Source organism: Microscilla marina ATCC 23134 (assembly GCF_000169175.1).
Taxonomy (GTDB): domain Bacteria; phylum Bacteroidota; class Bacteroidia; order Cytophagales; family Microscillaceae; genus Microscilla; species Microscilla marina.
Map to the genome: position 1 here is coordinate 57,672 of NZ_AAWS01000005.1, position 57,671 is coordinate 115,342.

The 57,671-nt window shown below is 39.8% G+C and carries 43 protein-coding genes and 1 pseudogene (2 of these 44 cut by a window edge); 20 read left to right on the forward strand and 24 right to left on the reverse strand.

The annotated features are described in order from the left end of the window. From M23134_RS37555 to M23134_RS05380, 3 genes are all read right to left on the reverse strand, one after another. On the reverse strand, window positions 1–2,040 hold the 5' portion of the coding sequence (locus M23134_RS37555; protein ID WP_002694433.1) for an alpha-2-macroglobulin family protein. The gene continues 2,595 nt to the left of window position 1, outside the view; 2,040 of the gene's 4,635 nt are visible here — the first part of the coding sequence; it begins with the start codon at window positions 2,038–2,040; its stop codon lies off the left edge, out of view. 37 nt (window positions 2,041–2,077) lie between these two features. Next, a complete protein-coding gene (locus tag M23134_RS05375; protein ID WP_002694434.1) occupies window positions 2,078–2,467 on the reverse strand; it encodes a carboxypeptidase-like regulatory domain-containing protein in 390 nt (129 codons plus the stop codon). 232 nt (window positions 2,468–2,699) lie between these two features. Further along, window positions 2,700–3,575, reverse strand: a complete 876-nt coding sequence (locus M23134_RS05380; protein WP_045113059.1) for an MBL fold metallo-hydrolase — start codon at window positions 3,573–3,575, stop codon at window positions 2,700–2,702. 758 nt (window positions 3,576–4,333) lie between these two features. Between M23134_RS05380 and M23134_RS37560 the strand changes: the two genes are divergently transcribed. Then, window positions 4,334–9,037 (forward strand): IPT/TIG domain-containing protein, encoded by a 4,704-nt coding sequence (locus M23134_RS37560; protein WP_053337251.1) that lies wholly within the window; start codon window positions 4,334–4,336, stop codon window positions 9,035–9,037. A 175-nt stretch (window positions 9,038–9,212) separates the two neighbouring features. Here M23134_RS37560 and M23134_RS05390 read toward each other — a convergent pair whose 3' ends face one another. From M23134_RS05390 to M23134_RS05430, 9 genes are all read right to left on the reverse strand, one after another. Then, window positions 9,213–10,523, reverse strand: coding sequence for an RNA polymerase sigma factor (locus tag M23134_RS05390; protein WP_002694440.1), 1,311 nt, complete (start codon window positions 10,521–10,523; stop codon window positions 9,213–9,215). Between the two features lie 204 nt (window positions 10,524–10,727). Beyond that, window positions 10,728–11,531: a penicillin-binding transpeptidase domain-containing protein gene (locus tag M23134_RS05395; RefSeq protein WP_045113060.1), complete on the reverse strand. Its 804-nt coding sequence runs from the start codon at window positions 11,529–11,531 to the stop codon at window positions 10,728–10,730. 155 nt (window positions 11,532–11,686) lie between these two features. Continuing rightward, window positions 11,687–12,868: a tryptophan synthase subunit beta gene (gene trpB, locus M23134_RS05400; RefSeq protein WP_002694443.1), complete on the reverse strand. Its 1,182-nt coding sequence runs from the start codon at window positions 12,866–12,868 to the stop codon at window positions 11,687–11,689. A gap of 71 nt (window positions 12,869–12,939) precedes the next feature. After that, on the reverse strand, window positions 12,940–13,602 hold the full coding sequence (locus M23134_RS05405; RefSeq protein ID WP_002694444.1) for a phosphoribosylanthranilate isomerase: 663 nt from the start codon (window positions 13,600–13,602) through the stop codon (window positions 12,940–12,942). Window positions 13,603–13,803: 201 nt separating this feature from the next. Further along, a complete protein-coding gene (gene trpC / locus M23134_RS05410; protein ID WP_002694445.1) occupies window positions 13,804–14,616 on the reverse strand; it encodes an indole-3-glycerol phosphate synthase TrpC in 813 nt (270 codons plus the stop codon). A gap of 741 nt (window positions 14,617–15,357) precedes the next feature. Then, window positions 15,358–16,368 (reverse strand): anthranilate phosphoribosyltransferase, encoded by a 1,011-nt coding sequence (trpD, locus tag M23134_RS05415; protein WP_002694446.1) that lies wholly within the window; start codon window positions 16,366–16,368, stop codon window positions 15,358–15,360. 686 nt (window positions 16,369–17,054) lie between these two features. Next, a complete protein-coding gene (locus M23134_RS05420) occupies window positions 17,055–17,672 on the reverse strand; it encodes an anthranilate synthase component II (protein WP_002694447.1) in 618 nt (205 codons plus the stop codon). A 175-nt stretch (window positions 17,673–17,847) separates the two neighbouring features. After that, a complete protein-coding gene (locus tag M23134_RS05425; protein ID WP_002694448.1) occupies window positions 17,848–19,320 on the reverse strand; it encodes an anthranilate synthase component I in 1,473 nt (490 codons plus the stop codon). Window positions 19,321–20,019: 699 nt separating this feature from the next. Beyond that, the gene (locus M23134_RS05430) at window positions 20,020–20,907 is read right to left on the reverse strand and encodes a T9SS type A sorting domain-containing protein (protein ID WP_002694451.1); all 888 of its coding nucleotides are present in this window, start codon (window positions 20,905–20,907) and stop codon (window positions 20,020–20,022) included. Window positions 20,908–21,440: 533 nt separating this feature from the next. On the opposite strand from M23134_RS05430, the gene gcvP reads away from it, so the two are divergent. Next, window positions 21,441–24,350 carry an aminomethyl-transferring glycine dehydrogenase gene (gene gcvP, locus M23134_RS05435; protein ID WP_002694452.1) on the forward strand — a complete coding sequence of 970 codons (2,910 nt, stop codon included), beginning with the start codon at window positions 21,441–21,443 and terminating at the stop codon, window positions 24,348–24,350. A gap of 245 nt (window positions 24,351–24,595) precedes the next feature. Here gcvP and M23134_RS05440 read toward each other — a convergent pair whose 3' ends face one another. The 3 genes from M23134_RS05440 to M23134_RS05450 all read right to left on the reverse strand — a co-directional run bounded on the left by M23134_RS05440 (window position 24,596) and on the right by M23134_RS05450 (window position 30,321). After that, window positions 24,596–26,752 (reverse strand): molybdopterin oxidoreductase family protein, encoded by a 2,157-nt coding sequence (locus M23134_RS05440; protein ID WP_002694453.1) that lies wholly within the window; start codon window positions 26,750–26,752, stop codon window positions 24,596–24,598. A 545-nt stretch (window positions 26,753–27,297) separates the two neighbouring features. Further along, window positions 27,298–29,715, reverse strand: coding sequence for a TonB-dependent receptor plug domain-containing protein (locus M23134_RS05445; RefSeq protein ID WP_002694455.1), 2,418 nt, complete (start codon window positions 29,713–29,715; stop codon window positions 27,298–27,300). 48 nt (window positions 29,716–29,763) lie between these two features. Then, window positions 29,764–30,321, reverse strand: a complete 558-nt coding sequence (locus tag M23134_RS05450) for a YfiR family protein (RefSeq protein ID WP_045113061.1) — start codon at window positions 30,319–30,321, stop codon at window positions 29,764–29,766. A 505-nt stretch (window positions 30,322–30,826) separates the two neighbouring features. Between M23134_RS05450 and M23134_RS05455 the strand changes: the two genes are divergently transcribed. The 3 genes from M23134_RS05455 (at window position 30,827) to M23134_RS05465 (ending at window position 33,392) form a co-directional block, all read left to right on the forward strand. After that, window positions 30,827–31,780, forward strand: coding sequence for a hypothetical protein (locus M23134_RS05455; protein ID WP_002694457.1), 954 nt, complete (start codon window positions 30,827–30,829; stop codon window positions 31,778–31,780). A gap of 448 nt (window positions 31,781–32,228) precedes the next feature. Beyond that, the gene (locus M23134_RS05460) at window positions 32,229–32,657 is read left to right on the forward strand and encodes an NUDIX domain-containing protein (protein ID WP_045113062.1); all 429 of its coding nucleotides are present in this window, start codon (window positions 32,229–32,231) and stop codon (window positions 32,655–32,657) included. Between the two features lie 9 nt (window positions 32,658–32,666). Further along, a complete protein-coding gene (locus M23134_RS05465) occupies window positions 32,667–33,392 on the forward strand; it encodes an SDR family oxidoreductase (RefSeq protein ID WP_002694459.1) in 726 nt (241 codons plus the stop codon). Between the two features lie 253 nt (window positions 33,393–33,645). Here the strand turns inward: M23134_RS05465 and M23134_RS05470 are convergent, their stop codons facing one another. Continuing rightward, window positions 33,646–34,083, reverse strand: a complete 438-nt coding sequence (locus M23134_RS05470) for a hypothetical protein (protein ID WP_002694460.1) — start codon at window positions 34,081–34,083, stop codon at window positions 33,646–33,648. A 130-nt stretch (window positions 34,084–34,213) separates the two neighbouring features. Further along, the gene (locus M23134_RS05475; RefSeq protein WP_002694462.1) at window positions 34,214–35,095 is read right to left on the reverse strand and encodes a YicC/YloC family endoribonuclease; all 882 of its coding nucleotides are present in this window, start codon (window positions 35,093–35,095) and stop codon (window positions 34,214–34,216) included. Window positions 35,096–35,289: 194 nt separating this feature from the next. Here M23134_RS05475 and purQ point away from each other — a divergent pair. From purQ to M23134_RS05500, 5 genes and pseudogenes are all read left to right on the forward strand, one after another. Next, window positions 35,290–35,981 (forward strand): annotated as a pseudogene (gene purQ, locus M23134_RS05480) (phosphoribosylformylglycinamidine synthase subunit PurQ). A gap of 3 nt (window positions 35,982–35,984) precedes the next feature. Then, window positions 35,985–36,194 carry a hypothetical protein gene (locus M23134_RS05485; protein WP_002694465.1) on the forward strand — a complete coding sequence of 70 codons (210 nt, stop codon included), beginning with the start codon at window positions 35,985–35,987 and terminating at the stop codon, window positions 36,192–36,194. Window positions 36,195–36,328: 134 nt separating this feature from the next. Beyond that, a complete protein-coding gene (locus tag M23134_RS05490) occupies window positions 36,329–36,520 on the forward strand; it encodes a hypothetical protein (RefSeq protein WP_045113063.1) in 192 nt (63 codons plus the stop codon). 319 nt (window positions 36,521–36,839) lie between these two features. After that, entirely contained in the window at window positions 36,840–37,238 is a 399-nt protein-coding gene (locus tag M23134_RS05495) for a hypothetical protein (protein WP_002694467.1), read from the forward strand. 171 nt (window positions 37,239–37,409) lie between these two features. Beyond that, complete coding sequence (locus M23134_RS05500) at window positions 37,410–38,342, forward strand: alpha/beta hydrolase (RefSeq protein ID WP_002694469.1); 933 nt, start codon at window positions 37,410–37,412, stop codon at window positions 38,340–38,342. On the opposite strand, the gene M23134_RS05505 is transcribed toward M23134_RS05500, so the two are convergent. Beyond that, a complete protein-coding gene (locus M23134_RS05505; RefSeq protein ID WP_157558356.1) occupies window positions 38,329–38,895 on the reverse strand; it encodes a leucine-rich repeat domain-containing protein in 567 nt (188 codons plus the stop codon). The two genes, M23134_RS05500 and M23134_RS05505, sit on opposite strands and share 14 nt — an antisense overlap. A gap of 372 nt (window positions 38,896–39,267) precedes the next feature. Between M23134_RS05505 and M23134_RS05510 the strand changes: the two genes are divergently transcribed. Next, window positions 39,268–40,557 carry a sensor histidine kinase gene (locus M23134_RS05510; RefSeq protein WP_002694471.1) on the forward strand — a complete coding sequence of 430 codons (1,290 nt, stop codon included), beginning with the start codon at window positions 39,268–39,270 and terminating at the stop codon, window positions 40,555–40,557. A gap of 32 nt (window positions 40,558–40,589) precedes the next feature. After that, window positions 40,590–41,300, forward strand: a complete 711-nt coding sequence (locus M23134_RS05515) for a response regulator transcription factor (RefSeq protein ID WP_002694472.1) — start codon at window positions 40,590–40,592, stop codon at window positions 41,298–41,300. Between the two features lie 75 nt (window positions 41,301–41,375). Here M23134_RS05515 and M23134_RS05520 read toward each other — a convergent pair whose 3' ends face one another. After that, window positions 41,376–41,579, reverse strand: a complete 204-nt coding sequence (locus M23134_RS05520; protein WP_002694473.1) for a hypothetical protein — start codon at window positions 41,577–41,579, stop codon at window positions 41,376–41,378. A gap of 137 nt (window positions 41,580–41,716) precedes the next feature. Further along, window positions 41,717–43,378 (reverse strand): SpoIIE family protein phosphatase, encoded by a 1,662-nt coding sequence (locus M23134_RS05525; RefSeq protein WP_002694475.1) that lies wholly within the window; start codon window positions 43,376–43,378, stop codon window positions 41,717–41,719. A 222-nt stretch (window positions 43,379–43,600) separates the two neighbouring features. On the opposite strand from M23134_RS05525, the gene M23134_RS05530 reads away from it, so the two are divergent. The 5 genes from M23134_RS05530 (at window position 43,601) to M23134_RS05550 (ending at window position 50,732) form a co-directional block, all read left to right on the forward strand. Beyond that, window positions 43,601–43,963, forward strand: coding sequence for a hypothetical protein (locus tag M23134_RS05530; protein WP_002694476.1), 363 nt, complete (start codon window positions 43,601–43,603; stop codon window positions 43,961–43,963). A 433-nt stretch (window positions 43,964–44,396) separates the two neighbouring features. Then, the gene (locus M23134_RS05535) at window positions 44,397–45,950 is read left to right on the forward strand and encodes a hydroxymethylglutaryl-CoA reductase (protein ID WP_002694477.1); all 1,554 of its coding nucleotides are present in this window, start codon (window positions 44,397–44,399) and stop codon (window positions 45,948–45,950) included. A gap of 353 nt (window positions 45,951–46,303) precedes the next feature. Next, the gene (locus tag M23134_RS05540; protein WP_045113064.1) at window positions 46,304–47,758 is read left to right on the forward strand and encodes a PP2C family protein-serine/threonine phosphatase; all 1,455 of its coding nucleotides are present in this window, start codon (window positions 46,304–46,306) and stop codon (window positions 47,756–47,758) included. A gap of 655 nt (window positions 47,759–48,413) precedes the next feature. Next, window positions 48,414–49,262 carry an SH3 domain-containing protein gene (locus M23134_RS05545; protein WP_082226522.1) on the forward strand — a complete coding sequence of 283 codons (849 nt, stop codon included), beginning with the start codon at window positions 48,414–48,416 and terminating at the stop codon, window positions 49,260–49,262. Window positions 49,263–49,598: 336 nt separating this feature from the next. Next, a complete protein-coding gene (locus tag M23134_RS05550) occupies window positions 49,599–50,732 on the forward strand; it encodes a helix-turn-helix domain-containing protein (protein ID WP_002694482.1) in 1,134 nt (377 codons plus the stop codon). Window positions 50,733–50,822: 90 nt separating this feature from the next. Here the strand turns inward: M23134_RS05550 and M23134_RS05555 are convergent, their stop codons facing one another. Beyond that, the gene (locus M23134_RS05555) at window positions 50,823–51,101 is read right to left on the reverse strand and encodes an RNA polymerase sigma factor (RefSeq protein ID WP_002694483.1); all 279 of its coding nucleotides are present in this window, start codon (window positions 51,099–51,101) and stop codon (window positions 50,823–50,825) included. A 311-nt stretch (window positions 51,102–51,412) separates the two neighbouring features. Here M23134_RS05555 and M23134_RS05560 point away from each other — a divergent pair, with 311 nt between their 5' ends. From M23134_RS05560 to M23134_RS05570, 3 genes are all read left to right on the forward strand, one after another. After that, a complete protein-coding gene (locus tag M23134_RS05560) occupies window positions 51,413–51,991 on the forward strand; it encodes a pentapeptide repeat-containing protein (RefSeq protein WP_002694484.1) in 579 nt (192 codons plus the stop codon). A 99-nt stretch (window positions 51,992–52,090) separates the two neighbouring features. Further along, complete coding sequence (locus tag M23134_RS05565; RefSeq protein WP_002694486.1) at window positions 52,091–52,564, forward strand: hypothetical protein; 474 nt, start codon at window positions 52,091–52,093, stop codon at window positions 52,562–52,564. 96 nt (window positions 52,565–52,660) lie between these two features. Further along, entirely contained in the window at window positions 52,661–53,773 is a 1,113-nt protein-coding gene (locus tag M23134_RS05570; protein ID WP_053337253.1) for a serine hydrolase domain-containing protein, read from the forward strand. A 60-nt stretch (window positions 53,774–53,833) separates the two neighbouring features. Here the strand turns inward: M23134_RS05570 and M23134_RS05575 are convergent, their stop codons facing one another. The 3 genes from M23134_RS05575 to M23134_RS05585 form a co-directional block, all read right to left on the reverse strand. Next, entirely contained in the window at window positions 53,834–56,782 is a 2,949-nt protein-coding gene (locus M23134_RS05575; protein ID WP_002694488.1) for a poly(A) polymerase, read from the reverse strand. Between the two features lie 302 nt (window positions 56,783–57,084). Then, a complete protein-coding gene (locus M23134_RS05580; RefSeq protein WP_002694489.1) occupies window positions 57,085–57,327 on the reverse strand; it encodes a hypothetical protein in 243 nt (80 codons plus the stop codon). 66 nt (window positions 57,328–57,393) lie between these two features. Next, window positions 57,394–57,671, reverse strand: partial view of a sigma-70 RNA polymerase sigma factor region 4 domain-containing protein gene (locus M23134_RS05585; protein WP_002694490.1) — the final stretch only. 340 nt of this gene lie beyond the right edge of the window; 278 of the gene's 618 nt are visible here — the last part of the coding sequence; its start codon lies off the right edge, out of view; it ends in the stop codon at window positions 57,394–57,396.

The window sequence follows — 57,671 nt, forward strand, 5'->3', positions numbered from 1 at the left end:
CTTTCGGCGACGACGCTTGGCTTTTCTGGCGGCAGCCCTGGTGTTATTGTTTCTTTGAATCACCTGAACACTTGAACCAACACTTCGCGCACTCGTTTTATTGGCATATCTGGTCACTACAACTTCTTGTAACATTTGTGGATTTTCCTCTAGTGTAATATTGTATGAGTTTCTCTTAATCTTTCGGCTGTCCAAGGTAATTATCACAGGTTGCCCATTGTTGGCTTTGGCAAACAACTGTACTTCAGTAGTAGGGTCTATATTGGCAAACATAAAGCGTCCATCTTTGCCTGTACTTACTTTTACTGAGCGTTGCTTACCCGATAATTCGTACAAGCTTACTTGGGCTTTGGTAGCTTGGTTGGTTTTTTCATTGAGTATTTTACCCGTAATTATGTTGTACAGTTCTTTTTTGTGTTTTTTCTTGGGCAACTCATAACTGCGCCAGCCGTGGGTAAGCATTACATAGTCGAGCGCCGGAATCGCCTTGGGCTTGCGCTTATTGAAATAAAAACTTGGCTCATACACCTTGCCGCTTATTTCGGCACTCATCAGCATATAAGATAGTAGGTTATCTTGTTTGTCGTCTGCCAGATTAATTATTTTGTCATCTACCACTGCCACTGAGAGGTTAGCTACCACAGGTTGCCCGTTTTCGTCGGTAGTCACAATGTCTGCCACGACCTTTTCGCGGGGTTGGTAGCTTTTTTTGCGGGTTTTAATTGTTACCCTTAGGTTTTTATCAGGGTTGGCAAACCACAACCGCTCACATACAGGTTGTTGTTTAGCGTTATACAGGGTGATTTTGCTGATCCCTACCGGCACTTTATCTGTTTGTATCGTGACAGTTTTTTGGGTGGTTTCTGCCAATAGTGTTTTTGAAAAATAAACTTGACTGTTGCTCTGGGCTACCAGCAAAACCGGAGTGCGGCGGGTGCTTTGGTAATGTACCTTGAGGCTGTTTTTTTTATGTTTTTCTATTTGCATACTTACTCCACTGCGGGTGGCAGTGGGTAAGGAGTAGGTTGTTTTTATTCCAGCAGGGCGGGTAATGCGTGCCTGGTAGGTTTCATTGGCTTTGGGGGTAAACTTAAAAGCCCCCATCCCTTGATGAAAACTGGCAAATGTTTGTACTTCATTGCCCTTGCTATCTAGTACTATGCCCTCTATATCGGCAGGTTTACCAAACTCGTTCAGTGCCTTGAAAGCCATTTTGCCTGGGATGCCTCCGACACAAGTGCCCCCTTCAGGCAAAAACTGCACATCAATATTGCCCAGTACAATAGGTATGGAGCGGCTGATAGACTCCGTTTTCCCTTGATGGCTTACCACTACATTCAGTAATCCATCGTTGTCTTTGAGCGAAGCAGGCAGTTTTATTTTTATCAATGCTTTGCCCTTGGCATTGGTGAGCACTTCAGCTTTTTGGTAAGCCTGCCCTGAGAGCTGCACCCGGTAATCTATAGTCTGAAAAGCAATAAAGTTATATTTCAAGTCCTTGGCCTCTAAGGTGGCTTCTACTACATCATTGTTTCCGTAGGCTTCTTTTTTAAAGTCAAGCTGCAGCAGCAATTGTGGCTTAATCACTTTTTGCAGTTGAATTTTCTTTTCATAGAAAGCCACTTTGCCAAAGTTTTGAAGCCATTGGGTGTAAGCCCGCAAAGTATATACACCACCTGCCCAGCTTTTGCCCAAAGCAAAATTTCCTGCAATTTTTCCTCCTTGTACTGGGCGGGTGAGTTTTTTTATCACACTGCCTTTGGGGTTGAGCAGTTCTACATACGCCACTGTACTTACCTTACTACGGTCTGTCTTGCCGATTGCTTGTAGATAGCCACTAAACCACACATCTTCGCCAGGGTAATAAAGCGTTTTGTCAGCGTGTAGATAGATTTTTTCGGGGGCTGCTTTCTGCTTGGTTACATCCTTTGCCTCAAAGTTGATCTGTTTCAGTAGTTGGTCATCGTTGAGCAAAACAAATGCGCCCAATAGTACTACACAAAGCAAAGCAGTACTTAAAATAAAGTGTTTAGTTTTCATTATAGTTAGTTTTTAACTCTTGTTTTTTTTTCCGTGATTAATTGTCATCCTTCAATATGCCTATTGCCTTGAGTGATAATTTGCGTATTACTTTTTTCCACTTCCTTACCACATCCTTTTGTTCGTGACTACCCGTACTATAGAGTTCCAAGTCTTTAACCTGGATCATTCCGTCTACTTCTAACTCCTTTGGTTTCATTGCTATAAACGAAAATACAAGCGTAGCACCAGTGGGAACCTTAAGAGAGTATTTACCATCAATATCGGTAGCAGTGCCACGATTAGTTCCTTTGATAAGAACATTTACTCCAGGAAGTGCCTCACCTTGTACATCGGTTACTTTACCTGAAATAGTTTTATTGTTTTGAGTATAAGCACTGAAAGAAAAAATGCAGCAGAGAATAATGGCAAGTAGCGTTGTTTTCATCAGTATATTGATTTGTCAATGGTGAATAATAGATTCTTTTAAAAGAGAGGTGCAATTGTAATGTTCCCCTATACACTTGCTTGTAATAAATAGCGAGTAAAAAAGTTCAAGTGTAACTTGAAGACAAGCGAAAAAAAATAAAGGAGTAGAGGTGGAGTGAAACTATTGGTAACCCCTTGAGTTTTGAAAACAAGGAGTTGTATTTTAAGTTTTACTGGAAAAGGTGCAGGATTTATTTGTTGATTGAAGGCTGCCTGTTTTGTAAAATGTCCCAGTGTACCTGGCCTGGTAATACCCGGTGTACCGGAATGTTGAGGGTGTATTGATGGCATAACTCCCGAATGGCAGTATCGATATGTTCGCTGGAGTAACGAGATGAAAAGTGCCCTAAAATTAATTGTTCTACATCAATGCTTGCCACCATTTCTATTACTTCTTCAAGGTAACTATGTGGGTGACGGTTTTCTTTGTTATTGGCTACCTGGTCTATAAAAGTAGCTTCGTGAATTAATATTTTGGAGTGGTTAAACCGTTCATAGTCTTCTACCGGAGTATCACCCGAATAGCTAATGACATTGGTGCGAATCTCATTGGTGGTTGCTTCGATGCCTTTTTCATCTTTGATTTTTTTTATTTCCAAACCACTCAAGTTTGCCAGTTCAGGTTTAAGCTTTCGTTTTATCTGCATTACTTTATAGCTCAAACTCTTGGTTACACCTTCAGCGGCTTTTACATGACCATTTTGTACAGGTTCTACTACAAAGTCATCTTTGATAGCAATGCGTGATTGACTAGTGGTAGGGTGCCAAATGGCACCTTGTATGTGTGGGTCAAATTTCTGACAAAAATCTGCTAAAGCTGGAAAAGAGCCACAATCGGCGGGATAATGAATATGTAAACCTGAGCGGGCATTGAGTTGGTTAAATTGCAATAGCCCTGTCAGGTGGTCACGGTCGGCATGGGAAATCAAAACGTGTTTTATTTTTCTCGACTTTTGCAATAGGTTGGCAGTAATGCCTTCACCAGCATCAAATAAAAGTCCCAGTTCTTCGACAAAATACCAAGTAGCAAATAATGCAGTAGAGTATCCAGTAATAGTAAGATTCATTAGATTATTTTTTAATACAGGTTCAGAAGTTTGCTTCAAGTAGTGCGTGTGTTCAGATGATGGAGGAGTTTGGAGTAGAGAATGTGTGTCGTTTATAAACGGTGTACTGCTTTATTGAAGAAGTTTATTTTGTATAACCTTTAATTATTGGGGCAGAAATATATGACAAAACTCAAATAGTTATAAGAAATATTTACCTTTAACGAATTTTACGTTGCTATAGTTTTGTTATTCACTTTAATATTGGTTGTTTTTTTTGTTTACCTACTTTAAAGAAATAATAAATTGAAAATGAGTGTTTTATGGAAATAGACTTCAATTATGTTTTCTTTTTTCAGCCAAATAATTGGAAAGTGATACCCTCAATTATTAGTTGTTTACTTTTTGTTTACCCTCAATTTTAGGCGATATTTTTATATTAAGGTAGGTTTGCAACATATTTTCAAAGTCATCACAAAACCTCAATTTTTAGAACTATTAGAAACATTATCAGCACCCCCATCAAAATAAAGTATCGCTAAATGTAAAGCCTCACTTTTTATACAATCAAAAATTTATTTTACAAAACTTTAAGATTTGACAGCTGCCATATACACAACGGCAAAGGGTGTCTAAATGTTTACGGTTTTGAAATCAGGGATGATGAAGACTTTGATATTAAATTCAATTTTTACACTCAACAAATACAAGTATTATTTAGGTAACAAATACCACTTTATTATTCAACTATTTTTATTTATTACACTTATTATTAAAGTATGAGAAATCGATATACTACGATTGGTAAAATTTTGCTAACATTTGCTGTTTTTATCAGTAGTTTTCAATTAGCTACTGCCCAGCAAGAACCTGGAAAAAAAGGTTATCAGAAAGTAAAGGATGATCCTAACGGGAGACTGAAGTACGAAACAAATATGTTGAAAGACCCTCGTACGGGCAAAATTCCTGAAGGCATTCACCGAAAGGAACTAGAGTATGTATACTCTCCTAAAGCCAAATTGCAACAACAGTATAACAAAGGTAACAAGTACGCAAAAAGTACTACTGCTCTTCCTGGTACTGCAAAGTGGCAAAAACGCGGTCCTTACAATGTAGGTGGTCGTACACGTGCTTTAGCCATTGACATCAACAACGAAAATCTTATTTTGGCTGGTGGTGTGTCAGGCGGGATGTGGCGCTCAGACGACAGAGGCGCAAGCTGGACAAAGGTAACAGGTGCGTCGCAACACCACAGTGTGACTGCCGTAGCTCAAGATCCTCAAAATCCAAATACCTGGTATTATGCCACAGGTGAGGGTAGAGGTAACTCTGCCAGTGCTTCTTTTTCTGCAATTTATGCAGGTAGCGGAGTTTACAAGTCTACTGACAATGGTTTAACCTGGGTTCAGTTGGCAAGTACTGCTTCTTTGGAAACAGAAAATGACAACCCTTTCCGTATTGCCTGGAACATTAAAGTACACCCTACTACTGGTGATGTTTATTTAGCTACTGGACGTGCCTACAGCACAAGTACAGGTGCTATCTGGCGCTCAACTGATGGTGGTACTACCTGGAACAAAGTAATAGACGGTGGTAACGCAGTATATACTGATATAGAAATTGCAGCTAATGGTTTAATGTATGCTACCATTGCTAGTTCTTCTACTACTGCTTTCAAAGGTATTTACCGTTCTACCAATGGCACCGACTGGACAGACATTACTCCTGCTAGCATGCCTGTTTCTTATGCACGTGTAGTATTGGATATTGCTGCTTCTAACACAAATGTAGCCTACTTCTTTGCTGCTACACCTGGAGCTGGAGTAAGTGGCCATAGCTTTTTTAAATATACTTATACTGCGGGTGTAGGTAATGGTGATGGAACTACTGGTAACGGTGGTGCCTGGGAAAACCGCTCAAGCAACCTACCTGCCTATGGTGGAAACGTTGGTAACCTTGCCCAAGCTAACTACAACCAGTTTGTAAGAGTAAAGCTTGATGACGAAAACGTAGTATTTATAGGTAGTACTAACTTGTACCGCTCGCTTGATGCATTTGCTACTGATACTCAAAACGCTTGGGTAGGTGGTTATTCTACGCTCAACAACGTAAGTACTTACCCAAATCATCACCCTGATAACCACGCCTTGGCATTTTTCCCTTCTGATCCTACAAAAATGATTAGTGGACACGATGGAGGAGTAAGCTATACAGATGATAACCTGGCAACAAATCCTACACACCCAGTGGCTTGGACTTCTTTGAACAACGGTTATTATACTACCCAAATTTATGGTATGCACATTGACCCTGAAACTGCTGGTGACAATCGTTTGATCATTGGTTTGCAAGACAATGGTAAGTGGACAGTAAATGACAAGTCTTCTACGGCTATATGGGGCGAAGAAGTTGGTGGTGGTGATGGTGCCTTTGTTGCAATTACCCCAGGTAAAGACACAAGGTATACCAGTACTCAGTTTGGTAAAGTAGCTCGTGTAGAAGGTGCTGATCCTCAGAACCCTACAGCTGCTGTACACGTATTCCCAGCGGGTGCATCAGGTCAATTGTTTGTGCATCCTTTCGCACTTGATCCAAGTGATTATAAAATTATGTATTACCCAGGTGGTGGCAATTTATGGAGACATAACGATGTTGAGAGCATCAATTCAGGTTGGAACTTTGGCGGAACAGCTGATCCGGGATGGACTAATCTTACCAATGCTGCTGTTCCAGGGTCTATTACTGCTGTTGCTGCATCAAAAGCCAACCCTAGCTATAGAGTATATTATGGTACCTCAACAGGTAGTGTGTATCGTTTAGACAGTGCAAATACAGGTAACCCTGTGGCTGTACAAGTTTTGGCAGGTCAGGGTGGTTATTTAAGTTGTGTGGCTATTGACCCAACCAATGCTGACCGAGTGTTTGCTGTATTTAGTAACTACGGTATTCAGAGTATTTTTTACTCTGCCGATGGAGGTGCTAACTGGACAGATGTAGGGGGTAACCTAGAAGAAAACCCTGATGGTTCTGGTAATGGTCCTTCGGTTAGATGGTTAGACATACACGTAAACAGCTCTGGTACTACTACTTATTACGCAGGTACCAGTACAGGACTATATGCTACAAATGCAATCTCTAGTGCTACTAACTGGGTACAAGAAGGTGCCAACACCATTGGTAACACAGTTGTAACAAGAGTTCGTTCAAGAGGTATTGATGGTTTGGTAGCAGTTGGAACGCACGGAACTGGTGTGTATAGTGCCAATGTAGGTCAAAGCGACAATGTAGCAATCGCTTATTTTAGCCCAATGATTGGTGAGCCAGGCGAGCAGGTAACAATCAACGGTATTCGTTTTGATGCCAATGCAGCTAACAATACTGTGAAAATTAACGGTATGGTTGCCAATGTGGTGTCGGCTTCTGCCAATAACTTAGTAGTAACTGTGCCTAATGGAGCTACTTCAGGTAAAATTACCGTAGAGGTAAATGGACAAACTGCTACCAGTGCCAAAGACTTTACAGTAATTTTACCAATTGCTAAATATCCTTATACTGAAAGTTTTGAAGAAGGTACAAGCAATTGGAAGCTGGCTGTAGATGGAAACGATTTCAACTGGGCAGTTGGTCAGGGCAGCACTCCTTCATCAGAAACAGGACCAAACAAAGCAAGCGAAGGTTTGTACTATATGTATGTAGAGTCTAGTGACCCTAATTATCCAGAAAAAAAGGCAGCTTTACAAAGTCGTTCTTTTGACTTGACCAGTTTGAGTGAGCCTACCCTTGTTTTTGCCTACCACATGTTAGGTGACACTACTATGGGAACTCTTCAGGTAGAAGTAACTGCCGATGGGGTGACTTGGGACAGCACCTGGTCTGCAACAGGTAATCAAGGTGAGCAATGGAAAACAGCTGTACTTGATTTATCTGCTTATAAATCAGCAAATACTAGAATACGTTTTGTAGGAACTACCGTAGATGGCTGGAAAAGCGACATGGCCATTGATGCACTTACCATTACTGAAAAAGGTGCTCCTGCTATTACAGGTTTTACTCCTTTGAGCGGTTTCGAAGGACAAGTAGTGACTGTAAGTGGAGTAAACTTTGGTACTACTACTGCCACTAATTTGGTAACGTTTAACGGTACAGCTGCACAACTGACTGCTGCGACTGATTCATTGCTTACTACTAGTCTTCCTGCAACTGCTACTACTGGTAAAATTTCGGTAACTGTAGCTGGGCAAACTGCTGTAAGTATGAGTAACTTTAACGTGATTGAAGTAATCAATACTTTTCCTTATAAAGAAAGCTTTGAAGATGCCGCATTGGGTAACTGGGAACAATCATTTGATGATGACTTGAACTGGGATCGTAACCAAGGAGGAACTCCTTCATTTAACACAGGACCAGGTCAGGCTTCAGATGGAGCTTATTATATGTATGTAGAGGCAAGTGGTGATGGGTATCCAAGCAAAAATGCTCTATTGTCAAGCCCACCAGTAAATGCTCGTACGCTTACAAGTCCTACGCTTACTTTCGATTACCACATGTATGGTGCAAATATGGGTAGCCTTGTATTAGAAATCAGTAAAGACAACGGTGCTACCTGGAGTCCAATCTGGTCTAAGTCAGGTGACCAAGGTGATGTTTGGAAAACTGACTCTGTAAGCTTAAAAGCACACAAGTATGCTACTATGATGTTCCGTTTTTCAGGTACTACTGGTGCTACTTGGTTAAGTGATATGTCTATTGACAATATCAACATCAAAGAAGGTTTTGTAACCGAGTTGCCTATTGCTGACTTTAAAGTAAGCCGTACCGAAATTTGGGAAGGTGAAAGCTTAAAATTCAACAACGAGTCGCAAAATGCGGTAACTTATTTGTGGAAAATTTCAGGTGGCGAAGCAGCGACCAGTACTGAAAAGAGCCCCACCGTAAAATATAACAAGGCAGGTTCTTATCATACTATCTTGATTGCTTATAACTCGCTTGGGCAAACTTCGGTAAAAACTGTAGCTATTACTGTAAAGGCTCGTCCAAAACTACCTATTGCCGACTTTAAAGTAAGCAATACTACTATTTATGAAGGCGAAGGCTTGAAGTTTAACAACGAGTCTAGACACGCCAGCCGTTACGAGTGGAAGTTCTCAGGTGGTAATATTACCAGCAGCACTGAAACAAGTCCTTATATCTCTTATAACAAAGCGGGTACTTACCACGCAACCTTGATTGCCTACAATGCAAACAATCAAAGTGATTCTAAAATTTTAGAGATTAAAGTAGTGAAAAGAGGTGCTTCTAATGTAACAGGTTCAGTAGTAGACGTAAAAATCTACAGCAACACTGGGGCATTGATGAGAACAACCAGAATTGCTGAGGATGCTCAACCTACTGAAAGCTTAAAAGGCTTACAAAAAGGCTTGTATTTTGTACACGTGTACACTGCACAAGGAGTTAAAAAATACCAAATAGTGAAACAAGACTAGTTGATTTTCAACTGCCAAATTGGGTGAAGTAATACTTGCCTGTTTTTGGTAAATCTTGTTCAGTAATAAATAAAAAACGACTGTAGACAATTAAGTTTACAGTCGTTTTTGTTTTTATCAAAGTAGCCAATACTAGATCAGCTCTTCACTAAGAGCTTTGATGGGTAAAACCAGACTAATGATCCTCATCTTCATCTTTTAAATTGTTAATATTAACTTTCCCACTCATATGAAAGATACCTTTACATTTGCCATCTGTTACATGCCCTATAGCAATATACTTAGAGGTAGTCTGAACAACCCGTTGGTCACAAAGCTGAACACCGTACTTTTGCAATAGTTGCAGGTATTTGCGGTGAAGCTTGTAAGGAATTACTTTTTTATTGATCACCATTTTGCCATCCTTAAGAGCCAATCGGTTTTTAGCTTTTTTTGATTTAATCAAACGATCCTTACGCAGGTTACGCAATAACTCTCTTTTAAACTTATTGATACTACCAGTAAACTTAAGTGAGTCGCAGTTGTTTGGTAAAGACGAAGAAGGCTTGGTGTTGACCAACAAAGGAGAGGTAGGTAAGCCAGTGCCAAACAGCCCTTGTGAAACTGGAGATTGTTTTACTGCCAAGCCTTTTATTGTTTGTATGTCAAACAAGTTGCGTGGTTTACTTTTGATTTGTTTTGTAAACAAGGAATGCCCTTTTTTCTGAATTAAAGGTGTGTCTACCTTATGATTGATAGCTTTTACTTTAAACACACCAGCGGTCAGGGGTTTAATCAATGCCTGACTCATCACGGCTTTGGCAGGTACTTGTTTGTTTTTTGGGGTAGGATTTATCGGAGCAACTAATACAAAGGCTCCAATGGTGGTAAGGGTACTTAATGAATATATCATGAGTGATTTTGTTTGAAAAAAATACGATTTAGAAATGAAAACACGTTCATTATTTCCCTCAAACAAGCCCCATAACATTCCCCACCAACCTCGGCGTACTGGCTTTTCGCGCATCAGGTAACGCAGTTTTTTTCTTCCCCTGCTCAAGTAGCTCTTTACTGTATTGATACCTGTATGTTGAATGTCAGCAATCTCTCGAATACTAAAACCACAAATATCAAATAAAATAAGGGCATCACGTTGATTGTCGGGCAATTGATCTAGCTTTTGATACATCAGTTGTACATCCAGAGACACTTCTGGAGTCACACCATTGGCAAACAGCTTTCGGGTGTGTTTTTCCTGCAATTCCGTTTGGTAGCGGGCTTTACGCCAATGGCTCACCGAGCGGTTGCGGGCTGCCCTAATCAGGTAATGAATTAACTGATCTTTTTGCCTGATTTGCTCAAAGCGTTCATAAGTAGATAGTAACACATCTTGCACCAAATCGTCAGCCTCCATTTTGCCATAAGCCAAAGCAGCACAATAACGGGTAAATCTATCTTGGCAAGCAGCGTAAGCCTCAGTAAAAGCACGTTGTTTTTCAGGAGTCATAAGGCATTGTTTTTTTGGGTAATGAACATTTTCAGCAAGAGGGTCGCTATTACAGGCGAAAAGTTGCAGGAGGGTGTAAAATAATCTGATATAAAATGATTATGTGTGCCGTAAGTTGTTGATAGACAGTAGAGTGTGTTGAAAAATAAAAAGCTGTAAACTTTAAAATTTGCAGCTGGTTTGTAAGGGTAGTTTTTACTATTGTTACAATATGCCCATTTGTTTCAGTACCTTTCGGGTGATTGTTTTGCGGCACTTACCAAAATTCTTGTTTTTATCTGCCCGGCTTTTTATCAATCGGGTAGCAAAAAAATAAACTTGTGTTGAGTTACCCTTGCCTTTTTCTATATAGCCTATCCACCAACCAGTATCTTTACCACCATCTCTTGTCCACCCGGTTTTAGCCCTTATTACATAGTCTTTACTTTGTTCTGCTACCATTATTTTTTTCAACATACGGAAAGAACGTTTCGAAAAAGGCAGTGTTTCTTCGTATACTCCTTTCAGTATTTCAATTTGGTTTTTGGGCGAAATGGCAAACTTACCAAAGTTCCAGAAGTCGTCACCTGGCTGTGATAAATCTATATTTCCGTATTTACATTGCGACAAGTAATGCCTGTATCGCTTTTTACCAATTCTGGCTGACAACACTACATATACCCAACCCGCTGACATCTTAAAGGCTTGTTTGAGCGACAAGTCACGATAAATACTTGGGCGGTAACCATAGCGTGCCGTATCGGTTTTACCGTGCCATTTCACCAATTCGTTTTCGTCTTTTATCACACCTGTCTCCAGAGCTATCAAGGTATTGACCACCTTAAAGGTAGAAGCAGGCAAGGTGGGTGTCATTGCATCGGTTTGGTTGCTAAACGTCCACTTTTTTGTCTGATAGTCATATAGCGTAATGCTACCCTTGATGCTACACTCTTTAAAAGGTTTTTGCAAGTCAGCCTGTCCCACAGCCAAGAAGGGCACACATAAAATACTCAGTAATAATCTGATCATAGGTTAAATGTTAACGTGTGGACAAAAAAAACAATATAAAGAAAAACCACAGGTGTGAAACCTGTGGCAGTAATTGAGTTTAAAAAACCTGTATGAGAACAAGTAAATCAAGTGTTAATTACTTATATCTAATCATTTGTTGTTATTCATGGGGCCTATTCAAACTCATAATCAATGTAAGTCTGCAAATCTTTATCGCCTCTGCCCGACAAGTTTAACACCACCACATCATCAGGGGCAAACTTTCGTTGTTCGAATACCGCCAACGCGTGTGATGACTCTATAGCTGGAATGATGCCTTCGGTGCGGCAAAGCAGCCTCCCCGCTTCCATCGCGTCACGGTCGGTTACACTCATAAACTCTGCTCGTCCGCTGGCAAACAAATGGGCATGAGCGGGTCCTATACCAGGGTAATCGAGCCCGGCAGAAATGGAATAGGGCTCTACTACTTGCCCATCAGAGGTTTGCATTAATATGGTTTTGCTCCCGTGCAACACTCCAGGCTTGCCCAATTGGGTAGTGGCTGCCGACTCGCCCGTGTCTACTCCCTTTCCGGCAGCTTCCACTGCTATCAAGCGCACTTCGGGGCGGTCTAAATAATGATAAAAAGCCCCCATTGCGTTGCTGCCACCACCTACACAGGCGATGACATAATCAGGGTTTTCCGACCCGGTTTTCTCTAGCAGTTGCGCTTTCATTTCTTCACTGATGACCGATTGAAACCTTGCCACCATATCGGGGTAGGGGTGAGGCCCCACCACCGAACCAATAATGTAATGTGTATCGGTGGGGTGATTTATCCAGTGACGCATTGCCTCGTTAGTAGCGTCTTTCAAGGTTTGGCTACCACTGGTGGCGGGTACTACTTTAGCCCCCAACAAACGCATGCGTTCTACGTTGGGGCGTTGGCGTGCCATATCTATTTTACCCATATATACAATGCACTCTATGTCCATAAGGGCACACACAGTAGCTGTAGCAACTCCGTGTTGACCTGCACCAGTTTCAGCGATAATTTTTTGTTTGCCCAAGCGTTTAGCCAGCAAAATTTGTCCAATGGTATTGTTAATCTTATGTGCTCCTGTGTGGTTCAAATCCTCTCGTTTGAGGTATACCTTGGTCTGGTACTTTTCCGACATTCTTTTGGCAAAGTACAAGGGTGTGGGACGCCCTACATAGTCTTTAAGCAAGCTGTCAAACTCAGCCAGAAAATCGGGGCTTTGCATAATATCTAAATACTTAGCTTTTAGTTCTTCAATGTTGGGATAAAGAATTTCAGGGATAAAGGCCCCGCCAAAATCTCCATAATATCCGCGTGTATCTACCTGGTAATTCATATTGTTTCAGTCAAAGTATAAACCCGCCTACAAATCATTTTCACTTGGTGTGTTTGCAGGTGGGTTTATGGTTATTGTTTTTCAGTATTTTGTGTGGGGGTATTTTGCAATCGACGGCGTAGCTCTTTCAGTTTTTCTACGTCTTTCAAAGCCGGGGATTTTTCAAACTTACTATTTACATCTATAGCGTGTACACGAAGCTTGTGGGCTGTCACAAAATCTTGTAGCTCTTGAATATTGTATAGGCTCAACCCTCCACTCATAAACAAGGGTAGCTCATTGTCATACTGTTTCAGTATATTCCAATTAAACACCACCCCGTTGCCCCCGTAGTCTTTGCCTTTGGTGTCAAACAGAAAGAAGTCACAAAAAGGTTTATATGGCTTAAGTTGGGCAAAGTCAAAATCGTTGGCAACTCTGAACACCTTTACCACTTGCAACTGAGGCAAAGCATCTTTAAGCTGTTGACAAAACACTGGCGACTCGTCACCGTGCAATTGAGCCAAAGCCAACCCATATTTATTTACCTTCTCTACCACTTGTGCCAAAGTATGGTTCACAAAAACGCCTACTTTTTTGGGGGTACTTGCCAATAAATCGGGAGGCAGTTCAAAATCGTGTCCTACAAAACGGGCTGATTTTTCAAAAAAAATCAATCCCAAATAATCAGGTGCCACCTCTAGTACCTCGACAATGTTGGCAGCGTCACGCATTCCACAAACTTTTAGTAGCATATTTTTCATTTAGTTAAAAGCAATAGTAAGGTTCTAGCGACTAGGTGGAAGGTTCTAGGTACACCCTGTTCTATAAATAAATAACAAATTCATAGTATACTTATTTTCAGTGAGTTATGAGTTTGTTAGTTAGAAACCCCTGAAGGAGTGAGCTTTAAGTTACAAGTACACCTTATATAGTTATGAGTTTTGTTTTGCAGCTCAAAGGGTCGCTTTAGGGTTTAACAGTTGGTCAATAGACTGCAAAAACTCTTGGCAGCTTTTGCCCGGATCACTACTTTTCATAAAAGTTTCGCCAATCAAAAAGCCTTGGTAACCTACTTTATGCAAAGTCACGATTTCTTTGGCAGATTTTAAACCACTTTCCGAGATTTTGACAAACTCATTAGGAATTAATTCGGCCAGTTTGAGCGAAGTATCAATGCTTACATCAAAGGTTTTGAGGTTGCGGTTGTTTACACCTACAATAGACACATATTTGTTTAGGTGACTTTCAAGCTCTGCCTGGCTGTGCACCTCCATCAACACATCAAGCCCATACTGCTGAGCAGTTTGTGCCAGCTCTTTGAGTTGATTGGGCGACAAACAAGCCGCTATAAGTAAAATAGCGTCTGCTCCTATAGCCTTTGCCTCAATAATTTGATAAGGATCTATCATAAAATCTTTGCGTAATAATGGTATATTAACCTGCTGTCTTGCCATTATCAAATCGTGGGTAGCTCCCCCAAACGATACCGTGTCGGTGAGTACTGACATTGCTGTTACTCCTGCGTTTTGGTAATCTTTTGCTATTTGGGCAGGCTTTACCCTAGAGTTAATCTCTCCCTTAGAGGGCGAACGTCGTTTAAACTCTGCAATAATTGCTGGAGAATGTCGCTGCTCAATCGAAGATTTGAGCGAAATTATTTCACGCTTAAAAAACGGGCTTGCTTCTAGCTCGCTTACTGGAGTATTTCTTTTGGCTCCAGCTACCTCAGTTCTTTTCCTGACTACTATTTCTTCTAAAATATTCATAATGCAATGTTTTAAATGTTTTTTGTTAGTCCAGAGCGCCCACAGGGGCAAGCTTTAAGCGACAAGTCGCAAGCTAGACCCTGTTTAACTGCGTTGAGCTCATCACAGCAAACTGCTGTAGATTCGGTTCACAGGTAACTACACTTTTATATCACGTTGATTTTCAGTAACTTATAAAAAACGTAGTTAAAAGCCCCGACAGGGGGCAAGCTTTAAGCGACAAGTCGCAAGTCCTTAGATACCGATGAATATCGGTGCTATTCCCTATTCCATAGGGAGCCATCAAGTTTGTAAAATGTTGATTTTCAGTTGTTTACAAATTTGATAGTTAGAAGCACCAACAGGGGGCAAGCTTTAAGCGACAAGTCGTAAGCTATTCCCTATTCCATAGGGAGCTATCAAATTTGTAAAGTATTTATTTTCAGTTGTTTACAAATTTGATAGTTAGAAGCCCCGACAGGGGCAAGCTTCAAGCGACAAGTTGCAAGTCCTTAGATACCGATGAATATCGGTGCCCCGCAAGCGGGATGTCGGCGTAGCCTCCACTAGGCAAACCCTGTTTAACTGCGTTGAGCTCATCACAGCAAACTGCTGTAGATTCGGTTCACAGGTAACTACATCTTTGTATAACACTGATTTTCAGTATCTTACAAAAAGTGTAGTTAAAAGCATGTAGTCGCTTCGCGCCCATTCGTAATTGACCAATTTGTAATTCGTAATTAAAAAGCCAGCTAATAATTTTTACACTCCTACTCCTTCTTTACTTAAAGTCAAAAACCGCTCAAATGTTTGCAATGCTTTGCCTGAAGTCAAACTTTCTTGAGCCAATGCTACTGCATCAATCAGCGATAGTTCAGGGCGTGCCGTATGAATTGCCAGCCCAGCATTGGCACATACTACATCTTTTTGGGCTTGGGTCGAATCATTTTTGAGTACCCCTTCAAATATTTTTGCCGAAGCTGCCACCGTATCACCCCCAAACAAATCTTCGGGCTGGTAGGCTTCAAAGCCTAAATCTTCTGGAGTAAACAACTGCTCACGATTGTTGGCGTACGTCTTTACCTTGCCAGTAAGCGACACCTCATCGTAGCCATCCAATGAGTGAACAATTCTAAAGCTCTTATCCAGCTTTTGGTACAAATAAGCATACAAACGTGCCAGTTCAAGACTGAATACCCCTACAAGTTGGTTTTTAGGAAAGGCAGGATTTACCATAGGTCCCAGCATATTAAAGAATGTTTTCACCTTAAGTTCTTTGCGAATGGGCGCCACGTTTTTCATCGCTGGGTGAAACAAGGGTGCGTGTAAGAAACATATATTGGCTTCTTCTATCTGGCGACGCAATTTGTCTTTGTCATTGGTAAATTTCACTCCGAAATATTCCAGCACTGTAGAGGAACCTGATACCGATGATACCCCATGGTTTCCGTGTTTTGCCACGTGCACTCCACTGGCTGCTGTTACAAACGAGGCAAGCGTAGACACATTGAAAGTGTTTTTGCCATCCCCTCCAGTACCACACAAATCAATAGGGTTGTATTCGTTGAGGTGTACCGGAATACAAAGGTTGAGCATAGCTTCGCGAAAACCTTCCAGCTCTTCTACGCTAATGCTACGCATAATATACACGGTTAGAAAAGCCGCAATTTGCGAATGATTGTATTTGCCTTGGGCAATGTTGGTAAGCACTTCGCGGGCTTCGTCTTTAGTGAGTTTCTTATGTTCAAATAAGTGATTGAGTATTGCTTTCATTTTTATAAAAAGTCCATAGTCGGGAGTCCGTAGTCCATAGCGCCTGCAGGGGCAAGCTTCAAGCGACAAGTCGCAAGCTACTGCGTTGAGCTCATCACAGCAAATTGCTGTAGATTCGGTTCACAGGTAACTACACTTTTTCTATCATGTTGATTTTTAGTAACTTATAAAAAGCGTAGTTAAAAGTATTGCTTGGCATATATGGAGCTAGGTAACTTCAAACCATTGTTGTTTTGTAAAATTTAAAAAGTCGGGAGTCCGTAACACCCACAGGGACAGGGGCAAGCTTTAAGCGACAAGCTTCAAGTTATGCCCTGTTCCATAGACAACTGATAAATTCATAGTATGCTTATTTTCAGTGGTTTATTAGTTAAGTGATCTTTCATAAATAATTTGAGCCATTAAAGTGTATCTATTGCCCTCATTCTTCTCAAAAAAAAAGCCTCATAGCTTTGGCTATGCACCGTTTTTTTTGAATCGTCTGAGAACAATATATTTTCTTAAATTGGCACATCTTATTTTTTCCAGATCACTAAAAGCCTATCAAGCCGATAGACTCAAATTTTAAGTTGAGGGCTGCTAGAACAGCTTACACGGTTTTTATACCACATTGTGTTAAGCAACCTACAAACCCACGAATGGGAGTGTGAAGTTCAGTATAGTTACAATCGACCATTGACTGTTGACTATAAACTATTCACTAATTTCTTTTTTATCAAGGTATAATTTTCTGGAGCGGGTGTGTTCAACCAGTTGGCTAAAATCTGAATACCGTGGTCGGTTAAAATAGATTCTGGATGAAACTGTAGCCCTTTTACATCATACTGGGTATGGCTGATAGACATCACATTGCCTTCAGTATCTTTACCTGTTACTATCAGTTCGTCAGGCAAGGTACCTTCTTTGACCACCCACGAATGATAGTGCCCAATAGAAAAACTCATAGGAAACCCCTTGAATAAAGCTTCGCTGGGGTCTTGTATCTGGTTGGCAGAGGCAATGCCATGCAGCACTGTAGGCAGGTTGAGTAATTCGGCGCCAAACGCTTCGGCTATAGCCTGATGACCCAAACAAACCCCCAAAATACTCTTGGTGGGTGCATAAGTCTTGATCAGATCTAGCAAAATACCCGCTTCTTCGGGAATGCCAGGGCCAGGCGATAACAAAATCTTATCGTACTGAGCCACCGTTTCTAAGTCAATTTTATCGTTGCGATATACTTCAGGTTGGTGTCCCAAATCGCGGATCATGTGTACCAGATTGTACACAAACGAATCATAATTATCTATTACTAATACTTTCATTTTCTTTAGTTTTTTAGTTGGGAGTCGGGAGCTTCTGTGGGCTATTATTAACTCTTAGGCTTACGAGCAAACTACAATTACTATGAAAAATCAGTAAGTTGCTTGTAGAGCAGCTTCAAACTTGCAGCTTTTGCTAAAAGCACCGATTTTCATCGGCATCTAAGGACTTGAGGCTTTAGGTGCTACCAACTACTGACTTTACACTGTCTGCCGCCTCTATAGCTTTACGCAAGGCTCGAAGCTTGTTATTTACTTCTTCGAGTTCACCTTTAGGGCTCGATTTGGATACAATTCCTCCACCTGCCTGATAGTAAAGCTCGTTGTTTTTGCTCAAAAAAGAGCGAATCATAATTGCCTGATTCATTTCCCCTTTAAAGTTCAAGAAACCAATGGCACCCCCATAAAAACCTCGGTTTTGATTTTCGTATTGATCAATTAACTGAATAGCCTTGTGTTTGGGAGCCCCCGAAAGTGTTCCTGCTGGAAAGGTATCGGCAAATAGTTGAATGCCAGAGGTTTTATCATCAATGTTGGCGGTTACCTTAGACACCATGTGAATCAGGTGAGAATAGTATTGTATTTCTTTGAAAGCCTCCACCTGCACTCCACTTCCGTTGCGGCTTAGGTCATTGCGTGCCAAGTCTACCAACATTACATGTTCAGCGTTTTCTTTCTCATCGGCAAACAATTGCTTGGCAAGTGCAGCATCAGCCGCATCGTTTCCAGTACGTTTGATGGTGCCCGCTATAGGGTGAATGGTGGCTTGTTGATTGTTAACTACCAGCTGGGCTTCGGGCGAAGACCCAAATATTTTGAAACTGCCATAATCAAAATAAAACAAATAAGGTGAAGGGTTGATAGAACGTAAGTGGCGGTATACATTAAATTCATCGCCTAAAAACTTTTGAGAAAATTGGCGAGATAGCACCACTTGAAACACGTCTCCCCGACGGCAATGATGAATGCCCTTCTCTACTGTAGCAATATACTCTTCATCACTGATATTAGAGGTTTCTTTATCAATGATCTGAAAGTCGTATTGGGGAAAGTTATTGCTACGAATCAGGTTTTCTACTTCTGCCAGTTCAGCTTCGAAAGTAGTGCGGGGAGCGTTTTCGTAGTAATGTTGAAAAATGTACAGCTCGTTTTTGAAATGGTTAATGGCAATTACATACTGGTAGGTTTGATAAAGTATGTCAGGGATTTGGCGGGCGTCGTTGGTGAAAGTTTTGAAGTTTAAATCTTCAAAATATCGAATAGAGTCAAAAGAAGTATACCCAAACATACCGTTGTAGATAAAATCAAAAGGCAGCTTCTCAGACTCAAACAAACTCGAAAAATCTTCAAAATGCGCCACTACATCTTTGGGTGCTTGCCCATTTGCCTGGCTCAATCCTGCCTTGTCTAGTGAAATGCTAGAGCGGGTATCATCAGGAAAAAGCATGTTTACCTGTTGCTGTTGTACCTCAAATCTGGCAATGGGCTGAAAACAGATGTAGGAAAAACTATTGTCTGCCCCGTGGTAGTCTGAGCTCTCGAGCAACAAAGCGTTGGCAAATTTATCGCGCAACTTTAGGTAAATGCTCACCGGTGTAAGGGTGTCGGCAAGTAGTTTACGGTAACGGGTTTTTAATGCGTACTTTTTCATTGTGTTTTGTCAAATATTTCTTGTGTGTGTTGTCAGTAGCGGCAAGTTTTTATATTGACTATTCGTAACTTACAACTACTTGTCGTTAATGGCTTAATGTTTCTCATTAGGGCTACCCCAAAACGCAAAAAGGCTTCCTGTGAACAGGAAGCCTTTTTGCTTATATCTTTATGTAATAAAGTTTTACACGTATACAACGGGGCTATTCACAGAAGAGAGTTCTCTTTTGTGCCACCACCAACATCTTGTAATATGTAAACTTTTTTCATTCATATTCAAAGCAATTTTGTTTTACTTTATGGTCGCAAACCTAAAAAAGCACTTCCATAAAAGCAAACATTTTTCTAGTTAAATTTTAACACTACTTATCACCCCTGATCATTCACGGTCGGTTTTGCCTGATATTCAATTACTTGTAACTTATCAAATAACCTATTATCAACCTTTATATAACAATAGTCTATAACCGAGTCGAGTAAATGCTCACCTATCTCTTTTTTTTGAGTATTGGCATTTTTATTATAAATGCTCAAATAAATAAAGGTGAGCTAGTTGTGTTACTGATTATCAGTAGTTAGTTTTATATAAAATTATTGCAAAGTGTTGACATAAGAAAGCCCTTCAGAAAATAAATTCTGAAAGACCTTTGAGCTGTTCATTACACAAAAAATAGTGTGATTTACCTGTGTGATTTATGCATTACCGTTTTATTACACGTTTGGTTTGGGTACCTGCCGAGGTTTTAATTCTTAGGTAATAAGTCCCGTTTTTTAACTCTTTCATGCCTACCCGTTGGACGTGAGTACCTGCATCTTTGGTTTCGTTTAACACCTCTTTTATAAATTTGCCATTGGCGTCTACCAACCGAATAGTTACTCTTTCAGTTTGTACCAAAGTGTATTCTACTTTGCTCTCGGTACCCAATGGGTTAGGGTAAATGGTGGTGTTGTTACCCGACCCGGCTTTGGTAGTGGTGGCAGGATCAAATAATAAAAATCTCACAGGGTGCAGCATTTTACGCATACCGTGCCTTCTCTTACCGTGGTGATCTTTGCGCTTGTGGTGCCTTTTGTGCTCACCTGTTTTGCGTTCGCCAAAATGTTTTACTCTAATGGCTTTGAGGTCTTTGTGCCATTGTTCTTGTTGCGGTTTTATTTCAGCAAGTAGTTTTTCTACTTTAGTTTCATATTTATCTACGATCTGCCATGCCGCAAATTTGGCGTTACGACGCGCTTTACGCATGGTCTTCATTTCCTGTTTTTGTGCTTCAGTCAACTGAGGGCGCTCTCCTTTTTTGTGTAGTTTACGCATTTCCTTTCTGTGGGCACGCATTTTTTTACGTGCGGCTTTTTTCTGTGCCCGCAGATCATCTACTTTTTGGCGGTCAGCCGCACTCATGACTGCATCTAGCTTTATGCGTTGGGCTTTTAGTACTGGCAACACATTTTTCTGTTTGTAAGCCTTGGCCTCTGTTCGGTAGGCTTTACGTTTAGCGCGTTTTTCTTTTTTGCTGAGCTGTTGCGCCCAAAGTGAGGTACTACATGCCAGCAGGACAATTAGCCAAAGTTTTTTTTGAAAAAATCTCATAGTTAAAAAGTTTTTTTATTAGTTGATAAAGAATGGTTAAAAAGTAACTTGTTTTTATTCATTCTTAAGGTCAATGCATTGCGCTTTGGTTCTTAGACAGAGGCGTTGAATTTTTTATTCCAAAACAGCAGAAAAAAAATATTCACAAAAAGATAATAATCTGTTAATCAGGTGCTTGTTTGTCTGAAAAAAAATACTTGCCTAATTAAACCTTCTGTCTAAAAGACAAAAAAAATAGGGAAAAAGAGGGCGCAAAATTTGATCAGGTTTGAGCCAATTTTGATGTTAATATTTAACATGTTCGGTTCGACTAGAAAATCCCGATTCTATAGTGTACTTTTGCGAAATATTCTTTGGTTCATATTATTACCATTCAATATCCCAGTGGTTTGATGCTCAAAATTATTTGTGTTTTTGGTAAAACTTAATGCTAAACAATCAGTTAGACGGCAAGAAAATACATAAACCCAGATAATTGATTAGGATGCATCAATCTTTGGTGTAGATTTGTGCTATTATAGAAAGAATACAGAATGAAAATAGATTTGCAATACTCCGAGAAATTCGAGCAAAGACACAATAGTTCAGCTACTGAAGATCAAATAGCTGAAATGCTCAAAACTGTAGGTGAAGCTTCAGTAGATGCTTTGATTGATAAAACAATTCCAGCGGCTATTCGTAAACAGCAGGCATTGAATTTACCAGATGCTTTGACTGAACATCAGTTTTTGGCAGAGTTTAAACAATTGGCGCAAAAAAATAAAGTATTTACCTCTTATATTGGTCAGGGGTATTACGATTGCATTGTACCCAATGTGATTTTACGCAATGTACTGGAAAACCCAGGTTGGTATACTGCTTATACTCCTTACCAAGCAGAAATAGCCCAAGGACGCCTGGAGGCCCTGATTAACTTTCAGACTACTGTAATGGACCTTACAGGAATGGAAATTGCCAACGCATCGTTACTTGATGAAGCTACTGCAGCTGCCGAGGCAATGACGATGTTTTTTAACACTAGAAAAAAAGACAAGAAAAAAGCCAATACTTTCTTTGTTTCGGAGCTTTGTCATCCGCAAACTATAGAAGTAATAGAAACTCGCGCCACTCCGTTGGGCATTAACCTGGTAGTGGGTGATCATACCCAAGTAGACCTGACCAATGCCGATATTTATGGAGTAATGCTACAGTACCCGGCGGGCAACGGTGAGGTATACGATTACACTTCTTTTATAAGCACTGCTAAAGAACTAAACATAGCAGTTACAGTAGCAGCTGACTTACTCAGCCTTACTTTGCTCACCCCTCCGGGCGAAATGGGTGCAGATGCTGTGGTAGGTTCTGCCCAACGTTTTGGCGTTCCTATGGGCTATGGTGGACCACACGCAGGTTATTTTGCTACTAAAGATCAATACAAACGACAGATTCCAGGGCGAATCATTGGAGTATCTATAGACTCTGAAGGCAACAAAGCTTACCGTATGGCTTTGCAAACCCGTGAGCAACACATTCGACGCGAAAAAGCTACTTCTAATATTTGTACTGCTCAGGTATTGTTAGGAGTAATGGCAGGTGCTTATGCAGTGTATCATGGCCCCAAAGGATTGAAAAAAATTGCTCAACGAGTGTATGGGCTTACCCGTTTTACTGCGTTGGGTCTAGAGAAGCTCGGACTTGAGGTAGTAAATCAGCAGTACTTTGATACTTTACAGATTGCCCTCAGCGATGACCTAAAAGCCAAAATAAAAACGATTGCCGAAGGTAAGCACATCAATTTACGCTATTATGCTACCAACCACGTAGGCATTAGCTTTGATGAAACCAAATCGTTGGACGATGCCAAGGAGTTATTAAATGCATTTGCCGAAGCATTGGGTACCACTGTTACTTTTGCCGATGCACTTGCCCAAGAGATTGATTGGCACGTTGCTGACCATCTTACCCGTAAGTCTGAGTACCTTACTCACCCAGTGTTTAACACCCACCAGTCGGAGCACTCTATGTTACGCTATCTCAAGGAGTTAGAAAACCGCGACTTGTCTTTAGTACATTCTATGATTGCCTTGGGCTCTTGTACGATGAAACTCAATGCTACGGCAGAGATGATTCCTGTGACCTGGAGCGAGTTAGGCAGCATGCACCCGTTTGCCCCTCTTGAGCAGGCACAAGGCTATGCCCAAATGTTTAAAGAACTAGAGCAAATGCTTTGCGAAATTACTGGTTTTGCGGCAGTGTCACTACAGCCCAACTCTGGTGCACAAGGCGAATATGCTGGTCTAATGAGCATTAGAGGATACCACTTGCACAATGGCGATACTCACCGAAACATTGTATTGATTCCACAGTCGGCACATGGTACCAACCCTGCCAGTGCAGTACTTGCCGGAATGAAAGTGGTAGTAGTGAAGTGTGACGAACGTGGAAATATAGATGTGGCTGATCTGAAAGAAAAAGCTGAAAAACATAAAGAAGAGCTTTCTGCGCTCATGGTAACTTATCCATCTACTCACGGAGTATTTGAAGAGTCTATCCAAGAGATTTGTCAGGTTATTCATGACTGTGGCGGGCAAGTATATATGGATGGTGCCAATATGAATGCCCAGGTAGGTTTGACTAGCCCTGGTTTGATTGGTGCGGATGTGTGTCACCTTAATTTGCACAAAACCTTTTGTATTCCTCACGGTGGAGGAGGCCCTGGCATGGGACCCATTGGTGTAGCAGCACATCTTGAGCCTTTCTTGCCTAATCACCGTACGGTGAGTGTGTCTGAGGTATCAAAAGAAACCGCAGTTTCGGCCGCTCCTTGGGGCAGTGCCAGTATTCTGACTATTTCTTACGCTTATATTAAGATGATGGGTGCGGCTGGCTTGACCAATGCCACCAAAATGGCGATTTTAAATGCCAACTACCTAAAGGTTCGATTAGAAAACCATTATCCGGTATTGTATACAGGTACCAACGGCACCTGTGCCCATGAGTTTATTGTAGACTGTCGTGGTTTCAAACAATCGGCTGGGGTAGAAGTGGCCGATATTGCCAAGCGTCTAATGGATTATGGTTTCCACGCGCCTACGGTTTCTTTTCCGGTGGCAGGTACTATGATGATAGAGCCTACCGAAAGTGAAAACAAAGCCGAACTAGACCGTTTTTGTGATGCCTTGATTAGCATTCGTGAAGAGATCAAGGAGATAGAAGAAGGCAAAGCCGAAAAAGGAAATAATGTAGTGGTAAATGCTCCTCATACAGCCAATATGGTAATCAGTGACCACTGGAACAAGCCTTATAGCCGTGAGAAAGCAGCTTATCCGTTGCCTTATCTTACTTCTGGAAAGTATTTTCCAACGGCAGCAAAAATAGACAATGCCTATGGCGATCGTAACCTGATGTGTGCTTGTATTCCGATGAGTGAATATGAAGAAACAGCCACCGCCGAAACGGTATAAGTGATCTGGAAAAAATAAGATGTGCCAATTTAAGAAAATATATTGTTCTCAGACGATTCAAAAAAAACGGTACATAGCCAAAGCTATGAGGCTTTTTTTTTGAGAAGAATGAGGGCAATAGATACACTTTAATGGCTCAAATTATTTATGAAAGATCACTAAGTTAAAATAGCAATATTTAATTTCTCAATATATCAAACAAAAACCCAGGCACAGCTGTCTGGGTTTTTTATTTGTGTTCATCTTCATTCTACCTTTACTGGTACTCCACTGAAGGCAGCATTGCCCGACAACTCGTCAATTAATAATTCATCTGTCAAGTCATTGATGCTTACCCCAGGGCGCTGTTGAGCCGTTTGTAAACGAATGTCGCTATAGTGGTGCCCCCAACCATGTGGAATACTCACTACACCAGGCATCATCTGGTCTGTAATTTCTACCTGAATGTCAATGTTGCCCACCCTAGAGCTTACCGTAGCCATTTGCCCTTGTTGTAGTCGTCTTTTTTGGGCGTCTTGTGGGTGCATGTGCATTGTGCAACGGTTGCTTCCTTTGGTAAGCCGTTCGCTATTGTGCATCCAAGAGTTATTGCCTCTCAATTGGCGCCGTCCAATCAAGTAGAGGTCAAATTGTTGATCAGGTGTTTTTGCTTCATTCCAAAACACTTTTTCTACCCTTTTCAAATCCTGTATAAACAGTTCAGGAGCCAATATTATTTGTTTGTTTTTGGTATATAGCCTTTTGGGGAGTGAGGGTTGCAGAGGACCAAGGTCTACCCCATGTGGTTGAGCCCTTAGTTTTTGCAAATTCAATCCATTGCTACCCTTATGGTATTTGCTACCGTAGCGCCCTGTGCGTAAAGCAAGGTCAAGAATGGCTTCTGGCGAAAGCCGCCCAAATAAGTTTTTCTGCTGTTTTTCTTTTTCCTGAGGGGTAGAGGGTTCACCATTGAGCAAGTTGGCAAGGTCTTGTAAAATTTCCCAATCATGTTTTGCTTCAGGAACAGGGTCAAACAAACGGGAAGAAAACTTGGCCGTATTATGTACCGCAAAAGAGTGGAATATTAAATCATAATGTTCGCTCTCCAGCCCAGTAGCAGGTGGCAAAATAATGTGGGCGTGGCGAGTGGTTTCATTTAGGTAAATATCAATGGCTACCATAAAATCCAGTTGAGCAAAAGCCTGGTTTAATTGTGTGCCATTTGGTGTAGACAGTACTGGGTTGCCTGCTATAGTTACCATGGCCTTTATTTGCCCTTCGCCTTCGGTCAATATCTCTTCGGCAAGCGTGCAAACAGGTAACTCCCCTCCAAACTCTGGCAATGCTCTTACCCGGCTTTTCCAACGCCCTAGGCTACCTGTGGCGCCTATAGCACCCAATAAGCCCACTACATCTATAGCGGGTGTAGTAAACATGGCTCCCCCAGGTTGGTCAAAGTTTCCGGTAACAATATTGAGTACATTGATGAGCCACTGGCATACCCCACCAAACGCCTGAGTAGATAGCCCCATACGCCCATAAGCTACTGCTGTTTTTGCCTGGGCAAATTCGCAGGCAAGCTGGCGAATCGTTTCAGCCGAAATGCCTGTAATAGGAGCGGTTTTTTCAGGAGTGAATGCCTTGACCAGTTCAGGAATGATTGCTTGATGAGTGACTATGTCGGCCAGTTTACCCAAATTGGTCAGGTTTTCGTCATAAATCACGTGTAGCAAAGCAAGCAAAAACACTGCATCGGTGCCGGGACGAATAAAGTGGTGTTCAGAAGCTTTAGTGGCAGTTTCGGTTTTGCGAGGATCTATTACCACTGCCTTGCCACCACGTGTTTGCAAGGCTCGCAGGCGTTGTCCAAAACCTGGGGCTGTCATAAGACTGCCGTTAGATACGAGTGGGTTGGCACCCATAATGAGCATGTAATCTGTACGGTTTATGTCGGGAATGGGGGTAAGTAGCGAGTGCCCAAACATACCCCACGAAGCAAGGTGGTGGGGGAGTTGGTCGACCGAAGTAGCCGAGAAATTATTTTTGGTTTTGATGCTGCGCGAAAAATTAGCTCCGTATAACTGTCCACCCAGATTATGCACATTAGGGTTACCCTTGTAAATGCCTACTGCGTTTTTACCGTGTGTGTGCTGTATACTTTTGATATTTTGCACCACTTCAGCGTAAGCCTCTTCCCAACTTATCTTTACCCAACCTTTAGCTGTTCGTTTAATCGGTTGCTTGAGGCGGTCAGGGTCTTCGTGTACATCTTTGAGGCCGTAAGCCTTGGGGCAGATATGCCCAGCACTGAGCGGATCTTTTTTGTCGCCTTTGATGCTGACGATGGTATTGGCTTCTGTTGTAATTTCTACCCCACACATGGCTTCGCATAGGTGACAGGTTCGGTAATGAGTTTGTGGCATTAGTCTAAAAGATTGGAATGATTGAAGGCTTAATTTGCATAATTCTTAGGGGATGCTCAAGTTTTTAGTATAAAAATACTAGAACTCAGATTTATTGATGCGTAGTTTTGTGAAAAAATGCTCTAAAACAAAAACGACCCACCACAAATTCTTGTGCCAAGTCGTTTTTTGATGCTTGTAACTGAGATTTTTATAAGTTACTGAAAAATCAGTGTGATATAAAGATGTAGTTACCTGTGAACCGAATCTACAGCAGTTTGCTGTGATGAGCTCAACGCAGTTAAACAGGGTTTGCCTAGTGGAGGCTACGCCGACATCCCGCTTGCGGGGCACCGATATTCATCGGTATCTAAGGACTTGCGGCTTGTCGCTTGAAGCTTGCCCCTGCGGGTGCTTCTAACTATTAAATTTATAAACAACTGAAAATAAACACTTTACAAGCTTGATAGCTCCCTATGGAATAGGGTCTAGCACCGATATTCATCGGTATCTAAGGACTTGCAGCTTGTCGCTTAAAGCTTGCCCCTGTTGGTGCTTCTAACTGCCTAAAACTTCAACCTTAATCCACCCGAAACCCGCAAAGGGTTCTGAGGCGCTCCAAAAGCAAACTCTCCACTGCTGCCTACCGTACCCGTATCTGGTGCGGCACCTACCACTATATTGCGGTAGCGAGCATCGGTAAGGTTGTCTATATTGACAAAGAAACGCACCAGGTGACTAAATTGATAGCCCAAGTTGAGGTTCAACACAGTGTAACCATCCAATGTTTGGCGAATGTTGGCATCATTTGCCGTTACATTGGGCACCCTTTGTTCGTTGTAGTGCTGCGCTCGTACCCCAAGAAACAAACGCCCCAGGGTGAAATCAAAGCCAGTTTTGAGGCTAAATGGAGCAATATAAGCAATTTGTATGGCATCCTGAGGGCCACCTGCGTCTGGGTCTACACTACCATCTATCAACGAGGCTGCTATGTATGCTCTGACCTGCCCCGAAATAGGATTGCCTCGTAGAAGCATGCCAAAGTCTTTGAAATAGTCAAGTTGAAGTGTACCTCCATAAATGGTCTGTCTACCTTCGTTTACCCTTACTTCAATAGTACTTACTGGCCAGCCTAGGTATTCGCCTCCAAATCGAGATATTTCAGGACGGTTGACATCAGTAGAGGTGGTAAATAAGTTGTCAGCAACAGAGTGGTGTCCGGTTAAGCTTACACTAAACGATTCGGATAAGTAAGTCTTTAAATGAAGCTCGGATGATTTGATCGTTTGAGGCTGTAGTTTGGGGTTGGGTAAACGAAAAAAACTTGAACTAAATGTAGCACCACCATCAGCCGTGCTAAACGAACCAAATTGTTCATAAGCCTGTAAAGGAGAAGGAGCTAAGTAAGCCCAACCGTGCATGGCTTTTACAGTTGTTTTGGGGGCAGGCTGCCATACCACACCAAACCTTGGGTTAACCACTGGGTCGTAACGTGTGTTGTAGTCATACCTACCCCCCAGGGTAAGCAATAAAGGATATTTTTCTATAGGAGAATATTCTACCTGTAAAAAACCTCCTACATTAGCGTACCTCAACTGATCTATTTGTACAGGTAAACCAGCAGGGCGGTTGGCGGTAATAGTACCTGCAAATACCCCACTAGGATCAAAAAAGTTAAAACTAGGTTCTTCCATATCGTGCCCTTTCGGGTAAGAAAAAAAGTTTTCGTAAGTAGCTCCGCCTATCACCGACAACTGATCACTGGCTGACCATTGGATCAATTGTTCTATCTTGTACATACGCCCATAAGCAAACTTATAAGTGCGTTGCATATTGGTAAATAAGTTTTGAAACCCCGATTCTGGTTGGAAGTCATAACGACTTGCTATCAACATAGAGGTACTGGTAAGTTTGCCAAACTTTTTTTCGTACACTGCGCTTCCTACTGTAATACGGTTGGTAGCAAAAGCAGAGGCGTTGTATAAACCATTGTCAGGGGTTTGGGCGGTGGCGGTGGGGGTTTTTGATTGGTTTCTAAACCCACTGATGCGTAGGCCGCCTATTTGAACAGCGGCATGAATGGCATAAGTGCTTAAGGGCATTTGGTACTCAGGGTGAAGCCCATCGGTGCTGATAGTGCGCGTGCCAAATGCCGTGTTGAATACTCCAGTTCTGAGCGACTCTAAACCGTCAAACTCTCCATTGCGGTTATAAAAGTTGCTTAAGTTGGGCTGTTGGTCGTAGCTATAATGCCCCGAAAGGGTAAAGCTTATTTTATCATTTAGTTTTTTGCCTATGGTAAGTCCTCCATTGTATTGTCCATACATACCAGTTGCCAACAATGCCTCGGCTCCGTTGATATCTTCCGCTTTTTTGGTAATAATGTTGATTACCCCTGCAAAAGCATCTGCCCCGTATAAGGCTGATGCAGGTCCGTATACAACCTCTATTTGTTTGGCAAGATGCACCGGATAGTTGGCAAGTAGTGGCACTCGTTCGTTGGTAGGCGACGATATTCTAATACCATCCATCAATATGATAAACTTACTCATTCCTTCGAGCCCCCGCATGGTGGCTATGTTGAAGGCCTCTTGGGTAGCCCCAAACTCTAGTTTAAAATCGGGCAAATCTTTGAGCACATCCCAAATAGAGATATATCCTCTTTTAAGAATCAAGTCGTCGCTAATAGTAATAACAGTTGCTGGTACCCGGTCAGATTTCTGGGTTTTTACCCGGTCGCTGGTTTGAATATCGACATTGAGTACTTGATCCAGGTATTTTTTTAAGTCAGCATCATCAAACTGAAGGTTGATAAGGTCTTCGAGTTCCATGGCTGCCAAAATCTTAAGTACACTATCTTTAGGCATCTTTTTGAGCTCGTCTTGAGTGTACACTTTTTTAGTTTGTGCCTGCCCTTGTTGGCTCAAAGCCAAACAAAAGGCGATGCAGGCAATACAAAAAATCTTGAAGTAAAATTTATTCATTACTGTGAGATGTTTTCAGATAGTGGAGATTGGTTTTGGAAAGTAATTTTATTCGGTTGCATTCTGGTGTATGGGGGTATTGACGGCAAGGGTGAGTATTTTGTCGTTTTTCACTGTCAAACCAAAGTGGTTGATTTGAGGAGGGTTAATTTCGTAGCGCATTTTACGGTTTTTTACCACAAAATTGATGCAGCTTCCCTTGCCTATAAAACCTTCCTTTTCGGTGACAATGAGGGTAGAGTGTCCGGTGGTTTTTCTGATCACTCGACGAATGTTGTTGGTGCTGTTGGCACTCACAAACAAAATATCACAATCTTTGATTTGAGAAATAGAGGGAAACCTTTTTACTACGATGGTGCTACCGTTAGAAGCTATTTTGCGACCCGAGAGCGTGCGCGAAATGGTGCGACTAGTATATTGACTACCCAAAACACCTACTACAAAGCGATCATTGTCTTGCTTGGGCCATTCGATATACTTAGTAAAATTGAGAATATAAAAAGCCTGAAAACGATAGTTTTTGGTTTGGGCGTGTGCCTGAGTAGCATTCATTACCCATAAAAACAAAAAAGCAATCGTCGGATATGATAGTTTATTATGTAACATAGTTTTAAAAACAATGTAAATGAGGGTGTTTTGGCAACCAGTGCTAGAGTAGATGTCTGCTTGTCGAAATACCTTGAATTGTTATTTTAGGAATGGTAAAAAATAAACTTCTATAGATTTAAGCAGTTACTTTTCCGACAGGCGCAGCAAGATTATATCCTGTAGATATTGAGTCAGTTTGCACGACAGTAGCATAGCCAAAGCTATGGCAAGTCTTTTTTTTATGTCGTTAAAAGTTGTAAGCCCAACACAAGGAGGGGACAAGTTAAAAATACATGTTTGATTTTGATACATTCCTTCATCAACCTTTACCTTTATGATTATTAGCTAAATACCAATATAGTTTTTTTGAATACTAACTACAAACCTACTCAAAATCATATTTATAGCAAATAACGAGGGCTTTATAAAGGTGGTTGTTTTATTTCGGGTTAAATCATTATATTGCTTGCCGTTCTAATGTACTGAAAACCATATTTTTTAAATATTTCACTTTATACGAACAATGCATAGCTCTCAAAAAACTACTCATTATTTATCTAAACAATTTTTTCTGACAAGTGTGCTTACTTGCCTGTGTGCTTTTGGGGTTCAAGCCCAGCATGGAAAAATAACAGAAGGTAAAGATCCTTTTACCAAAATGAATAGTTTTTTTCGAAAATCTTATGCCAAAACCCGCCAAAAACTAATAGAGCAACATGCCCCAGTCATTGCGTTTGTAAATGGAGGCTTATTGTTTGTACGTAAAGGAGCCAAACCTCGTTGGGAAAATATCACCCCTGCGTTGTATACCGAACTCAAAACTGTCTCACATGTTCCGCTTGCTTTATATGTAATATTGGGGCTTGAAAAAGAAGGAATACTTTCGACAGGAAAACTACAAGAACTCAAAGATTTTATGGGGTTGATGACTGCCGCCCGCAAAACCCTTAAAAAACGCTCATTTGTCAATACACAGCAACTACAAGATCAGTTTACCCAAATAGATCTGGGTTTGGCATTGGCCGATAAATGTTTGCGTACCAATAAACTGATTCATAGCGAGCTACAAGAGTTTCTGAAAAAGAGCCAACCTTTAATTCAACGCAATGTGTTGGCTGCCATTGCTGCTCAAATAGATGTCGCCCATACATTTACCAAAGAGTTTTATTCTACCTTAGACAACCAGGAAAAAAAGCAGTTAATGGTGCTGGTGTCAGGCCCTAAAGCAGCTCGTAAAGACCATGCCATTACCCAGTATTTTGCTAAAGCATTGAATGTAAAAGGGGAAGGTGCCCGTATCTTGTACACCGAAAGTGTGTTTTCCCGCAAAGGGGTGCTAAACATTTTAGGAACATTTCTGTTAGATACTCAGGTTGGAATTTCTTTCTTCAACGACAAGTGGCGCATGCACCGTGATTTGTTGAGCGATGCAGGTAGATACTACATTAGTACCCTCTCGTTCGAAGATTTTAGATAAAATAATACAGTTAAACATTATAGCTTGTACAAATGATCGTTTTCGTAGTTAAAAATGCTTTTTTAGCTTAGGAATGGTGAGAAATTAAATTACCATTCTTGAGGTAGAGGTTTTGTTTTGAGAAGAGGCTATTTTTTGCGCCCATAGCAGCGCTACGGGCAAAAAAAATAACGAAGTATCAAGGCGAAAAATCACCTCTCAGAGTGTAAATTTATTTTTGAACAATTCCTTAGGCGATGACCTTAGTAAAACATAAAAGCTAATGTGCTCCAGGTAAACAAAATACTTGATTGGTGAACGATAAAACAAATAGTAACATAGCCCTGGCTATGATCATCCCTTATAGGGTGAGACTTTTGAAGAAGTGCATCAGTCATTAGGTTTGGCGGAGTAGGTGAGTTTTGTAGTTTTGTTCAAACAAGTTTCAAAAAAAAACAACATCAGACAAATGTCAGAACAGACATACCCTATCACTACAGTAGGAGCTACTATCTTTAATCAAGATAATCAATTGTTACTTATCAAAACCCATAAATGGAACCACAAGTATGGATTGCCAGGCGGAAAGATAGAAGTAGGCGAAGCCAGCAAGCAGGCGCTTATCAGGGAGGTTAAAGAAGAAACGAATCTCGATATTTTTGATATTGAATTTATGCTGGCTCAGGATGTTATTTTTTCTGAGGAGTTTTATAAACCCAAGCATTTTATTTTTTTAAATTACCGTTGCCAAACCAGCAATTCCCCCAACGATGTAGTACTCAATGAAGAGGCACAAAGCTATGTATGGGTATTGCCCGAAGAAGCCTTGCAAATGGATTTGAACCATCCAACCAAATTGTTGATAGAAGAAGTGATAAAGTTTGCAAACCCTCAATAGATTTCCCTTATGGATAAACAGGTAGCATTGATCACCGGAAGCGCCAAAGGTTTGGGTAAAGCAATAGCAACCCATTTGGTTGACTCAGGCTATGCCGTCGTCATTCATTATAATAGAAGTAAAACCCAAGCCAAAGAATTTCAGCAGCAAATTACCCAACAGGGAGGCATTGCTATGGTGCAACAAGCAGATGTAACCAACCCCACTTCAGTAGAAGCCATGTTTTGGCAAATAGAGTCTACTTGGGGGCGCCTCGATTTGCTGGTAAATAACGTGGGTAATTATATCAAAAAAAATATCATTGATATTACCGTCAATGAGTGGCACGCGATGTTTGACTCTAACTTGCACAGTGCTTTTTATTGTATACATTATGCGTTGCCCCTGATGCAAAAAACAGTAGCTAGGCGTACCAAGCATATTATAAATATAGGGTATGCATCGTTGGGACAATCTACTGCCAAGCCCGAGGTAACTCCTTATTATATAGCCAAAAATGGCTTATTAACCCTGACCAAATCTTTGGCAGGTGAATTAAGTAAACAAGGGGTCAATATCAATATGTTGTCGCCAGGGGTGCTCGAAAACAGCGATAGTAAACCGGTACATGAAATACCTAAAGGCAGGGTGGCTACTTTTGACGAGTTTACCCATGTACTCGACATGTTGTTGTCGCCCAAAGGACATTACCTTACAGGAGTAAATATAGAAATAGCCGGAGGTTGGAAACTTTGATTTTTTTAGAACAAAATATAACATAATCGCGTTACAACACTAACTCAAATTATACCTAAACTTTTCCACACAGATTTAGGCTTGTGTGTATCCAACACCACGACCTCAAGAACCTCTTCTGGCGTTTTTCGACGGTTGTGTGGACTAGTTTTTTGAGTAATACAAATGACTTTTATCTACTATATATAATAAAACCCGAAGCGAAATATTTCGCTTCGGGTTTTATTATGAGTAATCTAAAAAAATGCCTTTGCTATAAAGGAACTCCCAAAATTATCATTGCAATTACTCCAATGGTAAAATAGTTGGTCATAGCTGCGGCTGCATCATAGTCTTGGGCAATACGTTGACCAAAAAATAACATAACAAAGTTAAGGGTAGACAATGCCGCCCCATACAAAGCAAACGAGTAACCATCTATCAATAATAACTCTACTATTCCAATGGCCGAAAAAGCCCCGGCAACCACCTCTGTTACAGCAATTACTCCTAACATTGCAGGAACCCGATCTTTTAAAAATGTTTTGGAAAAATAGCCAGTCAACCAAGACAGGTTTCCTTGCCAGTTAACTACCTTATCGATGCCTGACTGTAAAAACAAAATAGCAAAATAAAGCGCAATTATTGACTTAACGACCATTGCGCCTGTACTTAGGTCGAGAATAGGTAGCAAATTGTCTAATAATACCATTTGATGTGTAAGTGTGTTTTTTAGTTGATTAATCTTTAGGCAATTGATAGCATTAGCTACAAGCCAAGTGTCTGTTTAAATTTATAGCATCTATAGAATTTGAAGCTAACAGTTTACTACTGCTATTTTATTAAAGAACATTTAATACCTGTTCTTTGATTTTTTCCAGCTCTTCTTTCATTTCTACTACATAACGCTGTATCACAGCATCATTTGCTTTAGAGCCTATAGTATTGATTTCGCGGCCTATTTCCTGGGCAATAAAGTTGAGTTTTTTGCCATTTGCCTGAGCCGATTTCAAGGTTTCTTCCAAATAATCCAGGTGACTTTGTAAGCGTACTTTTTCTTCCGAAATATCCAGCTTTTCTATGTAGTACACCATTTCTTGCTCAAAACGGTTTTTGTCAAAGTTGTCGTTGTTATTGATCTCCTCCATGTGTTGTGCTATGCGTTCTTTAATTGCTATTACACGCTTGGGGTCTTGTTCTTTGACTAGCTCAAGCTTTTCTTTGATAATACTTATGTTGTTGTGAAAACTTGCCAGTAATGTTTCACCTTCACTACGTCTAAAGTTTTGGCATTTTTCTATGGCCTGCTCAAACACTGTTTTGATTACCTTCCAGTCATCGTCCTGTAGGTCGTCTTTCATATTTTGCATTTGTACATCAGGCATCATCATGGTCATTCTGAAAATATCTTGCTTAGGTGCATCCAGTTCTCCCGCCAGGGTCAGCATTTCGTTGTAATAACCCTTGGCCAGTTGTGGGTTGATTTTAGTACCTTGAACAGAGGTATCCTTGAATTGAAACTCAAGCAAAACACTCGTTTTTCCTCGCCTCAATTGATTTTTGATAAGTTCCCTTAAAATCAACTCTTTTTCGGCAGACATCATGCGGGGCATTCTTACGTTCACATCTAAATACTTGGAGTTGAGAGTTTTAATCTCTGCATAAACAGTGAGTTTATCATTTTCGTGCGTAGCCGATCCGAATCCGGTCATTGATTGTATCATAAGAAATTAGTATTTAAGTTATGTGAACAACTCCTAAAAATCGAGACTGTAAATATTGAAATTATTTATCATTATACCAATTATAAAACCAAAATGTCGTTTGTACTACTTGCATTAGGAAATTTGATGGATAGCCAGTAGTTTTACACGATTAAATCTCGTTTTATATCAATTTTTATTAACAATTAGCAGACATGAAATTTGGTGTTATTGTTTTCCAGGGTCCAATTGTGACGATGACATGGTATATGTGTTAGGCAAGCTCATGCAACAAGATGTAGTAAAGCTGTGGCACAAAGACCATGATTTACAGGGGTGTGATTTTTTAGTAGTTCCAGGTGGGTTTGCTTACGGTGATTATTTGCGGGCTGGAGCCATTGCCCGTTTTTCGCCTATTATGGAGAGTGTAATTGCTCACGCTCAAAATGGCGGAAATGTAATGGGAATATGCAATGGATTTCAGGTGTTGACCGAAGCTGATTTGTTGCCCGGTGCCTTGTTGCAAAACAACAACCAAAAATATGTTTGTAAAAATATTTACCTTAAGCCTCAAACAACTGACACCTTGTTTACCCGTCAGCTGAACGCAGACCAAGCTTACAAAATTCCTATAGCCCACGGAGAAGGACGTTACCATGCTTCGCCCGAAATTTTAAAACAACTCAACGACAACAACCAGGTGTTGTTCCGTTATTGCGACCAGGCTGGTAATATCAACGAGGTTGCCAATCCCAATGGCTCTCTGGAAAATATTGCTGGAATATGCAATGAGGGGCGCAATGTATTTGGCATGATGCCTCACCCTGAACGTGCTTCTGACAACTTGTTGGGCAATACTGATGGGCGTAAATTTTTCGAAAGTGTAATAGGACAAGTATTGGCATAGGCAATGGTTTGGATTGTTGTAGGCAGTTGTATTTTGTTTGGGTGGTGGTTGATCCGTCAAACCCGCAGGCAATTATTTAAGTCTGAGGGAGTGACCAAAAATCTGCTCAAGCACCCGGCAGAGTTTGACAAGCCTGAAATAACCTATGTACAAAAACTACCTAAGGAAAATCCTACAGAAATACAGCAAAACTATAAAAAAAAGACTAAGTAAACCGTATAATATCCAATTGGCTACTATGCGATAAAAAAATGATCTGTCTTATAAACGTATAGCGAAACTTTTTTTTGCTAAATACGAATAGGGTAGAGTATTGGTGAACTGATTCATTGAAAAATTTAGATAAGATGAAGAATCTTGAAAATATTAAGGGCATTACTAAAAAATTATCATTGAAAAAAAACGAACATTTCGAAGATGACTTTGATCTTAGTTCGTTTGGAAACTACATTAACTCTTTTGAGAGTGTAGGTAAATCTTTTCATAATGTAGACTATCGCGAAGATGCATTGAAAAGCGTTAGTTTCAGAAAACCTTAAGAGGCCAACTCTTTAATAAGGATAAAAGGTTCGTATCAGTTATAAACCACTGATGCGAACCTTTTTTATGTGCTAAAAGGGTAAAATATTACCTCAAAAAAAATCAGTTTTTTCGTATAACTCATCCTTTTTCTGTCAGTTTTCGTAAAAACAATTGAGATAGCCTGTAATACGTTATACAAATCCCATGGAGGGTTTTAAAGCGCTGAAAACTATCAACAATTATTGGGTTGATGGTTTGTGATATTCTTTTTGCGTTGATATACCAATGCAAAAGGAGGTAAGTTACATTAACAGTGAATAATAAAATTGATATAGAATGTTGTTAGCTAAAAATCTACGTAAAAATAAACGCTTGTTTTTAGTGATAGGTATTGTGGCAGTAGCCAACCTATCCATTATGGCAACCTTTCCTAAACTTCACCTCTCTACTGATAAGAAAGTACATTCAAACAATCATTTCATAGCAGCCGAACAAATTATTCAAAAAACCTTATTACCACTCATTAGCAAAAAATACCAGCAAGACTGTAGCTACCAACTTCAGAAAACCAGTACTTGTGCTGATGCTTGCTTCTTTACTGGAGAGGTGATCATCAAAAAACACCATTCTTACCCTAGGTTACCTTTCAAGGTTTTTCCAAAACACAACCGTGTATTGGTGTTGGATACCCGCACCAGAAAATATATAGACCTTAAAACCTGGTTGAAAAAATAAATAAGCCTAAGCCCCCTTAAGCTTTGCCCTATTCCCTATATTTGTTGCTTTTCCCTCAAAGTATAAATGGCTTTAACGCCTTGTGCTATGCTACATTGTTGTATGTAGTGCAAAAAGAAAAAAATAGAAAATATTTCCTGTTAAAAACTGATTTAACTTAATAATATAACTATGGCTTCTATTCAACACGATGTCTTGCGAATGTCTTTAAACAATGTGGGATGGCTTTTCAAACTTAGCAGTGTAGGTATTAATCAATTGCGTGGATTACTTCAATTGGGTACTTTGGGTATGTTTATACCTTTAGGGGTAAACCTGAAGCGTGCCAAAATAAACAAACGTGAGGCCGAGTGGTTAATCCCTGACAATGCTCACCCTGATAAAGTATTGTTATATCTTCATGGGGGAGGTTATGCCCTTGGTTCTACCGATACCCACCGTTCTATGGTAGGACACATAGCAAAAAAATCTGGTATTCGTTGTTTACTGGCGTCTTATCGTCGTATTCCTGAAAGTGCTTATCCAGCCGCTCTCAATGATGCAGTGGCAGCCTATGAGTGGCTACTTGACGAAGGTTATGCTGCCGAAAATATTTTAATAGGAGGAGACTCTGCTGGAGGGGGGTTGGCCATCACTACACAGTTAAAGTTAAGAGACAAAGGGGTTGCTTTGCCAAGTGGCACTATATGTTTGTCTCCCTGGACTGACCTTGCCATTACGGGTGATTCGGTACAGCGCAATATTTATAAAGATCCCTTGACTGATATTCCTTTGATGAAAAAATGGGGACGTTTATATGCGGGCAAACAAGCCATTATCAACCCGTTAGTATCGCCTATGTATGGCGACCTGACCGGATTGAACCCTATGCTTGTTCAGGTAAGTACCGACGAGGTACTGTATGATGATGCCCGCCGCCTGGTAGAACACGCTGAGCGTGACCAAGTACACGTGGATTTTCAAGTGTGGGAAGGTTTAATGCATTGGTGGCACCTGTTTTGGCAAACAGTACCCGAAGGACGCGAAGCCATAGACAATGTAATTAAATTCATGCATAAACTGGGTTTTAGTCTTGATGCCACCCCACCAGTTACCAAAAGTTAATTTCAGCCTTGGGCAAGTATTTTTGGATAATAAAGGTTTTACGGTATGGGATAGGATTTTTTGACAGGTCTATGTAGCGTATACCGCGCATGCTTCTGATAGAGGTAGGAATTGTTTTGAAATAATTTTCCCATAGGTACAGCTCTTCCAGTTTGGTCATATTGCACAAACCTATGGGGAACTTTCGTAAGTGATTTTTACCTAAATTTAAAAATATCAATTTGTCAAGCAGGTTTATTTCAAAACTTATATGAACCAGGCGGTTATTGCTTAGGTGTAGTTTTTTTAATTTGGTGAGTTTGCTTATTTCTTTGGGCAAGCTGTCAATGAAGTTATCGCTTAGGTTTAACTCTTCTATATTTTTACATTTGATAATGTTTTTTGGGAACTTCCTTAGTTTTTGCTTTCGCAAATCAAGTTTAATTACTTTTTCAGGATTTTTCAAGGCTTCTTTCATAGAAGTATATACCTGAGGTGTACTACTGTCCTGAGCAGTAAGCGATACACTACATAAGAGCGTAAAAAAGAGTGTTTTTGCAAAAAGGTATTTCATTGATTTTTTTGAAAATATAAAATAAAAATAGTGATTAGGTATTGGGTTGAGGGATGCAGGTACACAGCGAATGAAGGTAATAAGCAAGTTGATAAACAAAATAATAAAAGCAAAAATTCCCGCTAATTTCATACCGTAGTTTTTCTTAACGATTGGGGGTATATTTAAGCTCAAATTGTCTCAAGTAACTGAGAGGGCAGGTGGGTTTGCAGCTTTTTTAGGACTTGTCTCTTTAAAAGGCAAGTGCTGAGAAAAAAAGTATTTTAGACGAAAGAATAGTTTACCACGACCAACTACCGTTTAGTCTTGTTAAAGACTTGTTAAAGGATTTTGACAGGTATAAGCCAGTAGCTATTTTTCGTAAATTTGAATATGATGAAAAAGAAGCGATCTAAAATATTTATAATTATAGGTATTTCTGCCTTATCATTACTTGGGTTGATTGCAATTCAAATAAACTGGATTTTTCATACCGCAAAACTACGCGAACAACAACTGAAACATCGCTTGGCAACCGCCTCAACTCACATTTCTTATGGAGTGTTCAAAGATTCATTGTTGAGAGCCAGGCTCGCCAAAAAAGTAAAAGAAAATAACGGAAGAGAACTTTCTGTAAAAATAGATTCCAGAGATCATTCCATTTTAGATAGTTTGATCAAAAATAAGTTTGAGTACCAACACGTAGACTTACCCTATAGTTTTAAGTTGGTAGATAAGAGAAATCGTTACTTTAACTCTACCTGCCATAGCCAGCAAATATCTCAGCGAATTTGCCTGGAGGGAGTACTTGAACGTGAAAAAAGAGCAAAAGATCGAACGGCAAAGGCCGAAATCAGGATCTTTTTACCTGATATGATGGGCTATGTGTGGTCGCACATGGGGTGGATTGTGATAGTATCGGTCATTATGATTGCCTTTACTTCTGGAGGATTTATTTTGACCGTGAGAACTGTGTTACGTCAGAAAAAAATGTCGGAAATGACGACAGATTTTATCAACAACATGACCCACGAACTAAAAACTCCCATTGCTACCGTTTCGTTGGCTAGTAATATGTTGCGCAAAGAAAAAATCTTAGATAACCGGGAAAAAATTGTGCACTATTCAAGTGTAATTCACGAGGAAAACAAAAAATTGCAAGATCAGGTAGAGCAAGTGTTGCGTATAGCCAAAGTAGAAAAAGGCGAATATACCCTAAATAAAGTACAAGCCGATATTCATACATTGGTGTTGGATGCTATAGCTACCATTGATTTGCAAGTAAGAGAAAAAGGAGGTAAAGTGCAGTATTACCTAAACGCTATGCGTCATACAGTGATGGCAGATGTAGTACATATTACCAATGTTATTTCTAACTTGCTGGACAATGCCAATAAATACACCTCTGATACGCCCGAAATAATTGTGGAAACCAAAGATTTGGATGATGGGGTTGTAATTTCGGTAACCGACAATGGCATTGGCATGAGTAAAGAAATGCAAAAACATATCTTTGATAAGTTTTACCGGGTTTCTACCGGAAACATTCACGATGTGAAAGGTTTTGGACTGGGACTTGCCTATGTAAAAATGATGATAGATGCACACAAAGGACATATAGAACTAAAAAGTGAGTTGGGCAAAGGAAGCTGTTTTGAAATATTCTTGCCATACACTGCATAAATAATTGATGACCAAACCCAATTTGGCGACGAATGCAAACAAAAGATAAAATTAGAGTATTACTTGTTGAAGACGACTTAAATCTGGGTAATCTATTACAAGATTACCTGGAGATGGAAAACTTTGATGTACACCTGTGTCGGGACGGGGAAGCTGGATTTGAGGCTTTCGAAGCAGGAACTTATGATATATGCCTGCTTGATGTAATGATGCCCAAGAAAGATGGTTTTACGCTGGCAAAACAAATCAAAGAGAAAAACCAGGCAGTACCTATACTTTTTCTTACTGCAAAATCGCTCAAAGAAGACAAGATTAATGGTTTTACTATAGGAGCAGATGATTACATCACCAAGCCGTTTGACGAAGAGGAGTTGGTATTGCGCATTCATGCCGTACTGAAAAGGACTCAAGGTGATCCAATGGCTCAAAAAAATGACGAAACTAAATTCAAAATAGGTAAATATACATTTGACTATGCCAACCACGCACTGAGCATAGACGACGACGTACGACGGATAACCAAACGTGAGAGCGAGATTTTGCGTTTGTTATATTTGTATAAAAACCGAATTTTAAAAAGAGAAGAAGCCTTGGTCAGTATTTGGGGTGAGAATGATTATTTTCATGGCAGAAGTTTCGACGTATTCATTACCAAGCTAAGAAAATATCTTAAGAAAGACTCTAATGTAAAGATAGAAAATGTACATGGGGTAGGTTTTATGTTGATAGACGAAAAAAACTAGCTATATATTTACCTAAACAAAAAGACCTGAGTTGATTGCAACTCAGGTCTTTTTGTTTTAAGCACTGATAGTGAACTAATTATCAAGTATATTTCTAATGAGCGCTTGCTGCTTAAGGTTTTTTATCACTTGCTCCTGCAAATCGTATACTTTGGAGAATATGGTATTAAAATCCTGTTCTTCGAGTACTACAAATCTTTGATTACCTCGTTCCTCGATAGTAAATTTAATACCTAGAGATTCGTCTTCGTAGGTTCCTATTTTTTTGTTTTCATCCATATATTTAAGGTTTTAAGGCAAGCAAAGGGTTGCTAATACACCAATATTTTTGAGCATAAAGTATCTGCGAAGTTTGCAAAACATACCTATCACAAGTCACAAATATAGTAGAAATGATAAGAATGCACAGATATTTTTTAGGTGGCTTGCCTTGGTAATATATGATCATCTATTTTAAAACCCATAATCAACATATCGTCAATTTGATGTCTGCCATCCATCCAACCACCAATCGTTTGTGATAACATGTTTTTTTGGACATTGGGTGGACGGTCTTTGATTTTTAGTAAAAGCTCTTTAAAACGCTTTTTCATAAACTTGCGATCATGTTTACCGCCAAATTGGTCTTGAAAACCATCGGTAAAAATATAAAACCAGGTAGGCTCGTTTAGTTTTACCACATGTTTGGTGTAGGTACGGGCTTTGGGTTTGTTATCACGCGATCTTTTTTTACCACCAATGGGCATTTTATCACCTTTAACTTCTATCAGTTTGTCGCCTTGTATATAAATTAAAGGGTTTTTAGCACCAGCAAATTCAAGCGTGCGTGCTTGCTTATCTATTACACACAAACTCATATCCATACCATCGTTATTCTCGTTTTCCTCCTGATTTAGCGAAAACCGAATTTTAAGATGCAATTCACGCAATATTTCTTCAGGTGATATGATCTGATTGGTGTTGACTATTTCGTGTAACAGTTGATTGCCTACCATACTCATAAAAGCGCCAGGTACCCCATGACCAGTACAGTCTATTGCCGAGATTATTATTTTTTCGGGGAGGGGTGGAGGGCGAAAACTAGTAGTGATTTCCAGGTTTTCTTCTAGCCTTACTACCGAAAACCAGTAAAAGTCGCCACTGACAATATCGCGTGGTTTGAAGAACACAAAAGATTCTGGGAAGTGTTCTTGAATCCAGCTCAAACGTGGCAATATAGCCCTCTGTATTCTTTTGGCATAGTTGATACTTGAACGCACATTGTTGGTTTTTTTTCTAAGTTCTGATCTTTGTTGTTCAAGAGCCTCATTGATTGTGGTCATAGCCTCATTTTTTAGGGCTATTTCCTTGTTTTTAGCTGCCATCTCTTCCTTTTGCCGTCCCAGTTCATCATTAATGGCTAAAATTTCTTCGTTTTGCTGGTTAATTTCTTCATTATAGGCCAATATTTCTTCATGCTTTTGCAAAAGCTCTCCTTTTTGATATTCGAGGGTTTCATTAATTTTTTTGTGCTGGCGGTTAAGAGAAATAAAATGACGCCCAATAAAAAATAGCATACTACCTACCAAACTTGCATTGGCAATAAGTAGCATTTTATGGATATGTGGTTTATTGAGCATGGAAGGCACAGGTTGGGGATAGTAGTGGTCGAGCCCAATGCCTACCACCATACAAGTAATAAATAACGGAAGCCAAAGAATATTGTAACGCGCCTCATAAAAAGTAATGAGCACAATGAGTGTAAGAAAGCTCCAGAGGCTTACCATACCACTTGCTGTGTACCCCCCCAGCAACCATTGTAACGCATAAGGAAAGGTAAGACTAAACAGTACCTGAAAGAATCGAATGAAGGCAAACCCTTTGCCACTGAAAAAGACAATAAGACCTAATAGGCTGAATGCCAGGTAACCAAATGGAAGTATGGATATCTTGTGCAACCCAAGTATGATGCAAAATACACCCCATACAAGACTCCCGACGCTCATGACTACTACAAATATAGCATAGGCGCTCTTGAAGCTGGCAGGGTACTTTGCCAGAAAGTCTTCACTATGTATTTTTTTTCTAAGTTTAAACATCAACTATGTTATTTGTGAAAATTATGCCAAAAAATCATGAAACATCAGAGGGAGTTACCGATGATGGGTTAAAATGGGTAGATATTCGGGTTGCAAGAATAAAAAGAAGTTAATTGTGGGATTTTTTATGATATATTGGTATAAATAATAAGTTTTTTGATAAATTAACCCAATTATTATTAATGCTTCCACTAATAAATTTAAAAAAATACCTATTCTATTATGAGTCAAAAGGAGAAGAGTTTGGCACACTTTCAAAATCTATACTTGTTGGCAATGGCTGATGATAAGTTGGAAATCGAAGAAAAAATATTTTTAACCGAAATAACCAGAAAGCTAGGATTAAGTCTTGAAGATGTTTCACCAGTGATTGATAATTATAAAAACCTTGACATGGTGATTCCTGAAACCAATGAACAACGTCTACACCAGTTGAAAGACTTGGTGCGTATGATGGTCATTGATGCACAGATTCACGATGATGAATATACAATTTGCCTGAGGTTTGCCGAAAAATATGGCTTTTCACAGGGAACACTTGAGGGGTTGATTGACCAGGTAATCAAAGAAGAAAAAATGAATTAAATCTAGAGTAATATATATTTGCCATATCGCCATTGTACTTTATTGGCTATGTTTTTTACAATTATTACCCCTTGATTATGAATAACTTATATATTATATTTCTGATAATACAATAAAAACTAGATAGTTTTTTAGTTTTATAAATATTTAACCTATTAAATAATAAGTAAAACGAAAAAAATAAAATTTTCTAAAAAAGGGCAGTATTTGTTTGTTCCGTTTTGCGGAATCTCTGATTGCACGATGAAAAAAATATTTGCGTAGCCTTGGCTATGGAACTATTAGCTTCGAAGAGCCCTCCGAACTTGATTCGGAGGATTTATAAACTTGGCACAGTGTAGCCTTGGTTTTTTGAAGAAGTACAACAATCAGAGACCAGGCCCTATGGATTAGGTTATTTTTGTAGTTTTACTAAATTGACGAATTAAATCCTATGACTCTAGTTCCAAGTCTTTTATTAAAACAGCTTTATACCCATGGTAGCCTCGAAAACGCTGAGGGTGGGGTATCATTTGCAATTAAAAACCGATTGAGCGACGCTACGCTTACACAAATCACAGGCGTAAAAATATCAGGAGAAGAAGTTCCATTAACTAAAATTAAGGTTGATCTTGGAGACGGTAAACCGTTGGCTCCCAAAGATATTTCAGAAGAACGCCCCATAGAATTTCCACTTCGTAAAACATTTAGGGTTGTAGCAGCTATCAACGAATTGCCAGAAGGCAAACATAGTATTGAGGTGTCGTTTGCCGTGGCCCCTTTTGGTAACCTTGATTTGCAGGTAGACGATGCTATATCAAACAAAGACAATGGTGATACTGTAAAAATTCCACGCGATGATTTGGACGACTACAGCGAAAAGGCCATCAAAACCCGTCAGGAGTTTATAGAAAAGTATACCTCAAAAAAACTAAACCATACCAAAAATTACTCATTTGACCCCCATATGTTAGCGGGCAATTGCGAACATTTTGCTGGAGTGGCACAAGTACCATTAGGATTTGCAGGTCCTTTGAAAGTAAACGGTGAACACGCTAAAGGTGAATTTTTGATTCCCTTGGCTACTGCAGAAGGTACACTGGTAGCTTCTTATAACCGTGGAATGAGCGTAATTAATATGAGTGGAGGGGTAAAGTGTACTATTATTGGAGACGCTATGCAACGTGCCCCGGTATTTATATTTGAAGATGCCCGTGGCGCCAGAGATTTTGTGAAATGGGTACACGCCCACGAAAAAACGATTGCTTACCATGCCGAAACTACCTCAAGTGTGGCAAAGCTCCAAGATATTGACCATTACCTGTCTAACAAGTTTGCTTTTTTACGCTTTAATTACTTTACTGGTGATGCCGCAGGACAAAATATGGTAGGCAGAGCTACTTTTGCCGCCTGTAGTTGGATATTGGACAACTATAAAGACAATAAAATAGAGAAGTTTTTCCTTGAGTCGAATTTTGCTACCGATAAGAAAGCTTCGCAAATTAATGTAATGCGCACCCGTGGAAAACGTGTAGTAGCCGAGTGTGTGGTAAAACGTGATGTATTGATTCAACGAATGAGGGTAGAGCCTGAGCAATTGGCTTATCACGGGCAAGTGGCAAATATAGGAGCAATCCTTTCGGGAGCTAATAACAATGGTTTGCATTCGGCAAATGCGATTACGGCAATGTTTATTGCTACCGGACAAGACGTGGCAAATGTGTCAGAGTCTTCAGCAGGAATTATTTATAGTGAAGTAACCGCTGAAGGAGACTTGTACATTTCTATTACCATTCCGTCATTGATTGTCGCTACTTATGGTGGAGGAACTGGACTTGCTACCCAAAAAGAATGCTTAGAATTACTGGATTGTTATGGCAAAGGCAAGGTAAACAAGTTTGCTGAAATTGTTGCCGGAGCAGTGCTTGCCGGAGAAATCTCACTGGCATCAGCTATTTCTTCTTCAGACTGGGTGTCTAGCCACGAACAGTATGGTCGTAATCGATAGCTTCTACAGCTTCAAGCTTTTAGCAATAAGCTTCAAGTTTGACGCTGCTCTACAAGCAACTTACCTATTTTATAATGCATTGATTTTTAATGGTTTATAAAGTCGGTAGATGGAAGTAAAAGTTAATCTTTATTGATAAAAGGCTTGAATGACTACTCGTTGTTCAAGCCTTTTTCATTTTTAGAGTGGACAAACCTGTTTTAAAAAATATATTGTCACCGGAGGTAAAATGGTATGGTTTAGGTGTATTTACCTGCTAATCTTAAAAGAAAGAATAATAATGGATAAGTTTTAAACAAGTCCTTTAGACTACCTTCATCTTGGTGAACGCTTGCCTAAAAGAGTTTAAGTTTATGAAAAAGCGTTTATATAAAATAACATTAGATTTTATTGACCATATTGGTGTAACCTCTGAAGATTCTTCTGAAGAAGTTAATTCAAAAAAAATGCTGGTATTACTAGCTATTTTCATGTCAATAGGTGGGTTGATGTGGGGGAGTTTGTTAGCTTTTTTTAGCTTATATCAAGCAATGATTATCCCTTATGCTTATGTGTTATTATCCTTGTTTAACTTATTGTTTCTGCATCAGTCAAAGCAACTCCAAGTTCCTCGCTTTTTTCAAATTACCATTAGCTTATTATTACCTTTTACTCTACAATGGCTGCTGGGAGGGTTTATTTCTTCAGGCATAGTAATGCTTTGGGCTGTCTTGTCTTTGATTGGCACCATTGCTTTGTTTGAGGGCAAGAATGTATATGGTTGGCTTCTTTTTTTTATCTTTCTAACTTTACTTTCTATTTGGCTAGAGCCTTACATTGTTGGGTTTAAACCCAATATCTTTACTCCAGCAGTTTCTCGAAATCTAATCATTATTAACATCATAATGATTTTTTCTATTGTTTTTGTTTTATCAAAAATAAAAGTAGATCAAGATTTATTGGTAAAAAAAGAGCTTGATACAGCCTACGAGAAATTACATATAACCAAGGAAGAAATTGAGATTAAGTCAGAGCTATTATCAGATGCATTTAAAGATATTACTCAAAGTATAAGGTATGCTGAAAGGATTCAGAAAGCAATGTTGGGTAGTCCTCAAGGTTTGATTGACTTGTTTAGACAAGGTTTTGTTTTTTTTAAGCCAAGAGATGGTGTTTCGGGCGATTTTTTTTGGCATACTACCATTCAGTCTACCCTTGACAGTAACCCCAAAAAGCTAGTAGTAGTAGCTGATTGTACTGGGCACGGCATTCCAGGGGCATTTATGACAATGTTGGGCAATGCCTTGCTTGATGAGGTGGTAAATGAAAAGCAAAGAGTTAAACCTGATGAAATACTATACGAGATGGACAGAAAGGTCATTGCTAACCTTCACCAAAGAGGGCAAAATGATCAAGTGAATGATGGAATGGATATGGCGGTATTGATTATTGATGAGGTAACACGAGAAGCTTGTTTTGCTGGGGCCAAATTGCCGCTATGGATGGTTTGCAAGGGTAAGATAACTGAGATCAAAGGCTCTAAGTTTCCAGTAGGTAGTACCCAGTATAAGGTAGCCAAACAATATGATTGTAACAACTTTAAGTTTGAGCCAGAGACAACTTTTTATCTTTTTTCAGATGGTTATCAAGATCAGTTTGGAGGTGATAAAGGTAGAAAGTATTTGCGTAAGCGCTTTAGAGAATTTTTGCTTTCTATAAGTGTACATTCGCTAACCGAGCAGCACCAAATGCTAGAACAAGAGTTTAATGAGTGGCAAGATGTATATTCTCAAACTGATGATGTGTTAGTAATAGGAGTACATATTTAAAAACATCGTATAAAGGAAGGTACGAGTAATCTCATATTATTCAAGCTTTTTTACTACTCTACCCTACTATTTTTCGCCCTGATTTGTGTCTTCACAAATCAACCCACCCATAAGCCTAAAAACGACTTGTTTTAGGGTTCCGATCGCCCCCGAATGGCGGGATTTATCAATTGGTGAAGAAACACAACCGAGGCGAGGACAGTACTTTTAAAAAAAAGCTGGGTAGAGTACTTTTTTACGCTCCCCTCATAATGTTTTGCCCCAATGCCTCAACAAATCCAAGGTTTCATTTGTAGCTTCAGGCTATTATTAGAGCTTGTTTAAGTTTTCGCATTTAGCGTGATTTTCGATGAGTTTTGTTCTTAGATGCGTTAAATTTTGAATGAATAGCCTAGCTAAGTAACAGCAAGTAATTAGCTAAGGGTACCTCATTCATAATATGGTTGTTACACCTACTCATTAGGTATATTTAATTCTGCCTTGGTACTTATTGATGATAAATTTAACAATATATGAGGGGAAAATTTGCGTAAAGCACCTATTAGGTGAACCGAGCTTTAGCGAGCTCAGCCTTTTCGGCTAATTTTAAACAAGCTCTTATTACAAAAGTGTTTTTAAATTTTGTAGGTATATTATCTATTATATTTATTCAGGTATGAAAACATTTGTTAGTTGGGCAACCTTGTGCTTTTGTCTGTTGAGTTGCGCTGGTAGTGAGCCAACACATTCGTCAGATACAGATAGTTTGTATCAAAAAACAGCCATCATAGACAAGCCAGCAGTAGTGAGCGCCAGGTCTGGTTTAACTTTACGCAAACTACCCAAAGAAGATTACCAACAAGCATGGCTGTTGCCCTACAATGCTATAGTAAAAGTACATAAACAGACCAACGTATTAGAAACTCACCAGGGTATCATGGGTAAGTGGTATCATGTGAAGTATTTAGACAAGAGCGGGTATGTATTTGGAGGCTACCTAAACATAGGTACCATTATGCAAGCTCCAGCACCCGATGAGCAAGCAGTAGAAAAAATATTTGATACCCACATGCAAGGAGTGCTTCTGCGGGCTTTGGTCAATGTCAAACATGGCTTGATCTTACGTAAACTACCTAGTACCAGTGCCGAAAGTATCACTATTATTCCGCAGAGTGAAGAGGTGGGCATTTTGAAATATTTAAAATCTACCGAAGTAGTAGAAGAGCGTTGGGGCAATTGGTGTAAAGTAAGGCATCGACAAAAAGAAGGGTATTTATTCAGTGGTTTTTTAACCTTTACTACTGCAAAGATAACCAATGTTATTGGGGCAAAACTAAGACAGAAGGCAACAATTAAGAGTAAAATGGAGTTATTGATTCCACAAGGTAGCAGGGTATTTTTATTGAGCAACAAGCCAGTAACAAAAGCTATCATAGGAGGGGTAATTGGGTATTGGTATAAGGCCGCATACCAAAGGAAGCAAGGGTATTTATTTAGTCCCAATTTGAAAATACAAGGCTATTGAGCGTAATATTGCATGAATGCAAAACATCGCATTGTTTAAACTTGCTTTGCTCAAACACTGAACAGTTTAACCCATTTTATTACATAAAACCTTGGGTTATGTTCTGAGCATAAAAAAATTACATTTATGAACTCTGAGGGTAAAATTTATTCCAAGCTTTAAAAACGGGGCATAAAATCATTCGAAACTTCAAAAAAATCATTAATTTGTTGCAAAGATTATAAGTTGAGTAATGAGTTCAAAATAAGTGTCCAGTTTTCGGGAAAAGTCTGTTTCCATTAAATTAAAGAGAAAACGGGCAGTTATTACGCAACTGTCATTGAGTAATAAAAAACAATGTTTGAAACAATTCTACTTATTTTTGGGGCAGTACAAGGCTTTATGGTAGCAGTAATGCTATTTACACTTAAACAAAACAGGTCAGGTAATTCTTATCTTGCTTTGTTTATATTAGTGCTTGCCAGCCAGTTAATTATGGCTTTGGCAGGAGTGCCCAACGCCCGACCCCCATATTTGCTTGGGAAGGTTTCTTTTGAGTCGTTTTTTTTGTTGGGCCCTTTGATGTATGGATATGTAAATAATATTACTCAGAAGCGGTTTATACTTTCTCCACGCTTACTTATGCATTTTGCGCCATTTTTCTTTCTTTTATTGCTAAGAGTACTGCTCTATAGTAGTTTGCAAAACTCTTGGCTGGCTACAGTGTTTGTAGTAGGAGAGCGGCAGGCTTGTTTGTGGGGTTTATTACAGTTGTTGAGCGTATGGGTATATATGTACCTGAGCTATCGGGTAGTACAACAACATCAGGCAAGAGTCACTGAGTCTTACACAGGCACTTATATGACCAGGCTCACTTGGTTGCTCAAGGTGATATTGGCTACTGCGTTTGTACAACTATTGCTCATTATAGACACCAAGTTGGTATTGTTACATTACAAGACTTGGGCGTTTCTCTTACACCCCATATTTATTTTTTTTATTTTGAGCGTACTTACTTACTGGATTGCGTACAAAGCATACGCTCAACCCAATATGTTTAGGCTTATGTTGGGAGAAGAATCTTCTCCAGTAAGGGTAAAAAAAGAGCCAAATAAGGTTTTAAGAGATGAGTTATCAGCGCAGGAATCAGAGGCGTTAAAAGATCAATTACTGGCTATGATGGACAACGAACAACCTTATGTAGATAGTAAACTTACACTCACAAAACTTGCGGAGCAATTATCATTAACACCAAAAGTATTGGTGGCAATGATAGAGCAACAGTTTTCAGAAAGTTTTCAGGACTTTATAGACAGGTACCGAGTGGCTTATGCCAAAGAATTACTTGCTAACCCTTCAAAAAATCATGTGCCCATTACCAATATAGGTTTTAGTGCAGGATTTAATTCGTTGAAGAATTTTCAAAAAACTTTCCAAAAAGCCACCGAAACTTCACCTACAGAATACCGGGAGTCTGCTCAGCTTGAGTAGTACATATCAAATTAAAAAAGAATGAAGATATTTTACAATCAATGTTCAAAGAAGACCTCATTGTAAGATAGCCCCTATTTTGGGCATTAGTTACGCCCTCTTAAGTTGAGTACTTGATGCCTTTTGCTCTATTTTTTTGCGAAGTTTTTTCATCAAAAAAATCTTTATTTCACCTTCATTTCTAAGGTTTAGACGGTTTTTCCAAATATCAAGAAAAATGTGTAAAATGCATTCATCAATCAAACGGTCGTCATCAGAAAACCTACGCCCATATTTAAATAACACGGGAACATTTAATTGAAAAATTTCTTCTACGACTTTCTTATCACCTTGCATCAATTTTTGCCAAAACAGTTCATCTTTTTTCATTTCTCGAGGACTTTATAGGGTTGTTGTGAATAGTTTTTATAGGTATTAAGCCTTATAGTTAATTTTACCTTTATTAGTTTTTCTGTTACAATGATCGTAAAACACACCAGTAAAGGCTAACATTAGGTGTTAGCAAAGTGTTAGATGAATTTAAATGAATTAAAATATTTATATTAATTATTTAAATAGTTATATAGTAGACTTTGCATATCTTGTATTTACCCCAAGTTAAAAATTTGCTTTCGCCAAAATTTCATAATACCTTCGCTTCAAAAAGAGGTTTAGTTGAGAGGATTAAAATTATAAGGAAAATGCCTGATATTATCATTGAGAGTGAAGTTTACAAAAATATTGACTATGTAGATACCCCCTTGCCAGTAGCCGAGTACGACAATTGTACTTTTATCAATTGCAACTTTGCCAAGGGTGATTTATCCAAAACATCTTTTCTGGAGTGTAAGTTTGAGCATTGCAATTTGAGTAATGTAGCTCTTAAGCAAACTGCTTTCAAAGAAATAGAGTTTGTGCATTGCAAAATGATAGGAGCAGACTTTAGCAACTGCAATGATTTTTTGCTGGAAATGAACTTCAATTCCTGCCAATTAAACCTCACATCTTTTTATTTACTTTCGTTGAAAGGTACCCGGTTTGTACATTGCAGCCTGCGCGAAGCCGATTTTACCGAAGCTAATTTTAATGAAGCTGTATTTGAACATTGCGATTTACAGAGTGCTGTATTTGATCGTACCAAGCTCGAGCGTGCCGATTTGAGTACTTCCCACAACTATGCTATAGATCCAGACAATAACCAGGTTCAAAAAGCCAGATTTTCATTGGAAGGCTTGCCTGGTTTGTTGCACAAGCACCGCATTATAGTAACAGACGCATAACTTAGAAGTGATTTTTTTTTGCGAAAAAGTGCAATTTTTTATCCATCAATAGGGTTAAGTTTTGGTACATCATAATAAATACGAACGCTATTGATGAATATGGGAATTGAAAAAAAATACATTTCTTTTAAGCCAGGACAATCCAATACCAGCCCCATTACTCCACAAGAGTATGTGTTGATGAAAATGGACTTTCAACAGTTTTTTAGATTATTTAAAGCTACCCAAAGCACTCAAAAAGTTAACCATGCCTTTTATTATAAATACTTGTGGTTTAAGGTACTAACTGCTTTTTTACTCTTTTTGTCAGGGGTGTTATTGGGGTATATGGAACATTTCATACTTAACAATATATTGGTGTTGCTCTCTTTACTTACTGTTGTTTTTGTGGTAATACACCCTTTTTCGCAAACCATTGCATTGATGGCAGGGGCTACCAATATAGCCCCAAAGGTGGTAGAAGAAGCTAAGAGTTATTATAAATTTCACTATAAAAATATTTATAAAACTGTTTCTTACGAAGAGTATCTGGAGTTGATACAAAACTTCAGACAAAAAGCTGTAAAAGTATAATGCTTGCTGGCTTTGCCTGTTTTTTTTGCCTGTCTTTTACTTAAACCCACATAATTATTAGTACTTTGCAGGAAACCATTTAACAATGCCTTACACATGAAAAACAGACTATTAAGAAACAGCTTAGGTTTGCTACTAGCGCTTGGTGTGCTTGCCCTCATTACTACTTATGGTGCTTCGTCGTTTACCCCAACTACCCTTGACAATAAAATAAAAGCCATAGATCGTTGGCTCGCAGAACAGCATAAAAATGGAGCATTCAATGGTACAGTATTGATTGTTCAAAAAGGCAAAACCTTATTAATGAAAGGTTATGGTTACACCGACTATCATAGAAATAAAAAGTTAACCCATCAGTCTTCGTTACGTTTAGCATCAGTATCCAAGCAGTTTACTGCAGCTGGCATTATGCGGCTACACCAAAAAGGTTTACTAGAGTATGATGACCCCTTAAGCAGGTACTTCAAAAAATTTCCTTACCCAAAAGTTACAGTGCGTCAGTTGCTTACGCATACTTCAGGCATTCCAGATGTATATATGAAGTTGGCAGACGAGCACAACGACATGGTAGGTGAGGTGCTGAGCATTCAGGAGGTAGTACAACTCTTGACTGCCTTCCCTAATAAAAATAAAGCTTATAAACCCAACGCTCGTTTCCAATACTCTAATACAGGTTATGTGTTGCTTGCGGCGGTTATTGAAAAAGTATCAGGAGAATCGTTTGAAGCTTACATGAAAAAAGAGCTGTTTGACCCACTAAAAATGAAAAATACAAGGGTCTGGAATTTATTCTCAGCACAAAAAACATTTGCTAATAAAACTACAGGTTTTTGGTATACCAAAGGTAAATATCATCAGCACGCTCCTTCGTTTTTAGATGGGGTAGCAGGCGATGGTGGAGTATTTTCAAGCGTAGAGGACTTTGTGATATGGGATAAGTTTTGGTATGGTAATTCACTTATTTCGCCCCAAAACCTAAAAGAAGCTTTTAAACCTGTAAAACTCGACAATGGAAAAATATCAAAGTATGGTTTTGGTTGGCAGGTAGAGAGTCGCACCAGGGTGTCGCACACTGGTGCGTGGCTAGGAGCAAGAACTGCCATTGTGCGCGATACCGAAGCCAAGGTGTGCTTGGTAGTGCTGGACAACTCCACCAATAAAAAAAAGTATAAGATAATGAACAAGCTGGAAGATGAATTACTGGAGTAAGCTGGCATAAAAATATAAGACAGCAAAAGGCGAAAGCATTAATGCTTTCGCCTTTTGCTGTTACCCTTCTAAATACACCTTAAGCTTGGTGTTATACTCATGGTCAAACTTTCCTACAAACTCATTGAGGCTCTTTTGAGAAGAATCAGCAGGTAAGTGTAAACCAAGCCTTAGTTGAAAACTCAAACCATTCTCGGCTTTTTTTATAATTGTAGAAGGGCGCACCAACGCTTTTACTTGTTGTTCTAAAGCCAGTATTACCCCTAGCAACGACCCTAGAAGTTTTCCTTGCGCCAGCTCAAGGTTTTGTTCATTGCTTGCGCTAAGTTCCAGTATCAGCAATTGCGTATACTCTTTCTGAACATCAGTTGCCGCAAAAAACGTTAACCAGTTTATAGAGGTATTCTGTAGCAGCAGGCGTGCTTTTTGAATTTCCCCTTGAATCACTTTTGCTGTAGACTGAGTAAGGTTGCGGGTGGTATTTTTATAAGGATAAAAAGCACTGACTACAGGCATCCAGTCGCGGTGCTTACGCACTATGTAGCTAGATGTACCCTCTTGTAGCCCAATGGGAATCACCCACGAATGCTGGGCAAGCAAATCGAAAAAATTTTGTAGCAAGTGCTCCAGAGTAGGGGTATGTTTGGTCTGGCAATGCGCGCAGCTCCACGCCGCAAGTATTGCCCACGAAATATTGCCAAAAAAACCAAAAACATTGCCTGTCAATTGTTTTCGGGCTGCCCAAAGCCTGATAGTGCGTACTAAATCTCTAAAAAGTGTTTGTCCAACTTTATTGCCTAATGCCAATATTTTTTGGCCCTCCAGGTACCCTACCATGTTTTGCCAGCTTAATGGGTCAAATTGTTGAAAAGCTTCGGGCTTGACTTGGTGCAGTGGCACCGGAAAAGAAGGGTGGTGTACTGCCAAAAGATCAAAATTTACCCCTTGTAAGTTAAATTTGAGGGTAGTTACCCTGGCATCGGTTACCAAATGGACACCTTGCGCTACTTGAGACAAAGCTGTCTGTAACTGATCAAAGAACGGGTCTAATGCTAAGGATGGAGGTAGCGGACACAGCACGTCTATATCGCTGTGTGCTTGGGCTATTTTGAGCAACTCTGAGCCAAATACTTGCAAATGCACTGATTGGTTGAGTACCTCACTGCATACTTGTTGTACTTGAGCAAGGGCAGCTTGGCGCTTAAGTTGGGTTTGGGTTGTTTGAAGCGGTGCCTGGTCGTTTACCCAGTCAATCAGACTTTTATTGGGTTTTTTGACCTGTTCTTTTCCCAGAAACACCTGGTATTTTACCTCAAAAGGAGTGTCCTTGTCTCGGCTGATCAGGGCTATTTTTTCTACCTTAAAGCGCAGAGGATTCCAGGCAGGCAAGCATTTTTGGGCCTCTTCGGGCGAAGCAAACTGCCCTATGCTGAGGTGCGGGGTAAACCCAGAGGCACGGATGGTTTGTTCGTTACATTGCGGAAAAAGCGGTTGCAAAATATCCTGAAGGCGTTGCAGTGCGTCAGTAGGTTGTGCTATTGGACGTAACCACCCTGTCGTGCTTTTTCGGTGCTCGAAATACCTGAAGTCTTGTAATACAATTTCAAAAGGTGCCAGTTGTTGTAAAGCCGTTTCCAGTAAAGGCAATGCCGCCTCGAAGAGTTCTTTGGGAATAAAGCCATACATCAATGTAATATGTGGCATCCAGCGTTCTAGCTTTTGGTCATATTGTTTGCGTATTTTTTGAATAGGAGCGTGTATCTCATTAGGAGGAATCAATACAATGGCACTTTGATAGGTAGGTTGTACTGTTTGCAATTGCTTGAGCACTTCATTGGGCACAGCCTGGGGCAAAGGCAGCATATCGGCAAAGTCATACACTGCAAACACTCCATAATGGTCAGAAGCACGCAAATAATCTTGAGCAATAGGTGCTTTAGCAAATAGTTTGATGTGTTGGGGCAGCCACTGTAGACTTTGCGAACGCAGATACATGCGGTCAAAACGACCTGGCAAGCCAGAACGACTAAACCTTTCTGCTAAAGGGTTTTCGTCAGGGTGAAAGCTAAACCCGGCATCATCGGGGTGTTGTAGTGGCCAAACATCTTCAAACTGGTGTTCTGTTAATATATCTACATTTTCACCTTCTCGCATATTAAAATCGCCCACCAATAACACATCGCCTCTAAGCGATTTAAGGTAGTTTGTCATCACTTCTAGTTGTTGTTGGCGTACGCCCATTGCTTTGTCACTGTGATTACTGGTCAAGTGTACATTGGCTACATGAAAAGCTTCCCCGTTGATCTGCCAACCTGCTACCAAAAAACGTTTCTGAGGAGAGTAAAGGTGTTCTACCAGCGAAAACGGGTACTTTGATAAAATAACTTGGCCAAAAGGGCGCAGGGTGGGACTGTTGGGTGGTTCAGAGAAAAAATAATCTTTTGCCCATGCCTGTTGCCTCAAAAACTCAATGAGCAAGGGAGTAGCCTCTTGAAGCGCAATAATGTCTGCCTCTAAGTGGGCTAAATGTTGTGCTATAGCCACATAGCGTTCTTTGCTTCTTACATACTCCTTGTCGTGCTCGTCACATAATACATTGTAACTTATTACTTTGAGTTGGGCCAGGGTTTGGTTGGTAACAGCACCAGTGTATACTTGCCATTGGTCTTGGTGACAACAATAAACTGCTCTCAGGCTAAAATCAGTATTTACTTTTGTAGCCACTACTGGGTTGATTTCTGCCACCCAAGCCTCAGAAGGTAATCTTTTTTCGGCAAACAAGTCTAAGCGCCTGCCCCTGTCCCACACCACTAGTTCTCCACAGCGGTAGTACCTGATACGGTGCCAGGGAATATCACTTTCATTGGCCCATTCCAGCAAAGGTTTTTCTCTGATGCCTGACTTTGCCATGCGGTCAGCAAACCCTACTGTAAACGCCTGAGCGTTGAGTTTAGGGTTCCACATAATTTGATTGTAAATTTCCCAGCTGGTGGCAAGTTTTTCTTTCATGAGGCTACTATTCAGGTTGTTATGCTGCTAAAACGAGTAACAACATACTAAAGTTAAACTAATTTCTAAAGCTTGCTGCTTAGTAAAGTAGAAAAAATAAAACAGCCCAAGGGAACAAAATATTTGATAGACAGGTAGTTTATTTAGGAAAGATACCTGCTATAGGCATTGTTTGAGCAGACTGGTTGCACAGCACTTGAACTTGGTTTTACAATAAATGTTATCGACGTAAAGAGCCACAAAAAAACCGTAGCTTATCACTACGGTTTGTGCGTTTTTGTTTTGAGGGTGCGAAAGTAGGTTTATTTTGATTTATTCATTTGGTTTAAAAAAATGTCTATATCAAAATCCAAACTTTTTTTATCCTCTTCATTTAGCAGGTGTTTGCCCAACAATTCAATCGTGCGATCATCTAACTGTTCCCAGTCTTCTTCGCTTATATGTTCACAAACTACTTTTAGAAGTTCCTTATCAACCTTGTCGAACCTATTGGTGAATGGAGGTTGATTAGGGGTAAACGATTGTGCTAGTTCTTTTTTTGTCATCTCAATGTTTATGGTTAAATAGTATTGAACTTATGCCCAAACTCAAGCATAAACCACTGGATGGATTTAATCCAGGGTTTTGTCATAATACTTACGCCACTTGCTCAACATCTTAGAATAACGTTTCCTTACCCGGTCTGCATTTAAAACCTGATTGCCCTGTAGAGCAAATTTTTTGTTGAGTTGATCTGCAATGCATTGGTGGTTGAGTTTTTCTTCGATCCTGAGCTTGAATATAGCATAAGATAAATCGCTTCTTGGAGCATCGCGAATAAAATCCTGGTACACCTCCCAGATGTGGTTTTCTAAAGGGGGCGCTTCTGCTTCGGGCAGATGCTCCATTG

Coding starts and splice junctions, on each gene's coding strand:
- trpB (WP_002694443.1), bottom strand. CDS start 12,868: ATGAATTACCAGGTAGATACACGCGGATATTATGGAGATTTTGGCGGG.
- M23134_RS05525 (WP_002694475.1), bottom strand. CDS start 43,378: ATGTTTAAACTTAGAAAAAAAATACATAGTGAAGACTTTCTGGCAAAG.
- M23134_RS05395 (WP_045113060.1), bottom strand. CDS start 11,531: ATGATCAGATTATTACTGAGTATTTTATGTGTGCCCTTCTTGGCTGTG.
- trpD (WP_002694446.1), bottom strand. CDS start 16,368: ATGAAAGCAATACTCAATCACTTATTTGAACATAAGAAACTCACTAAA.
- M23134_RS05430 (WP_002694451.1), bottom strand. CDS start 20,907: ATGAGATTTTTTCAAAAAAAACTTTGGCTAATTGTCCTGCTGGCATGT.
- M23134_RS05440 (WP_002694453.1), bottom strand. CDS start 26,752: ATGCCACAAACTCATTACCGAACCTGTCACCTATGCGAAGCCATGTGT.
- M23134_RS05550 (WP_002694482.1), top strand. CDS start 49,599: ATGTTTGAAACAATTCTACTTATTTTTGGGGCAGTACAAGGCTTTATG.
- M23134_RS05490 (WP_045113063.1), top strand. CDS start 36,329: ATGAAGAATCTTGAAAATATTAAGGGCATTACTAAAAAATTATCATTG.
- M23134_RS05465 (WP_002694459.1), top strand. CDS start 32,667: ATGGATAAACAGGTAGCATTGATCACCGGAAGCGCCAAAGGTTTGGGT.
- M23134_RS05560 (WP_002694484.1), top strand. CDS start 51,413: ATGCCTGATATTATCATTGAGAGTGAAGTTTACAAAAATATTGACTAT.
- M23134_RS05515 (WP_002694472.1), top strand. CDS start 40,590: ATGCAAACAAAAGATAAAATTAGAGTATTACTTGTTGAAGACGACTTA.
- M23134_RS05535 (WP_002694477.1), top strand. CDS start 44,397: ATGACTCTAGTTCCAAGTCTTTTATTAAAACAGCTTTATACCCATGGT.
- M23134_RS05510 (WP_002694471.1), top strand. CDS start 39,268: ATGATGAAAAAGAAGCGATCTAAAATATTTATAATTATAGGTATTTCT.
- M23134_RS05450 (WP_045113061.1), bottom strand. CDS start 30,321: ATGTTACATAATAAACTATCATATCCGACGATTGCTTTTTTGTTTTTA.
- M23134_RS05580 (WP_002694489.1), bottom strand. CDS start 57,327: ATGACAAAAAAAGAACTAGCACAATCGTTTACCCCTAATCAACCTCCA.
- M23134_RS05555 (WP_002694483.1), bottom strand. CDS start 51,101: ATGAAAAAAGATGAACTGTTTTGGCAAAAATTGATGCAAGGTGATAAG.
- M23134_RS05520 (WP_002694473.1), bottom strand. CDS start 41,579: ATGGATGAAAACAAAAAAATAGGAACCTACGAAGACGAATCTCTAGGT.
- M23134_RS05485 (WP_002694465.1), top strand. CDS start 35,985: ATGGTTTGGATTGTTGTAGGCAGTTGTATTTTGTTTGGGTGGTGGTTG.
- M23134_RS05545 (WP_082226522.1), top strand. CDS start 48,414: ATGAAAACATTTGTTAGTTGGGCAACCTTGTGCTTTTGTCTGTTGAGT.
- M23134_RS05420 (WP_002694447.1), bottom strand. CDS start 17,672: ATGAAAGTATTAGTAATAGATAATTATGATTCGTTTGTGTACAATCTG.
- M23134_RS05530 (WP_002694476.1), top strand. CDS start 43,601: ATGAGTCAAAAGGAGAAGAGTTTGGCACACTTTCAAAATCTATACTTG.
- M23134_RS05460 (WP_045113062.1), top strand. CDS start 32,229: ATGTCAGAACAGACATACCCTATCACTACAGTAGGAGCTACTATCTTT.
- M23134_RS05565 (WP_002694486.1), top strand. CDS start 52,091: ATGGGAATTGAAAAAAAATACATTTCTTTTAAGCCAGGACAATCCAAT.
- M23134_RS05445 (WP_002694455.1), bottom strand. CDS start 29,715: ATGAATAAATTTTACTTCAAGATTTTTTGTATTGCCTGCATCGCCTTT.
- M23134_RS05500 (WP_002694469.1), top strand. CDS start 37,410: ATGGCTTCTATTCAACACGATGTCTTGCGAATGTCTTTAAACAATGTG.
- M23134_RS05570 (WP_053337253.1), top strand. CDS start 52,661: ATGAAAAACAGACTATTAAGAAACAGCTTAGGTTTGCTACTAGCGCTT.
- M23134_RS05505 (WP_157558356.1), bottom strand. CDS start 38,895: ATGAAATACCTTTTTGCAAAAACACTCTTTTTTACGCTCTTATGTAGT.
- M23134_RS05470 (WP_002694460.1), bottom strand. CDS start 34,083: ATGGTATTATTAGACAATTTGCTACCTATTCTCGACCTAAGTACAGGC.
- trpC (WP_002694445.1), bottom strand. CDS start 14,616: ATGAATATTTTAGAAGAAATAGTAGTCAGGAAAAGAACTGAGGTAGCT.
- M23134_RS05540 (WP_045113064.1), top strand. CDS start 46,304: ATGAAAAAGCGTTTATATAAAATAACATTAGATTTTATTGACCATATT.
- M23134_RS05455 (WP_002694457.1), top strand. CDS start 30,827: ATGCATAGCTCTCAAAAAACTACTCATTATTTATCTAAACAATTTTTT.
- M23134_RS05405 (WP_002694444.1), bottom strand. CDS start 13,602: ATGCTACTAAAAGTTTGTGGAATGCGTGACGCTGCCAACATTGTCGAG.
- M23134_RS05475 (WP_002694462.1), bottom strand. CDS start 35,095: ATGATACAATCAATGACCGGATTCGGATCGGCTACGCACGAAAATGAT.
- M23134_RS05495 (WP_002694467.1), top strand. CDS start 36,840: ATGTTGTTAGCTAAAAATCTACGTAAAAATAAACGCTTGTTTTTAGTG.
- M23134_RS05380 (WP_045113059.1), bottom strand. CDS start 3,575: ATGAATCTTACTATTACTGGATACTCTACTGCATTATTTGCTACTTGG.
- M23134_RS05575 (WP_002694488.1), bottom strand. CDS start 56,782: ATGAAAGAAAAACTTGCCACCAGCTGGGAAATTTACAATCAAATTATG.
- gcvP (WP_002694452.1), top strand. CDS start 21,441: ATGAAAATAGATTTGCAATACTCCGAGAAATTCGAGCAAAGACACAAT.
- M23134_RS05425 (WP_002694448.1), bottom strand. CDS start 19,320: ATGAAAAAGTACGCATTAAAAACCCGTTACCGTAAACTACTTGCCGAC.
- M23134_RS05390 (WP_002694440.1), bottom strand. CDS start 10,523: ATGACTCCTGAAAAACAACGTGCTTTTACTGAGGCTTACGCTGCTTGC.
- M23134_RS37560 (WP_053337251.1), top strand. CDS start 4,334: ATGAGAAATCGATATACTACGATTGGTAAAATTTTGCTAACATTTGCT.
- M23134_RS05375 (WP_002694434.1), bottom strand. CDS start 2,467: ATGAAAACAACGCTACTTGCCATTATTCTCTGCTGCATTTTTTCTTTC.